General features: G+C 65.1%; 45 protein-coding genes (2 of these 45 running past the window's edge). 25 read left to right on the top strand and 20 right to left on the bottom strand.

Annotated elements, in window-relative coordinates; all coding sequences use genetic code 11:
• The 5 genes from OUZ49_RS16315 to OUZ49_RS16335 all read left to right on the top strand — a co-directional run.
• Positions 1 to 272, top strand: the 3' portion of a protein-coding gene (locus OUZ49_RS16315; RefSeq protein WP_266151626.1) for a sensor histidine kinase. 1,156 nt of this gene lie to the left of the window's left edge; 272 of the gene's 1,428 nt are visible here — the last part of the coding sequence; its start codon lies off the left edge, out of view; the stop codon is at positions 270 to 272.
• A gap of 99 nt (positions 273 to 371) precedes the next feature.
• The gene (locus OUZ49_RS16320; RefSeq protein WP_266151627.1) at positions 372 to 1,742 is read left to right on the top strand and encodes a TolC family protein; all 1,371 of its coding nucleotides are present in this window, start codon (positions 372 to 374) and stop codon (positions 1,740 to 1,742) included.
• Positions 1,739 to 2,785, top strand: a complete 1,047-nt coding sequence (locus OUZ49_RS16325) for an efflux RND transporter periplasmic adaptor subunit (protein WP_266151628.1) — start codon at positions 1,739 to 1,741, stop codon at positions 2,783 to 2,785. Before OUZ49_RS16320 ends, OUZ49_RS16325 begins: the two co-directional genes overlap by 4 nt.
• Positions 2,782 to 5,826 carry an efflux RND transporter permease subunit gene (locus OUZ49_RS16330; RefSeq protein ID WP_266151629.1) on the top strand — a complete coding sequence of 1,015 codons (3,045 nt, stop codon included), beginning with the start codon at positions 2,782 to 2,784 and terminating at the stop codon, positions 5,824 to 5,826. The genes OUZ49_RS16325 and OUZ49_RS16330 overlap by 4 nt, the downstream gene beginning before the upstream one ends.
• A gap of 106 nt (positions 5,827 to 5,932) precedes the next feature.
• A complete protein-coding gene (locus OUZ49_RS16335; protein ID WP_266151630.1) occupies positions 5,933 to 7,555 on the top strand; it encodes an ArnT family glycosyltransferase in 1,623 nt (540 codons plus the stop codon).
• Here OUZ49_RS16335 and OUZ49_RS16340 read toward each other — a convergent pair.
• The 6 genes from OUZ49_RS16340 to OUZ49_RS16365 form a co-directional block, all read right to left on the bottom strand.
• Positions 7,548 to 9,398, bottom strand: a complete 1,851-nt coding sequence (locus OUZ49_RS16340; protein ID WP_266151631.1) for a GGDEF domain-containing protein — start codon at positions 9,396 to 9,398, stop codon at positions 7,548 to 7,550. The genes OUZ49_RS16335 and OUZ49_RS16340 overlap by 8 nt on opposite strands.
• Positions 9,399 to 9,405: 7 nt before the next feature.
• Positions 9,406 to 9,720 carry a hypothetical protein gene (locus tag OUZ49_RS16345; protein WP_266151632.1) on the bottom strand — a complete coding sequence of 105 codons (315 nt, stop codon included), beginning with the start codon at positions 9,718 to 9,720 and terminating at the stop codon, positions 9,406 to 9,408.
• 466 nt (positions 9,721 to 10,186) lie between these two features.
• Positions 10,187 to 11,026: an SAM-dependent methyltransferase gene (locus tag OUZ49_RS16350; RefSeq protein ID WP_266151633.1), complete on the bottom strand. Its 840-nt coding sequence runs from the start codon at positions 11,024 to 11,026 to the stop codon at positions 10,187 to 10,189.
• Positions 11,027 to 11,176: 150 nt separating this feature from the next.
• Entirely contained in the window at positions 11,177 to 11,965 is a 789-nt protein-coding gene (locus tag OUZ49_RS16355) for an alpha/beta fold hydrolase (protein ID WP_266151634.1), read from the bottom strand.
• Positions 11,966 to 12,013: 48 nt separating this feature from the next.
• Positions 12,014 to 13,126, bottom strand: a complete 1,113-nt coding sequence (locus OUZ49_RS16360) for a serine hydrolase domain-containing protein (RefSeq protein ID WP_266151635.1) — start codon at positions 13,124 to 13,126, stop codon at positions 12,014 to 12,016.
• Positions 13,123 to 14,685 (bottom strand): serine hydrolase domain-containing protein, encoded by a 1,563-nt coding sequence (locus tag OUZ49_RS16365; protein ID WP_266151636.1) that lies wholly within the window; start codon positions 14,683 to 14,685, stop codon positions 13,123 to 13,125. The genes OUZ49_RS16360 and OUZ49_RS16365 overlap by 4 nt, the downstream gene beginning before the upstream one ends.
• Positions 14,686 to 14,911: 226 nt before the next feature.
• Between OUZ49_RS16365 and OUZ49_RS16370 the strand changes: the two genes are divergently transcribed.
• A complete protein-coding gene (locus OUZ49_RS16370; RefSeq protein ID WP_266151637.1) occupies positions 14,912 to 15,769 on the top strand; it encodes a fumarylacetoacetate hydrolase family protein in 858 nt (285 codons plus the stop codon).
• A gap of 72 nt (positions 15,770 to 15,841) precedes the next feature.
• Entirely contained in the window at positions 15,842 to 16,408 is a 567-nt protein-coding gene (locus OUZ49_RS16375) for a YbhB/YbcL family Raf kinase inhibitor-like protein (RefSeq protein WP_266151638.1), read from the top strand.
• 7 nt (positions 16,409 to 16,415) lie between these two features.
• Here OUZ49_RS16375 and OUZ49_RS16380 read toward each other — a convergent pair whose 3' ends face one another.
• Positions 16,416 to 17,960 (bottom strand): S53 family peptidase, encoded by a 1,545-nt coding sequence (locus tag OUZ49_RS16380; RefSeq protein ID WP_266151639.1) that lies wholly within the window; start codon positions 17,958 to 17,960, stop codon positions 16,416 to 16,418.
• 184 nt (positions 17,961 to 18,144) lie between these two features.
• Here OUZ49_RS16380 and hemB point away from each other — a divergent pair, with 184 nt between their 5' ends.
• On the top strand, positions 18,145 to 19,137 hold the full coding sequence (gene hemB, locus OUZ49_RS16385) for a porphobilinogen synthase (protein WP_266151640.1): 993 nt from the start codon (positions 18,145 to 18,147) through the stop codon (positions 19,135 to 19,137).
• A 490-nt stretch (positions 19,138 to 19,627) separates the two neighbouring features.
• On the opposite strand, the gene OUZ49_RS16390 is transcribed toward hemB, so the two are convergent.
• Positions 19,628 to 20,008, bottom strand: a complete 381-nt coding sequence (locus tag OUZ49_RS16390; RefSeq protein ID WP_266151641.1) for a tautomerase family protein — start codon at positions 20,006 to 20,008, stop codon at positions 19,628 to 19,630.
• Positions 20,009 to 20,020: 12 nt separating this feature from the next.
• The gene (locus tag OUZ49_RS16395) at positions 20,021 to 20,584 is read right to left on the bottom strand and encodes a DUF4865 family protein (RefSeq protein WP_266151642.1); all 564 of its coding nucleotides are present in this window, start codon (positions 20,582 to 20,584) and stop codon (positions 20,021 to 20,023) included.
• 394 nt (positions 20,585 to 20,978) lie between these two features.
• Here OUZ49_RS16395 and OUZ49_RS16400 point away from each other — a divergent pair, with 394 nt between their 5' ends.
• The 5 genes from OUZ49_RS16400 to OUZ49_RS16420 all read left to right on the top strand — a co-directional run bounded on the left by OUZ49_RS16400 (position 20,979) and on the right by OUZ49_RS16420 (position 26,593).
• The gene (locus tag OUZ49_RS16400; RefSeq protein WP_266151643.1) at positions 20,979 to 22,064 is read left to right on the top strand and encodes a hypothetical protein; all 1,086 of its coding nucleotides are present in this window, start codon (positions 20,979 to 20,981) and stop codon (positions 22,062 to 22,064) included.
• Positions 22,052 to 22,201, top strand: coding sequence for a hypothetical protein (locus tag OUZ49_RS16405; RefSeq protein WP_266151644.1), 150 nt, complete (start codon positions 22,052 to 22,054; stop codon positions 22,199 to 22,201). The genes OUZ49_RS16400 and OUZ49_RS16405 overlap by 13 nt, the downstream gene beginning before the upstream one ends.
• Positions 22,202 to 22,355: 154 nt before the next feature.
• Positions 22,356 to 23,246, top strand: a complete 891-nt coding sequence (locus tag OUZ49_RS16410; protein ID WP_266151645.1) for a LysR substrate-binding domain-containing protein — start codon at positions 22,356 to 22,358, stop codon at positions 23,244 to 23,246.
• 98 nt (positions 23,247 to 23,344) lie between these two features.
• Entirely contained in the window at positions 23,345 to 25,186 is a 1,842-nt protein-coding gene (locus tag OUZ49_RS16415; protein ID WP_266151646.1) for a monovalent cation:proton antiporter-2 (CPA2) family protein, read from the top strand.
• A 237-nt stretch (positions 25,187 to 25,423) separates the two neighbouring features.
• Positions 25,424 to 26,593 (top strand): glycosyltransferase family 9 protein, encoded by a 1,170-nt coding sequence (locus tag OUZ49_RS16420; protein WP_266151647.1) that lies wholly within the window; start codon positions 25,424 to 25,426, stop codon positions 26,591 to 26,593.
• Here OUZ49_RS16420 and OUZ49_RS16425 read toward each other — a convergent pair.
• Positions 26,512 to 29,979 (bottom strand): ankyrin repeat domain-containing protein, encoded by a 3,468-nt coding sequence (locus tag OUZ49_RS16425; protein WP_266151648.1) that lies wholly within the window; start codon positions 29,977 to 29,979, stop codon positions 26,512 to 26,514. The genes OUZ49_RS16420 and OUZ49_RS16425 overlap by 82 nt on opposite strands.
• 72 nt (positions 29,980 to 30,051) lie before the next feature.
• On the bottom strand, positions 30,052 to 30,360 hold the full coding sequence (locus OUZ49_RS16430; RefSeq protein WP_380005250.1) for a YcgL domain-containing protein: 309 nt from the start codon (positions 30,358 to 30,360) through the stop codon (positions 30,052 to 30,054).
• A 294-nt stretch (positions 30,361 to 30,654) separates the two neighbouring features.
• Between OUZ49_RS16430 and OUZ49_RS16435 the strand changes: the two genes are divergently transcribed.
• Positions 30,655 to 32,094, top strand: a complete 1,440-nt coding sequence (locus tag OUZ49_RS16435; protein WP_266151650.1) for an OmpP1/FadL family transporter — start codon at positions 30,655 to 30,657, stop codon at positions 32,092 to 32,094.
• Between the two features lie 200 nt (positions 32,095 to 32,294).
• Here the strand turns inward: OUZ49_RS16435 and OUZ49_RS16440 are convergent, their stop codons facing one another.
• From OUZ49_RS16440 to putA, 8 genes are all read right to left on the bottom strand, one after another.
• Positions 32,295 to 33,707 carry a coniferyl aldehyde dehydrogenase gene (locus OUZ49_RS16440; RefSeq protein ID WP_266151651.1) on the bottom strand — a complete coding sequence of 471 codons (1,413 nt, stop codon included), beginning with the start codon at positions 33,705 to 33,707 and terminating at the stop codon, positions 32,295 to 32,297.
• A 6-nt stretch (positions 33,708 to 33,713) separates the two neighbouring features.
• Positions 33,714 to 36,194, bottom strand: a complete 2,481-nt coding sequence (locus OUZ49_RS16445; RefSeq protein WP_266151652.1) for a TonB-dependent receptor — start codon at positions 36,192 to 36,194, stop codon at positions 33,714 to 33,716.
• 61 nt (positions 36,195 to 36,255) lie between these two features.
• Entirely contained in the window at positions 36,256 to 37,401 is a 1,146-nt protein-coding gene (locus tag OUZ49_RS16450) for an SO2930 family diheme c-type cytochrome (RefSeq protein WP_266151653.1), read from the bottom strand.
• A gap of 11 nt (positions 37,402 to 37,412) precedes the next feature.
• Positions 37,413 to 38,651: a parallel beta-helix domain-containing protein gene (locus OUZ49_RS16455; protein WP_266151654.1), complete on the bottom strand. Its 1,239-nt coding sequence runs from the start codon at positions 38,649 to 38,651 to the stop codon at positions 37,413 to 37,415.
• 174 nt (positions 38,652 to 38,825) lie between these two features.
• Positions 38,826 to 40,937 carry a TonB-dependent siderophore receptor gene (locus OUZ49_RS16460; RefSeq protein ID WP_266151655.1) on the bottom strand — a complete coding sequence of 704 codons (2,112 nt, stop codon included), beginning with the start codon at positions 40,935 to 40,937 and terminating at the stop codon, positions 38,826 to 38,828.
• A gap of 242 nt (positions 40,938 to 41,179) precedes the next feature.
• Positions 41,180 to 42,262: an AraC family transcriptional regulator gene (locus OUZ49_RS16465; protein WP_266151656.1), complete on the bottom strand. Its 1,083-nt coding sequence runs from the start codon at positions 42,260 to 42,262 to the stop codon at positions 41,180 to 41,182.
• Between the two features lie 203 nt (positions 42,263 to 42,465).
• The gene (locus tag OUZ49_RS16470; RefSeq protein ID WP_266151657.1) at positions 42,466 to 43,194 is read right to left on the bottom strand and encodes a TlpA family protein disulfide reductase; all 729 of its coding nucleotides are present in this window, start codon (positions 43,192 to 43,194) and stop codon (positions 42,466 to 42,468) included.
• Between the two features lie 65 nt (positions 43,195 to 43,259).
• Positions 43,260 to 46,415, bottom strand: coding sequence for a bifunctional proline dehydrogenase/L-glutamate gamma-semialdehyde dehydrogenase PutA (gene putA, locus OUZ49_RS16475; RefSeq protein ID WP_266151659.1), 3,156 nt, complete (start codon positions 46,413 to 46,415; stop codon positions 43,260 to 43,262).
• A gap of 417 nt (positions 46,416 to 46,832) precedes the next feature.
• Between putA and OUZ49_RS16480 the strand changes: the two genes are divergently transcribed.
• The 5 genes from OUZ49_RS16480 (at position 46,833) to OUZ49_RS16500 (ending at position 51,147) form a co-directional block, all read left to right on the top strand.
• Positions 46,833 to 47,318: a DUF2244 domain-containing protein gene (locus OUZ49_RS16480; RefSeq protein WP_323134941.1), complete on the top strand. Its 486-nt coding sequence runs from the start codon at positions 46,833 to 46,835 to the stop codon at positions 47,316 to 47,318.
• A 20-nt stretch (positions 47,319 to 47,338) separates the two neighbouring features.
• Positions 47,339 to 48,304 (top strand): cytochrome c oxidase subunit II, encoded by a 966-nt coding sequence (coxB, locus tag OUZ49_RS16485; RefSeq protein ID WP_266151660.1) that lies wholly within the window; start codon positions 47,339 to 47,341, stop codon positions 48,302 to 48,304.
• 49 nt (positions 48,305 to 48,353) lie between these two features.
• The gene (gene ctaD / locus OUZ49_RS16490) at positions 48,354 to 49,970 is read left to right on the top strand and encodes a cytochrome c oxidase subunit I (protein ID WP_380005241.1); all 1,617 of its coding nucleotides are present in this window, start codon (positions 48,354 to 48,356) and stop codon (positions 49,968 to 49,970) included.
• Between the two features lie 50 nt (positions 49,971 to 50,020).
• Positions 50,021 to 50,152, top strand: coding sequence for a hypothetical protein (locus OUZ49_RS16495; RefSeq protein WP_266151661.1), 132 nt, complete (start codon positions 50,021 to 50,023; stop codon positions 50,150 to 50,152).
• Between the two features lie 113 nt (positions 50,153 to 50,265).
• Entirely contained in the window at positions 50,266 to 51,147 is an 882-nt protein-coding gene (locus tag OUZ49_RS16500) for a cytochrome c oxidase subunit 3 (RefSeq protein ID WP_266151662.1), read from the top strand.
• Between the two features lie 314 nt (positions 51,148 to 51,461).
• Here the strand turns inward: OUZ49_RS16500 and OUZ49_RS16505 are convergent, their stop codons facing one another.
• Positions 51,462 to 51,677, bottom strand: a complete 216-nt coding sequence (locus OUZ49_RS16505) for a twin transmembrane helix small protein (protein WP_266151663.1) — start codon at positions 51,675 to 51,677, stop codon at positions 51,462 to 51,464.
• A 59-nt stretch (positions 51,678 to 51,736) separates the two neighbouring features.
• On the opposite strand from OUZ49_RS16505, the gene OUZ49_RS16510 reads away from it, so the two are divergent.
• From OUZ49_RS16510 to mgtA, 6 genes are all read left to right on the top strand, one after another.
• A complete protein-coding gene (locus tag OUZ49_RS16510; RefSeq protein ID WP_266151664.1) occupies positions 51,737 to 52,477 on the top strand; it encodes an SURF1 family protein in 741 nt (246 codons plus the stop codon).
• Complete coding sequence (locus OUZ49_RS16515; protein ID WP_266151665.1) at positions 52,474 to 53,040, top strand: hypothetical protein; 567 nt, start codon at positions 52,474 to 52,476, stop codon at positions 53,038 to 53,040. The genes OUZ49_RS16510 and OUZ49_RS16515 overlap by 4 nt, the downstream gene beginning before the upstream one ends.
• Positions 53,040 to 54,206, top strand: a complete 1,167-nt coding sequence (locus OUZ49_RS16520; protein ID WP_266151666.1) for a COX15/CtaA family protein — start codon at positions 53,040 to 53,042, stop codon at positions 54,204 to 54,206. The genes OUZ49_RS16515 and OUZ49_RS16520 overlap by 1 nt, the downstream gene beginning before the upstream one ends.
• 2 nt (positions 54,207 to 54,208) lie before the next feature.
• Entirely contained in the window at positions 54,209 to 55,114 is a 906-nt protein-coding gene (cyoE, locus tag OUZ49_RS16525) for a heme o synthase (protein ID WP_266151667.1), read from the top strand.
• Positions 55,115 to 55,926: 812 nt separating this feature from the next.
• Positions 55,927 to 56,172 (top strand): hypothetical protein, encoded by a 246-nt coding sequence (locus tag OUZ49_RS16530; protein WP_266151668.1) that lies wholly within the window; start codon positions 55,927 to 55,929, stop codon positions 56,170 to 56,172.
• Between the two features lie 169 nt (positions 56,173 to 56,341).
• Positions 56,342 to 57,671, top strand: partial view of a magnesium-translocating P-type ATPase gene (gene mgtA, locus OUZ49_RS16535; protein WP_266151670.1) — the 5' end (the start) only. Its footprint extends 1,337 nt past the window's final position; 1,330 of the gene's 2,667 nt are visible here — the first part of the coding sequence; it begins with the start codon at positions 56,342 to 56,344; its stop codon lies beyond the right edge, outside the window.

Below are 57,671 nucleotides of genomic sequence, written 5' to 3' on the forward strand. Positions count from 1 at the left end.
CACGCGAAGGGGATCAGGCCGTCATCGATGTCATCGACAATGGCGAAGGCATCCCCCGCGAGCGTCGCGACGCCGTCTTCGCACGCTTCCACCGCGAAGCCAGCAGTCGCGGCGAAGGCTACGGGCTGGGCCTGTCCATCGTGCAGCGTGCCGCCCAATTGCACGATGCCCCGATCGAACTGCTCGATTCGCCACTTGGCCAGGGTTTGCGCGTGCGCGTAAGCATTCCGCTGGCGCGGGAAGTTTCGATCACGCCGGCGCCGGCCGGATAAGCCCGGGCAACGGGTTTCGCGGGCGTTGGCCCGCAACAAAGTTAACCCTAAGCCAAGTCCGCTAGGGTGTGCACTCCCCAGGTATAGCCAGGCTTTTCGGTGCTGCTTCCCAGACTCCATTGCTGCTCGGGCGTAACCGCATATCGGCTGCGGGCCGCCGTCCTCATCGCCGCGCTGCTGGGCGCTGGCCTGGCCGGTTGTGCCAGCTACAAGCCCTTGCCGTTACCCACGCAGGCGGAGTCCGCCTCGTCGCTGTCCGAACTGCATGGCTATGCCGGTACCACGCTGCCACTGGATGCGACTGCGGTGGAGCGCCTGGTGCTGCTGAACAACCCCGACCTGCGGACCGCGCATGCGCGTCACCAGGCGGCCCAGGCGCAGCGCCGGCAGGACAGCGTGCTGCCGAACCCCGTGGTGGGCGGCAGCGTCGGTTACCTGCTCTCGGGCGTGGGCGATGCCACCGCCTGGACCGCGTCGATCAGCCAGGACATCGCCGCGCTGATCACGCTCAAGCCACGTCGCGAAGCCGCCAAGGCGGCGGCCGACGAAGTCGACGCCGGCCTGCTGTGGGAGCAATGGCAGACGCTTGGCAAGGCGCGGCTGCTGGTGATCGGACTGGTCGAAGGGGACCGCCAGATCCAGTTGCAGCAGCAGGCGCTGGATGTGCTGAAGCAGCGCGAAGCGCGGATTACCCAGCAAGTCGGCAAGGGCAATCTCGAGCGCCTGACGGTCGAGCCGGATCTGTCCGCCGCGGCCGATGCGCGCGCGGCGATGGATGACTTGCAGCGGCGTCGCCTCGACCAGCAGCAACAACTGACCGCCCTGCTGGGGCTGAAGCCCGACGTGGTCGTGCCGCTCGCGCCCTTGGCGCGTGCGGACCTGGACGCGGCATCGGTGCAAAGCGAGGCGGCCACCATCAGCCGGCGCCGACCCGACATGGTGGCCTTGCAGCTTGGCTACCAGGCGCAGGACGCCAGCTTGCGCGCTGCCGTGCTCGCGCAGTTTCCGCCGCTGTCGATTGGTTACGACGCGTCCCAGGACAATAGCCGCGTGCGCAACGGCGGTCCGGCGGTGTCGTTCGCCTTGCCGATCTTCGACCGCAACCAGGGCAATATCGGCGTCGCCCGCGCCACCCGCGAGCAACTGCATCAGGAATATGTCACGCGCCTGGCCACCTCACGCGATGAAGTGAATGGCTTGCTGGCGCAGTACGCGCAGCTGCATGAGCAGTGGCTTGCGCTTGCTCCCGTCACCAGCGATGCCGTCAATGCCGCGGCCCGGGCCAGAACGGCGTGGCAGGCGGGGCTGCTGGACCTTCGTAGCTATGTCGATCTCGACGTGGCTGCCATCAACCGCCAGATCGCGATGATCGCGCTGGAGCAGGCCATGCTGGAGCAGCAGGCCGCGCTGGAGCTGCTGGTGGGACGTGGCATGCCAAGTTCACTTGACCAGGATGTGATTGCCCCATGATTTCCCGACTGCCATGGTTTGTTCCGGCCATCGCCGCCTTGGCGCTGGCGGCCTGTTCCGGCGGCGAGACACCCGAAACATCCGCCGTGAGTGCGGCCGTCTCCACCACGCCGGTGCGCCAGGGCAGCCTGCCCGACCTGGTCGTGGCCTATGGCACGGCCGGTCCCGCGGCTGACGCCGCGCTGGTGATGAACGTGCAGGCGGCGGGTCGCGTCACGCAGTGGGCCGTGACACCCGGCACACCGGTGAAGCGCGGGCAGCGACTGCTGTCGTTCGAGCTGGCGCCTGCCGCGGTGGCGGCTTATCAACAGGCGCTCAGCGCGCGCAAGCTGGCTGAAACACAGCGCGCCCACACGTCCGAATTGCTGGCGCAGCAGCTGGCTACGCGCGATCAGCTGGAACAGGCGGACAAGGCCTTGAAGGATGCGCAGGCCAACCTTGATGCCCTGGTCCAGCAACAGGGCAGTGCCGCAAGGCTCGAGCTGACCGCGCCGTTCGACGGCACGGTGGTGACCGTGGATGCCGCGCAAGGCGATGCGCTGCAACCTGGGGCGCCGCTGCTGTCCGTGCATCGTGGCGACGGCCTGGTGATTACCGTGGGCATCGAGCGCGAGGCGATGGAGCGCGTGAAGACGGGGTCCAAGGTCGCGTTGACGCCGCTGGATGCCGCCGAGCCGATGCACGGCACCGTGCGCCGGGTTGCGCGCGCCTTGAACCCGCATACGCACCAGCTCGACGTCGAAGTGGTGCCGGATGGCACGCCGGTCGCTGGCGAGGGTTTCCGTGCGGACATCGTGGTCGGCCAGGCCCAGGGTTGGCTGCTGCCGCGTGACGCGGTGCTTGGCGACGAAGAAGACCGTTATGTGTTCCAGGTGGCCGACGGCAAGGCCGTGCGGGTGCCGGTGCAGGTGCTCGGCGAATCGGACAGCACCAGCGTGGCCAGCGGCAAGCTCGATGCAAAGCGCCCGCTGGTGACCGTCGGTGCCACCCAGCTCGATGACGGCATGGCCGTTCGCATCCAGGCGCCGGACGCGCATCCATGAATAGCTCCACGTTTCTCGCCCGGCATGCCCGGGCCATCGTGATCGTGGCGTTTGCGCTCGCCCTAGCTGGCCTCGCCAGCGCCTTCACCTTGCCGGTGGGCTTGTTTCCGCAGGTGTCGTTTCCGCGCGTGGTGGTGGATCTGGATGCTGGCGATCGTCCGGCCGACCAGACCTCGCTGCTGCTGACGCGCCCGGTCGAGGAGGCGATCCGCACCGTGCCCGGCGTGGCCGGCCTGCGTTCGGAAACCACGCGCGGTTCCGCGCAGATTTCCATCGACTTCGGCTGGGGCCGCGACATGGTGGCGTCGACCCTGCTGGTCGACTCGGCGATTGCACGCGTGCTGCCCAGCCTGCCGCCGGGCGCGACCTATAACGTGCGGCGCATGGACCCGACGGTCTTCCCGATCATCTCCTATGCGCTGCAGTCGGACAGCATGTCGCCGGTGGCGCTGCGTGATCTGGCCCAGTACCAGATCGTGCCCTTGCTCGCCTCGGTGGAAGGCCTGGCCCGCGTCGACGTGCAAGGTGGCGAGACCGCCGAGCTGCAGGTCGAAGCTGATCCGCGCAAGCTCGCGCAATACGGCCTGAGCCTTGACGATGTGTCCAATGCGCTCGCCGGCGCCAACCAGCTGCAGGCGGTGGGACGCCTGCAGGATCGCAACAAGCTCTATCTGGTCGTCGCCGATCACTCGCTGAAGCGGATCGAGGCGATCCGCCAGGTGATGCTGAAGAACGATGCGCATGGCTGGGTGCGTCTTGGCGACGTGGCCACCGTGCGCGATGGCTACGTTCCGCAGTGGATCAAGGTGAGCGAGGACGGTCGTCCGGCCGTGTTGTTCAACGTCTACGAACAACCGGACGGCAATGCCGTGCAGATTGCGCAGCAGGTGCGCGACAAGCTGGCGACGTTCCGCCTGCCCGCGGGCGTCAAGCTCAGGTCCTGGTACGACCAGAGCGAGCTGGTGGTGGAATCGGCCAACAGTGTGCGCGACGCCGTGTTGATCGGCCTGCTGCTCGCCGCCGCCGTGCTGCTGCTGTTCCTGCGCAACCTGCGCGTGACCTTGATCGCCATGCTGGTAGTGCCGGTGACGCTTGCGGTGACGGTCCTGCTGCTGCAGGTCATGGGCATGAGCTTCAACATCATGACGCTGGGCGGTATTGCCGCGGCCGTGGGCCTGGTGATCGACGACGTCATCGTGATGGTGGAGCACGTCGCGCGTCGCGCGGGTGCGGAGGTGGGCGGCGGGCCGGATGCCGTGCTGCCGGCGGCGCGCGAATTCCTGGCGCCACTCACCGGGTCCAGCCTGGCCACCCTGATCGTGTTCATTCCGCTCGGTCTGCTCAGCGGCGTGACGGGTGCCTTCTCCAAGGCCTTGTCGGTGACCATGGCAAGCGCACTTACCGTGTCGTGGCTGGTGGCGGCATGGGTGGTGCCGCCGCTGCTGCGCCGGCTGGTCGACTTCACGCAGTGGCGGGACCCGGGTTTCAGTCACGAGAAGTGGCTGGCGCGCACCCACGCCACCCTTTACGACGGTCTGGGGCGCCGCCCCGCGTGGCTGCTCGCCATCGTCATTCCGTTGCTGATCGTGGGTGGCGTGGCCTTCACCCGGGTGTCGACCGGCTTCATGCCGGCCGTCGATGAAAGTGGCTTCGTGATGGACTACTACACCAAGCCCGGCACCTCGCTGCCCGAAACGGCGCGCCAGATCGGCCAGGTGGAGGACATCCTGCATCGCATGCCCGAGGTGGATACGTTCTCGCGCCGTCTCGGCACGGGTCTGGGCGGTGATCTGGGGCAGTCCTATCACGGCGATTTCTTCGTGCGGCTCAAGCCCGGGCATGAGCGATCCACCGAGGACGTGATGAGCGATGTGCGCGCGCATGTCGAGCAGGAAGTTCCCGGCGTGGACATCGAGCTGGCGCAGCTGATGGAGGATCTGATCGGCGACCTCACCGCGGTGCCGCAGCCGATCGAGATCAAGCTGTATGCCGCCCATCCCGAGCAACTGGTGCCGCAGGCCGAAAAGGTCGCCAAGGCGCTGGCCGATATTCCCGGCGTGGTCGACATCAAGGACGGCGTGCAGCTGGCCGGCGATGCGTTGAACGTGGATGTCGATGCCGACAAGGCGACGCTGGAAGGCATGACCGTGCAGGCGGTCACCCAGGCGGTGAACAATGCGCTCACCGGTGTGGTGGCCACCGAGTTGCCATCGGCGACCAAGAGTGTCGGCGTGCTCGTGCGCATGCCCAATGCGACGCAGTGGCGCATTCCGCAGTTAATTGCACTGCCCATCAAGGCACCCGATGGACACGTGTTTCCGCTGGGACGCGTCGCCTCGGTGACGCCAGTCACCGGCCAGCCGCAGATATCCCGCGAGAACCTGCAACAGATGGTGGCCGTCACCGCACGCATCGAAGGCCGTGGCATCGGTGCGAGCGTCGCCGACGTGAAGAAGATGCTGGCTCAGCCCGGCATGCTGGACGCCGATATGCGCTATGAGCTCGGCGGCTTGTACGAGCAGCAACAGATCGCCTTCGTTGGCCTGAGCAAGGTGTTCCTGATGGCGCTGGTGGCGGAGTTCGTGCTGCTGCTGTTCCTGTATGGCCGCCCGGGGCTGGCTCTCATCGTGATCGGTTGTTCGCTGTTCTCGGCCACCGCGGTGTTCATCGCGCTGTGGCTGTGCGGCGTGGATCTGAACATCACGGCGATGATGGGCATGACCATGATCATCGGCATGGGCACCGAAATGGCGATCTTCTACGTGTCCGAGTACGTCAACCTGTCACGCGAGATGTCGCCGTTCGAGGCACTGCGCGCGGCCAGCCGTGACCGACTGCGGCCGATCACCATGACGACGCTGGCGGCGATCCTGACCTTGTTCCCGCTCGCGCTCGCCCTGGGGCAGGGCGCGGGCATCCAGCAGCCGCTGGCCATCGCCATCATCGCGGGCCTGACCTTGCAGTATCCGCTGGTGCTGTTGGTGATGCCGACGCTTATCGGCCTCACCTTGGGCCGTAAGCAGCGCACCGCCGGGCCATGAGCTTCATGGCCCGTCAGCAACGCGTAAGCATGGCCTGGGTTTGATCGACGCAAGCTCCCTGTGAAAGACTAATGGGTCTGTAAGCGAGGCAGTGCAAGATCCGCTCATGAATTCCAGGCTTGGTCGTCTCGGCACGCTGCGGGTCTCGCCCGCGCTGCTGATGTTGTTGCTGCTGCCGTTGTTGACGGTGTTGCCTGCCGTGCCGATCGACGAGACGCGCTATCTGAGCATCGCCTGGGAAATGCGCCAGGGCGGAAGCTGGATCACCCTGCATCTCAATGGCTTCCCGTACGTCGACAAGCCGCCACTGCTGTTCTGGATGATCAATGCCAGCTGGAGCGTGCTGGGCACTTCGCTGTGGTCGGCGCGCGCGATGGTGTTGCTGTTCGGCATGGGTTGCGTCGAGCTATGCCGGCGGCTGGAGCGCCGCCTCGCGCCGGATGCCACGGGGCAGGCGGCATGGCTGCTGATGGGTTTCATCTTCTTCGCGCTGTTCAGTGGCGTGGTGATGTTCGACGTCACCTTGTGCTTCTGCGTGCTGCTTGGCTTCCTGGCTATCGTCAGCTATGTGCAGACGGGCAGCCGCGGGGCGCTGCTCATGCTCTTCGTCGCCAGCGTCCTAGGCGTGCTGGCCAAGGGGCCGGTGGCCTTGCTGCACCTGGCGTTGCCGATACTGGCGGCGCGCTGGTGGTCGGCCGCCGAGCAGCCTGCGTCCTGGCGCAAGGTCATCGCGATGGTGCTGGTCGCCGTGCTGGGCGGCTTGCCTACCTTGCTGTGGGCCTGGGCCGCCGTGCATAACCTCAGTGCTACCGATGCGCATAACCTGTTGCTGCGGCAGACGGCGGGGCGCGTGGTAGAGAGTTTCGCGCACAAGCGGCCCTTCTGGTGGTATCTGCCGTGGGTGCCGGTGCTGTTGCTGCCGTGGCCCATCCTCGTGCGCTGGCGCCGCGTGGCGGCGGTGGTGCGTGAGCAGTCCGGCGCCGCCGCGGCGCGCTTCGGTCTGAGCGCTTCGGTTCCGGCCTTGATTGCCTTTTGCCTGGTCAGCGGCAAGCAGATGCACTACCTGTTGCCCTTGCTGCCCGGCGTCGCCCTTTTGCTCGGCACCTGGCTCCGCCGAGATCGCGAGCTGCTGTCCTCCCGGCGCATGTGGGCCATGGTGGTCGTGTTCGCCGCCCTATGGCTGTGGTCCAGGTTCGGCAGGCCGCCGATGCCTCTTGTGGACACCAATGGCGACACGGCCATCTGGCTGCATCTGTTGTCGGCTTCGCTGATCGCACTGGCGGCGCTGTATCTGCTGATAAGCCGCCGCGCGCGTCCAGAGCGGCGGTCCACCGTTGCCATGCTGTTGCTCACCATGGCGTTGTTGCCGATCGCACGCGTGCAAGTGCTCGGTGCGATGGACCTGACCGACATCGCGCAGCGCGTCGCCAGCTTGCGCGAGCGCGGTATTCCCATGGCACGCTCGGATGACGAGCCGGGACTGATCACCTTCCTGGCCCGACTCCCCGAGCCGCTGGCCGCGGCGCCTGATCCGCTGGCGTGGGCGAAGCAGTATCCCGACGGTTATTTCCTGTTCTACTCCGGTCGCGGCCGTGTGCCGCCCGGCGTAGAAGACTCGGCGAAGTTCGCCAACGGATGGGTGGGCCTGGTGTCGTCGCGGGCCGCCTTGGCCAATCCCAAACTATTGGAGCGCCCGCCCAAATCGGCGCCCCGCTTGGACGTCAACTGACGATGCCGGTGTGCGGTGGCATATTGCCGAGGTCGTTGTTCACCACATGCCGGCCGGTATCGGCCTTGGGCTCGGCCGAGACATCGCCAATCTCGCCATAGACCACGCGATTGCGACCATCGCGCTTGGCGCGGTAGAGCGCGTTGTCGGCATCGATCATGAGCTGGCGCAGCTCGTAACCGCTGCGGTCGGTCGAGGCCACGCCGAAGCTGGCTGAGATCGATACGTCGCGCGTTTCGCCATCCGCGGGCGTTGCGGCGATGGCCAGGCGAATGAGCTCGGCTTTTTCGCGTGCCAGCGCCGGTCCGCATTCGGGAAGCAGGATCGCAAACTCTTCGCCGCCCAGTCGCCCGAATAAATCGCGCGGAAGCAGATGGGCCTGGCATTCGGCCACGGTGCGCTTCAGCACGGCGTCGCCGATGCTGTGGCCGTAGGTGTCGTTGACCAGCTTGAAATGATCCAGGTCCATCAGGAGCAGGCAGGCGCTGCGGGTGGATTTCGCCGCCTGCCGTAGCGTCAGTTCCGCGGCGTCGACAAAGTGTTGACGACTATAGATGCCGGTCAGGCTGTCCTGTTGCGCCAGGCGCATGAAGCGCAGCTGCGAGCGCTTGAGTCGATAAAGCCAGAACGCAATGGAAGCAAGCACAGTCAAAAGCAGCGCGATATAGAGGCGGCCGGTTTCAACGGCTTTGTGATCGAGCGCCCGCTGCAGCTGCAAAATCTCGTTCTGCTTGTTGAGCGTGTCTACCTGTAATTTGTTGGCGAGCAGTTTCTGTTTGACCGTCTGGTAGGCCAGTGCCCGTGCGCTTACATCGTTCAAATAGCCTTTGTCCGAGGCCATGAATTTTTCATGGTAGGCGAGTGCTGCACGTGCGTTGCCCTGCTTTGTTTCAAGCTGATACAGGATGTCGTATGCCTGAATCAGTGGCTCGCTGAATTCGTTCTCGACGGCATTTGCGATCGTGGCAAGGGCAAATTGGCGCGCCCTGGTGAGGTCGCCCTGTTTCAAATAGCTCTTCGCCAGCAGGATGTTGAAGAACTCCATCAGCGCCGGGTAGTGGTACGCCTCGACCTCTGCATAGTGCGCCTGTAGCAGCTTGATGGCGTTTTCCGACTGGCCTAGCTCGATATCCAGGCCCGCCAAATCACTGCGCAGCGCGTTTGCGAACAGCGATTCGCCACTTTGCACGCATACATCGATGCCTTGCTGAAACTGCGGCTGCTCTACGCGATCGGTGCTGGCGTGAAAGAGCGCATGCAGCTTCATGTAGGTCGCCTTGCAGGCGCTCTTTCCTGGAGGGACGTTTTGGAACATTTGCTCCGCATATTCGCCGGCCAGGTCGTATTGGCCTGCGATGATCAGAAACTGGGCAGCCTCGCCCTGCGCATAGAAGCGCGCCTCTTTGTCGCTAACCTTGGTTAGCAGGTTGTCCAGCTGGTCTAATTGGGCGAATCCATCTTCGTAGCGATGTCCAAAGCCAAGGATGTTGATCAGCGTGGCGGTGGCGCGGAGTCTAAATGGGGCGTACGGCGACTGTTCGGCAATTGCTTTGAGCGCAACGCCGGCCTTGGTGTAATTCCCATCGAAGGCGATCTGCCAGGCATCGAGATAGCGCACGTGCCATTGCTGTTCTAAAGACAGGCTGGCGATCTGTTGATCAAGCCGATCGAGGATGCTCACGAACTCGGGATGATTGGACGTCCTGACGCTTTCGGCACGCGCCAACAGCTGCGCAGCGTCGTCCGGCACAGGCACGGCCAAAGCGGCCGTGCCTGTGCACATGCCAATAAGCAGGAAGGCTCCTGCCAAAGGCTTGCGGCAAATGTTGCCTTGCCAAGGCATAAGGAGCTTAGGTCACTGCAGTGGCAATGCGATCGGCGTGAAGAGGTTCCACTCGCACCTTGCTCTCTGGCGATGGCTTTCCTTCCCCGTCGTCGTCCTCTTCCTCATCCTCCTCTTCCTTGCCTGGATCCATCTGGACGTGGAACATCGGTCCCTGGTGCAAGAGCGCGTAAAGCTCGGAGGTGCTCTTGGCAATAATGGCTGCGCCCAACGAGGCTTCGATCTGCGCTTCCAACAAGGCTACTGCTAGGTCGTCTTCTGAGGCTTGACGCAGCTGCGCGTCTCGGCCCATTCGTTCAAGAAAGTCGATAACGCCCGACATAATGAAATGCCCCCTGATTGTCGTATGTGCGACGAAGAACTGCTGAAGCTCCCCCATTCCCCCTGGCGTAGCCTAGCGGGCCGATCATATCCCGCTTTGCAGCCAAGTATGTCTAAGGCACGGCTGTTGCCGCTCCTGACCAAAGGTTCAGGGCTTATCCGGCCCCTGTGAGGCCACAAGAGGGGCCAGTCGGTTCGGGCGCGGCCCTATCGACCGTGCCCACTGAGCAGATATAAGAAACGAATATCTCTTAAATATTTATTACACGCCAGCCTGATACGCGGTTCCGGCCCTGGATGGAGCGGGATTGGCATGTCGTCAGGCGGTAATGGCGTGGCTATGACAGGCCTCCTTTGCCTTGTCGCCCTTGCGATCCTCCTGCGGTTCTTCCTGGCCCTCAGCGCCGTGACGTTCCTGGCCAGAATTGTGCCACGCACAGGCGCTTCGACTGGCCTGGCACCCGGGCTCACGGCGCTGTTGTCACCTGTTCGCGCAATAACGGCTCGAATACGGAGATATCGTCCAGAGCCGTCAGTCGAGCCTGGATGTCCGGATCAGCCTGCATGGGCTGGGCGGGGGGGACGGCCAGAGTATCTGACATGGTAAGTTCAGCCCTGGGCAGTTCGCTCAGCTTCAGGCGTTCGATCCGGGGCGACTGGATGGGCAGGGTGGCCGCGCGGTAGACGATGACTTCATGGTCCAGCGGATAGTCGCGTGCCAACACGTCCACGAGCACCTGCCGATAGGCGGCTCCGGTGGCGAACCGCTTGCTGGTCTGGTCGCCTGCCAGTCCGACCTGCCATAGAATCAGCCAGGCGCTGGGGTCAAAGCGGCGCCGATAGAGCATGAACTGGCTGGTCTCGAAATGCTGGCAACCGTACGTTCCAGGGTCGATGCCAACGTCGGCATACAAGCAGTCTTCGGATGAAATGCCCGGTTCCATATGGGCACGATAGCCTTCCTGTCGGGCCACTTTGATGGCCCGGTGGGGTGCCCACGCGAACACGCCCGGGTGACCGTAGAACACACCGCATACGCGCTTGCCCGCGCGTACTTCGGTCATGATGGCCTCGACCATTTGCCGGTACGTCTCTTTGCGCGATTTGCCCTCGCCGTAGTAGGGCTGCAGGCTGCGTACGTCAGGATGCATTTGGGCCAGCCAGAGCTCGACGACGCCGTCGGAAACGGCGGCGAACACCACCTCGGAGCTCTCGATGTAGCTGCGAGCCAGCGGGCTGATATGCGAACCGAGGGTAATGCCGATGCCAACGCAGGCGAGGCTGCCAGTCGAAGTGGGCGTGCTCAATGCGCAATGCTCCTGAGTGTTTGACGGGCTGCGGGCCGTCGGTTCCCTTGTCGGCGGCACTCAGCATACGTGGAGCGTCATGGCGGTTGCCACCGTGGCGAGTACAGGACCCTCCTGACCGTTCCTGGCTGACGGGCACCGCCATGCCACTTAAAGCGACTGCTGCAAGGGAAAATGGCTGGTCAGGAACGGCACCACGACCTCCAGAAAAGCTTCCGTGTGCTCGGCGTGCAAGCGGTGGCCGCTGCCGAGGTAGTGGGCGCTGGCGTGCGGGAGTTGCTTGGTGAGCAAGCCCATGCGCCGGGTGACAGCGCCGTCATTGTGGCTGGCCAGCAACAAACAGGGTGCTTCAATCTTGCCGAGCCCTTGCCACCAGAGCGGCATCGGTGAGCGCAACGCCGGCAGCACCGTGCGCGCCGAGCGAAAGTCGAATTCCCTGAGCAGCCAGAGTCGGGCGATTCTTCCAGCGCCAAGCTTCTGAGCGGAGCTCCACCACCCGGGTTTCGTCTGCAGGGCATGGAGTTCTGCCGCCTCGGCGGCATCCCTCGGTGGCACGGGGGCGGCTTCGATGACGATTCGATCGATGCGCTCGGGCAGGCGCATGGCCAGTCGCAAGGCGAGATGTCCTCCCAGTGAGTGGCCGACCAGACTCAAGCGCCGCAACCTGAGTGCGTCGAGCAGGTCGATCAGATCCCGCTCGAAGTCCTCCAGCGCATAGGTATTGGCCCAGGCGCTGCGCCCATGGCCACGAAGGTCGGGCACGATGACGCGCAACCCCTGTCGCGCAAGCGCACCGGCCAACCCGGCCCAACTGGTCGACTGGCTGGCGAAGGCATGGATAAGCAGGACCGGCTCGCCGCCATCGTTGCCAGCGGTGCGGTAGGCAAGTTGCCGACCTTGTATGCCGATTGTCTGGTGAGGAGAAAGGCGTGCATCCATGGTCACTCGATGTCGGCTGCAGGGCAGGAAGTCCGGGTTTCCCACGGTTCAACAGGTTTCGTTGCGCAGGCAGGCGAGCAGGCTGGGGTCGCTGCCGATCAGGTCGAAAATGGGCAATACCAGCTTCTTGCCGTTGTCGCTGTTGGTGAGGAGCACGGTGCCATTGCGGTCCTTCAGGCTGAGGTAGACCAGGGTGGCGACGCCTTCGTCCGAGCCGTCGTGCATCAGATAGGTGTCATCGCCAAAGCGGATCACCTCCCAGCCCAGCCCCATGCCTTCATCATCGGGGCAGCCTGCCTTGATCGGCATGCACTTCGGGATCTTCTCCCTCACCTGGATGCGAATGCGCTCCTGGGCCACCGCGGGCGTGAGGCCGGTGTTGTCGAGCACGGCCTGCATGAACCTCGCGTAGTCGCGCGCGGTGGTGTAGAGCATGTCGGATGCAAACGCCTTGTCGGCGATCTCGGGTTCGAGCAGCTTGCCGTGCGCGTTGGTCGGCACGGCGATCCGTCCCTTGAACCAGGGGCGGCCGGTATAGGCCGTGTTGGTCATGCCCAGCGGTTGCAGTACCTGGGCTTCCGCCAGCGTTTCGAACGGTGTTTGCAGCTTGTTCTCGGTAAAGCGTTTGACGTACTCGTAGCCTTCGCCGGAGTAACCGAAAGCCTGGCCTGGCGGTCGCTTGAACGTCAGTACACCACCGGTCATCCGGCGCCAGTTGGGAAAGCCGGTCTGGTGGCTTAGCGAGTAGCGCGGGGTCAGCAGCTTCGCGCGTTCGTCCTTGGCGATATCCGGATCGAGCCAGTATCTGTACATAGGCTCATCCAGCGCCATCTTGCCTTCGGAGACCAGGCGCAACATGACTTGTGCGGTCACCGGCTTGGTCAGCGACGCCACGTTGTAGAGCGTGGCCTCCGTGGCCGGCACGCCGGGGCTCTGCGAGCCGTAGGCCGCCACGAACACCAGCTGGCCGTTCTCAATATGCGCGATGGAAACGCTCGGCACCCCATTATCGGCCAGCAGCTTCGGCACCTGGCTGTCGAGCAGCGCATGCAGTGCCCGGGCGCGTGCGCTGGCAGGCGGTTCCGTCTTTCCCGCGCCGGCGCAGGCGCTCAAGGCCAACGTGAGGCATAGGGCACCGCAGATCGTCCGTGCGCGTTTCATGGCCTGTCCTTGCTTGGGGTGGTCGTTGGTTGCTTGCTCAGCTCGGCCCATTGGGCCAGCACGAAGCCGCGGTTCTGGATGCGCTGCGGGCGCGGTTGGCCATCGACCGAGGGGAACAGGCCGTGCGTGGGCGATACTCCGTCATCATCGGCACGTGCCGTGATGGCGCCATCGAGCCGATGGCCGTCACGAAGCTTGAGGTTGAAGCCGAGGACATAAGGGCGTCGCGCGGCATCGTCGATATGCAGGCTGCCCGTGGTGACGCCGCGCAGGAAGCCGCTCTTGGTGATGTGGGCTTCGTTGAGCAACGAAGTCAGCTGATCCTCGAGCGTGACCTTGATATCGCCGGACGGCAGCACCTGCAGGGTGATCGGGATGGCGCCCTGATAGGTGTCGACCGTCCCCTTCCATACACCGATCCACTCGTCGGGTGGTTCGAACGTCGTTGTGGTCGAGGAGGGGGATTTTGGCGCAGGCGTCCATCCGGGCAACATCGCTTGCATGATCTGGTCGGCGACGACGGGAGCCAGCCGTTCCTCGGCATTGGTGAGCACGACCACGACCAGATTCCTGGCAGGAATCAGGCGTAGCTCGGTGCGCACGCCAGGCATGTCGCCGTCATGCGAAATTACTTCATAGCCGGATTGCTGGCTGATTTCCCAGCCGACGCCATAACTCTTGCCATTGCCTTCATCCATCGTCGGCTGATGCATGGCGTCGATCAGGGCATCGGGCAGGATGGCCGCCTGGTCGGTCAGGTGGCTTTTCAGCTGGAACATGCCGAAGCGCGCCATATCGTGGGCGCTCGCGTAGATCGCCGAGGCGCCGTCATGATCGGTCTGATAGGGCGGAATGGGCTGCCCGTCGTGGCCATAGCGAACGGCTTCGAGGGCGCCCAGCCTGGCGGTCGTATCGACCGCGCTGCGCTGCATGCCAAGCGGAGCAAACACCGCATCGTGCATGACCTCGGCAAAGGACTTGCCCGCGAGCCTGGCGATGACGTGGTCGAGGATGCCGTAGCCGAGATTGGAGTAGCGAAACGTCTCCCCCGGCGGGGTCATGAGCTGGCCATAGCGCTGGATGATGATGTCGGCCGTGGGCCGCCGCCATGGCTCGTTGGCATAGAAGAACTGGTAGTGCTCGGGCAAGCCGGAGGAGTGATTGGCCACGCGTCTTACCGTGGCGTTGCGCGCGTCGCCAATCCGCGCGACCAGGGGCGAGTTGCCCAGGTAGTCATTGATCGGATGGTCGAGATCGAGCTTGCCTGCACGCACCAGCGTCATCAGCGCGGTGGCGGTCAGCGGCTTGGAGATGGACGCAAGCGAATACATGGTCTGTGCGGTGGCGGGCCGTTGGTGTTCCTTGTCCGCGAGGCCGAAGCCCTGTTCCCAAACGATGCGGCCATCCTGCGCTACCGCGACGGCAAGCGAGGGCACGTGCTGCTGTTGCAACTGGGCGGGGATGGAGCGGCGAATGGCCTCGAAGGGATCGCTGGGCGCCAACGCATGGGCGGCACACATCATGCCGGCAGCGAGCAGCACGATGCGGGGTGTGCGCAAACGCCCAAGGGTTGGAAAGCAGCTGCGGAGTGGACGTCTGACGCGATGCACGAACATCGGTGATGCTCCCCATCCTGTAGGAATCGCCACGCGCCGCGATGGCCGCCCCGAACTGCGATGCGGCATGCTGCCCCAAAGGTTTAAGCTGGTGCAGTGCCGTTCGTCCTGGCGACCCAGGTCGCGCACGCATGCCAACCTGGTGGCAGATGCCTGAAGGAGAGCCGTGATGCGACTGCTGCGTTTCATTCAAGGCGACCGCGAAGGCGTGGCCATCGATAGCGATGGCGGCTATCGGGCGCGCTTCGCGGGCGAAGCCGGCTACCCCGGTCCCCTCTCGTCGCTGGTGGGCATGAGCGCGGGCGACCTGGCTCGCGCCGCGGACGATCTTCGCGCCGGTGAACGCATCGATCTCGCGGCCGTCACGTTTCTTCCACCGTGCGGCGAGAGCGGCAAGATCGTCTGCCTCGGCCTGAACTATCGCGACCATGCCCACGAATTCGACTTCGAGCCACCGGCCTATCCCACCTTGTTCGCGCGTTTTGCGTCCAGCCTGATCGGGCACGAGCAACACCTGATCCGTCCGCGTGTCTCGGACAAGTTCGATTACGAGGGCGAGCTGGCGGTGATCCTCGGTCGCGGTGGACGGCATATTGCGCAGGCGGCCGCGCTGGATCATGTCTTTGGCTACGCCGCTTTCAATGACGGCTCGATCCGTGACTACCAGCTGCTCACACCCCAGTGGACCGTGGGCAAGAACTTCGACGGCACTGGCGCTTTCGGGCCGTGGGTGGTGACGGCGGACGAATTGCCGCTGGGGGCGACGGGCCTGATGCTGGAGACACGTCTCAATGGCATGGTCATGCAGCGCGCATCGACCAGCGACATGATCTTTGGCGTGGCGCAGACCATCGCCTTGCTCAGCGAGGCAATGACCCTGGATGCGGGCGATGTGATCGTCATGGGTACGCCGTCGGGCGTGGGCTATGCGCGCAAGCCGCCTGTATACATGAAGGCCGGTGATGTCTGCGAAGTCGATATCGAGCGCATCGGCGTCCTGCGCAATGTGGTGGCTGACGAGGCCTGAGGCCGTGGCACTGGAGCAGGAGGGCCGTGCCGTGGTTCCCTGGGCGCCCTTTCCCGGCATGGCCTCGCTGCAGTGATTGCACGTCTACTCGGTACCTTGCTGCGCGGACGCCGTGCCGGCGATCGACACCTGCTTTGCCGCGACTTGCCGGTGGAAGCCGGTGAGACGGCCTTGCAACTCGCGAGCACCGCTTTCACCGCGGGAGGAATGATTCCCGTACGGTACGCGGGCGCAGGCGTGGGTGCCAACGTATTCCCCGCACTGGCCTGGTCGGCCACGCCGCCCGGTACGGTCGAGCTGGTATTGGTGATGGAGGACCCGGACGCGCCGTTGCGGCGCCCGTTTGTTCACCTGATCGCCGCAGGCATCGATCCTTCTTTCACGCTGGTGGATGACGGCGGCCTCGGTGCAGATGACGGCGTACCGTGCGTGTTCGGCCTTACCACCTTTCGCCACCTGGGCTATAGCGGGCCGCGTGCCTTGCCGGGGCATGGCACGCATCGCTACGTATTCCAGCTGTTCGCCTTGGGTCGGCCGTCCGGGCTCGCGCAGGGCGCGCGCCGCGCTGCGTTGGTCGATGCGCTCCAAGGGAAGCTGCTGGCGCGCGGAACGTTCGAAGGACTCTTCGAGCGTCGCTGATCCTCGGTCAGGCGGCTGCCGGCTTCATGGCCGCCAGCGCCGCGAGCAGGGCGGTGCCATTAGGGCTGCCCAGGCCGGTGCAGGCGTCCCAGCCCTTGGCCGCCTTGAAATGGCCGTTGTTGCCCGAGGTGATGTCGTGGAATGCGCTTTGACCGATGCTGTAGAACGCTTCGTGGGGATCGCCCAGGCTGCTTCCCAGCTGCTGGTTGAAACGCGCAATCAAGGCAGCCCATAGAGGGGCCACCGCACTGGTGCCGCCGATGACTTCGTTGTTGCCGTCCACGCGCACCTCGTAGCCGGTATTCGGATCGGCGTCACCGGCCACGTCCGGCACGCCGCGTCCCACGAAGTTGTTTGCGCCTGCCGGTACCTTCGAGGTGCTTTGCCAGGTGGGCAGGGCAAAGCTGGTGCTGACGCCGCCGCCGGTCGCGCCTTCGTTGCTGGCCAGTTCGTTCCACACAACCTCGCTCTGGATCGCGCTGGCCTGTGCAACGAGCTTGGTGCCGCCACAGGCAAGGGCGTAGGGACTGGACGCAGGAAAGTCGACGTGCGGCTGGCCATCGCTCTCGCCATCGGTGAAACCGCTGTCGCCGCAGGCGACGGTCACCGTGACACCCAGCGCCAGGGCGTCCTGAAGCGCGGATTCCATCGCCGCGAGCGAGCTCGCCGCCCAGCTGTCTTCGGGGCCGCCCCAGCTGATCGAGATCACCGAGGGGTGGTTGGTGGTGTCGTGTGCGGCTTGCGAGATGGCTTCGTAGAAGCCCTGATCGGTATTCGGTGCGAAATACAAGGCGATGGCGGCACCCGGCGAGAGCGCGCCGACCACTTCGACATCCAGCATCACTTCACCATCCGCGTCGCTGCCGGTCTGGCTGCTGCCCCCGGCCACCGATACCTGGGTCACCGTCGGCACCGGGTTGATGCCGAGGCCCTGGATGTACTGGGTGAAGTCAGCCTGGGTGAAGCCACCGCCCAGCTCGAGCACGGCGACGGTCTGGCCACTGCCATCGGCGTTGGAGGGGAAGCTGTAAAGCTGGCCCAGTTGCACCGGCGTGTAGGTCACTGCGGGTTGCGCCGCAGGACGGCGGAAGTGGGGGCGCGCCACGGGTCGCTTGTCCAGGCCCAGCACGGCGATCACCTTGGACGAGAGATCGGCCGGCAAGCTCGGCTGGCCGTGGCAGCCGAGCATCTCCGCTCCACCGTCATCGAACTGATAGCGCCCCAGCGTCACGCCGAAAGCCTGTTGCAGCGCCTGCGGCGTGCCACGCAGATGCAGGACCCGCCGATGCGGCTCGCACCCGGTCTCCTGCAGCCCATGCTGGCGCGCAAAGCCGCGCACGTGCTCCACATCGGCGGGATCCGCCCCCCATTGCGCACCGAAGTCCTCGCGCCGGGGCGCCAGCTTGTGCGGCCACGCGGCAGGCGCGGGACGGTCGCCACGCCGCCGCAGCACCACGGTGACGTCGATGGGCTCGGTGCCTTCGTGCGGGCCCACGTATCGGGCCTCGGCGGCCAGGGGCCAATGCTTGCGATGGGCGGCGGTCGTGCTCATGGATCGGACTCCTTGGTGGGCTGGGAGAGACTGCATCGGTGAACGTGTGAGCCGGGTGATGCCTGGTGATGCCGTTCATGGATCATGGGCAATGGCGGTCTCACCGCCCGCGTCAATGCGTCCGGAGCGGCAGGCGCGGCGCGAGGCGCTAAAATGCATCGATGTCTTACGCGAGAGTCCGCCCATGAGCTTCCCTGCCGTCCGCATGCGCCGCATGCGCCGCCACGCTTTCTCCCGCGCGCTCATGCGCGAGAACACCTTGTTGCCCAGCGACCTGATCATGGTGGCCTTCGTGATTGAAGGCGAGGGCCAGCGCGAGCCGGTGCCATCGATGCCCGGCGTCGAGCGCCTGTCCATCGATGCACTGTTGAAGCTGGCGGGCGAATGCGTGCGCCTGGGCATTCCGGCGCTCGCCCTGTTTCCCTCGCCCGGCAGCGCAGTGAAAACCGAGGATGCGCGCGAAGCCTGGAATCCGCAGGGCCTCATGCAGCGCGCCACGCGCGCCTTGAAGGCGAAGTATCCGGAGCTGGGACTGATCGGCGACGTTGCGCTCGACCCGTACACCACGCATGGACAGGACGGCTTGATCGACGACGACGGCTACGTGATGAACGAGCCGACCATCGAGGCGCTGATCAAGATGTCACTGGCGCAGGCCGAGGCAGGCATGGATTTCGTGGCGCCGTCGGACATGATGGATGGCCGCATCGGCGCGATTCGCGATGCGCTGGAAAATGCCGGCTACATCCATACGCGCATCCTGGCCTATTCGGCCAAGTACGCCTCGGCGTTCTACGGTCCGTTCCGCGACGCGGTGGGTTCGGCGGCGAACCTGGGCAAGGGCAACAAGCACACCTACCAGATGGATGTCGGCAACAGCGATGAAGCGCTGCGCGAAATCGAACTCGACATCAGCGAAGGCGCCGATGCCGTGATGGTGAAGCCCGGCATGCCGTACCTGGACGTGCTGCGTCGGGTGAAGGACGCCTTTGGCATGCCCACCTTCGTTTATCAGGTGAGCGGCGAGTACGCGATGTTGAAGGCCGCCGTACAGAACGGCTGGCTGGACGAGAAGGCCGTGGTGCTCGAATCGCTCACCGCCTTCAAGCGCGCGGGTGCCGATGCCATCCTTACCTATTTCGCTATCGATGCCGCGCGGTGGTTGCGCGGGGAATAGGGGTTGCTTGATTACCTCCCTCAAGGACGCGTTGATAGCCTAGTCGTGATGGACATGGCGCGCTCTGTGCTCCTTCTCCCCTCCGGGGAGAAGGCTGGGATGAGGGGCGGGTGCTCGCGGTAGCGCGACAACTGAGCGTGGCTGCGAGGGTGCCGCTTACGCAGCGGGCGTTTCGACTGCCTGCCGGCAGCCGAGTCACTTTTCTTTTGCTGGCCCAAAAGAAAAGTAACCCAAAGAAAATGGCCTGAAGAGCTCGTAGCATTACGTTGGATGCGAGCCTGACGGGCGTGGCCAGCCGGACGGGTGTCGGCCCATGGCCGACACACAGCAGCTACACCGCAACGCACCTAGGCGGAGAGGGCTTAAGGCGTGGGCTTGCCGTCATGCCGCGACTGGGCTGGCGATAGCGCTCGGTTGTAGGGCTACCGCGAGCACCCGCCCCTCACCCCAACCCTCTCCCCGGAGGGGAGAGGGAGTTGGAGCGCGCCGATCATGCGTACGACGCAATCCCATTGCCAAACGACCAGTTCTCCTTGGTCGTTTCCAGCAGGCTGATGAACACGTCCTGCGGGCGCAGGCCGGGTTCGGTGCTCAGCAGTTCGGCGACGCGTGCATAGAACACCTTCTTCTGCTCAACGGTGCGCGTGTTGTTGCAGGTGATCTGGATGATCACCAGGTCGTCGGTGCGTGGGATGTCCAGATAGTTCGCGTCGTAATCGAACTCATCGGCATCGTGCTGGTGCACGAGGATGAAGCGGTCGTTCTGCGGCACGTTGAACGCCTCGATCATGGCGCGATAAATGCTGTTGCGAATGGCGGCAATGTATTGCGGCGGCTTGCCACGGCGAAGGCTGATGCGGACGAGGGGCATGGGGGGGAGTTCCTAGTGGTGGGCTTGCGGTTGGGAGATGTGACCGACGTGATAAAGCTGGCGATGTTCCGCGGCGAGGGCCGGGTCTGGCTCGTCCCACAACCGAAAGCGCACGCGCGTCCAGGTGGTGGGCTCGAATGCGTTCGCAGCGCCCAGTGCGCCGTGATCGAGATCGTCCTGCAAGGTCCCGTGCTCGTGCTCACGCAGCACATCAAGAGCCGTGTAGGGCGCAATGCGGACCACATCCCGCGTAGCGAAGCGGGCGAGGCGTGCATCCGGCGTGAGATAGGCGTCCCATACCGGCCAGCACTGGATGCTTGGCCAGCCAAAAGCCTGGGCCAGGCCGGCAAACATGGCACTGCCGAGAAAGCGCTGCATGGCGGCGCTGTCTTCCCATAGATAGAACGGCGCGTAGAGATTGTCCCGCGATGTCGCGCCACGCTCGGCGTAGAGATACGCCTTCAGGTGCAGGCCTTCGAAATCGTCCAGCACGTGTCCTTTGTCGGCGATGCGCTGGCGCACGATCGCCATGTCATAGTCGGCGGGCAGCACGAAGCTGTATTGCATCGCGATCATGTCGAGGCGGCTCCATCGGGGCTACGTACCGGATGACCTGTGCTGACCGCACGCGTCCAGCCGGTATGGGCCGCGACGGGCGTGGTCAGCCCGGCCATTTTCTTCCGGCCGGAGTCACGATCCTGTGGGCACAGGTCACGGCGAGCGGCGTCGTTCATGTGGTGGTTGCCCTGTGAGTTCGCAGGATTCCACTCTAGACTGGTCTTTTCATTCAGAAAAGCGGGAAATTCTTGATTGTCATTGCTGATAATCGGGATGATTGCCCGAGATCCAGGCGTGCGCAGATGCTTCGTCCAGCGCAAAAATTGACGGCCGCGATCACCATCCCGCCAGATCCTCCAAGGCTGTGTCGACCGCTATGATGGGGGCGGGGATTCCACGAGGGTGTACCGCAATGATGTTCGAAGGGGAGGGCTCAAGGCGTCACGAGCGCCTCTATGCCTTATGGCTGTCCGTGGGGCTCTTCGCAGTCCATCAGCTGCTTGAGCTGCTGGTCGCGTTCGCTTACCACCGCCATGTGCTGGACGTCTGCTACTGGGACTGCAAGTGGTATGCGGGCATTTCCCTGCATGGCTATGCACAGACGGCGACCGCGGCGAATCACCAGGCCAATTGGGCGTTCTTCCCGCTGTTTCCCCTCCTGGTACTGCTGATCAACACGGCAACCTCGCTGTCGATTCCGTTGGCGTCGGTGTTGCTCGGGAAAGTACTGTTCCTTTTTTCGATCTACGCTTTCATCGAGTTCGCGACGAGATACAGCGAGAACGTACCGCCGCTTTGCGCGGGAATGATTGTCGCGCTGAGTCCCTACGCCCTTTATGGCAACACGGGATATACCGAGCCGCTATTCCTGCTGCTGACCTGCGCGTTCTTCGTGTTCCTGAAAGACCGTCGATACCTGGCTTGCGGCCTGCTCGGCGCCTTGCTGTCGGCCACCCGCGTGCCCGGGATCTTCGTGGCGCTGCCCTACGCCGTGGTAGTCGCCCAACACTTCCTGCCGGCAAGCCGTGAGCAGAAGCTGGAAATGGTGCTGGGCGGCTTGCTAATTCCGCTGGGCCTCGCGCTGTTCATGCTGCACCTGCATGCCGTCACCGGCGATGCGCTGGCATTCATCCACGTGCAGAAGGCCTGGGGACGCCCGCTCAGCAATCCGCTGGCGGTGATCGTCGGCGGCTTCGAGCGCGGCAACATCCACCTGATCTGGGCGTTGATGTCGGTGCTGGCCCTGGTCGCCTCACTGTTCCTGATCTTCACGCGGCGGCTGACGCTGGGGCTGTTCTCGCTGTTTTGCACGCTGGTTCCACTGTGGACGGGATTGCAGTCGATGCCGCGCTATATCTGGTGGCAGGCGCCGATCCTGCTGGTGTTGGCAAACGTGATCAGCCGGCGGGCGACCATGATCATCTTCATGCCCATCTTCGTGCTTGGGCTGGCCTATATGTACATAGCGTGGATGGCGGTGAAATCATGGGTCGTCTGAGCCGTTTCTACCCGCTGCTCATCGTTGCCTTGCTGGTGTTCTACTTCGTGCTGGCGTTCTGGGTGCTGCATCCGACGGCCAGCGTGGCGTATTCCCAGTACTACCTCTCAGGCAGCCAGGCCGTCACGCCGCCCTGACGCGTAGCTCACGCCCACTGCGCAGGGACAAGGGGCACGCGATCCATGTGCGTGCGGTGGTCGGTTTCGCTTGACGGCCACCGGCGCCGGGCAGCAATCTCTTGCTGAAAAGCGGGAGCGACTGCGCTCGGTTTCCCGCGCGATGGGATGATCTATGCGACGTGTCACGTTCGATCTGGATGTCTTGCGCAGCTTCGTCACCGGCGTTGAGCTGGGCAGCTTTGCGAAGGCGGCGGAGCGCCTCGGACGCTCCACTTCAGCGGTGAGTGCGCAGCTCAAGAAGCTGGAGGAACAGGCCGGCACGCCGGTATTGCGCAAGTCGGGGCGGGGCATGGTGTTGACCGAGACCGGCGAGACCATGCTGTCGTATGCGCGGCGCCTGCTGGAACTCAATGACGAAGCCGCCACGGCGCTCCAGGGCGTCGAGCTGGAAGGTTGGGTGCGGCTGGGCCTGCAAGAAGACTTTGGTGAAACCCTGTTGCCCGAAGTGCTGGGACGCTTCGCGCGGGCGCATCCCAAGGTGCGCATCGAAGCGCGTATCGCACGCAATGCGGAGTTGCTTGATCGGTTAGCGTCTGGGCGGCTCGATCTTGCGCTGGCCTGGGACGCGGGCGCGGTGTCCCCGCATGCCGAACGCTTGGGCGATGCGCCGCTGCTGTGGATCGGTGGACCGGATGCCGAGGGCTTAACCGTACGCGATGGTCGTGACCCACTTCCGCTGGTGATGCTGGAAGCACCCTGTCTCATGCGCACGGCGGCGATCGCCGCGCTCGATCACGCCGGCATGCCCTGGCGCATCGCATTCACCAGCGCCAGCCTGTCCGGTATCTGGGCGGCGGTAGCGGCCGGCCTGGGGGTGTCGGTGCGCACGCCATTCGGCTTGCCGTCGAGCGTCCGTGCGCTGGCACCGCATGAAACGAGCTTGCCGGCGCTCGGCACGCTGGGGCTCTGCCTGCATCGTGCCGATGCCGAGCCATCACCGGCAGTCGACCGACTGGCGAACATCATTGCGCAGCAGTGGCAGGGATTGCCGCGTGTCATGTGATGGGCCGCACCGTCAACCCGGGGTGCGCCATCGGTTGGATGTGGTTTATTGCATGCAAGGGCGAGGAATAATGGCCGTTGCCCGAATGGAGCGCGCGAATGGATAGCCACCATTTCCTGCAGACGGCCCTGGTCTTTCTGGTGGCGACGGTCATCGCCGTACCGTTGACCAAGCGTTTCAAATTGGGCTCAGTGCTGGGTTATCTGTTGGCCGGCATCGTGATCGGTCCGCAGGAACTGGGCCTGGTCAACGACACCGCCGGGGTCGCCACCATTTCCGAATTTGGCATCGTGCTGATGCTGTTCGTGATCGGCCTGGAGTTGTCGCCGCAACGTCTTTGGGTGATGCGTCGTTCCGTGTTCGGCACCGGCGTGTTGCAGGTGCTGGCGACGGGCATCGTGATGGGCGCTGCAGCCTACTATCTGTTCGGTCTTACGGTGAAGGCAGCGAGCATCGTGGGTGGTAGCCTGGCCCTGTCGTCCACGGCGTTCGGCTTGCAGATACTCGCCGAACGCAAGGAGGCCGGCTCGCCCTATGGCCGCCAGGCGTTCGCCATCCTGTTGTTCCAGGACCTTGCGGCGATCCCGTTGATTGCCGCCGTGCCTTTACTGGCCAGCGCCTCGACCAAGCACGGCTTCGATCTCACGGCGGTCACGCGCATGGTGGGCACCATCATCGCCGTGATGGTGGGTGGGCGGTATCTGTTGCGGCCCGTATTCCGTTTCGTTGCCAAGACCGATTCGCTGGAGGTATCCACGGCCACGGCCTTGCTGGTGGTGATGGGTACCGCCTGGCTGATGGAGCTGGTCGGCGTGTCGGCGACGCTTGGCGCGTTCCTGGCCGGTGTGCTGCTTGCCGACTCCGAGTACCGGCATGACCTGGAGTCTCATCTCGAGCCGTTCAAGGGACTATTGCTCGGCTTGTTTTTCATCAGCGTCGGCATGTCGATGGACGTCACCTTGCTGCTGCAGCAACCGTTGCGCGTGGCCACGCTGGTCGGCTACCTGATGTTGATGAAGGGCGTGTTGTTGTGGCCGCTGGGTCGCATCGTGGGCGCGCTCGATCGCCGCGATGCCTTGCGTCTGGCCGTGCTGCTGGCCTGTGGCGGCGAGTTCGCCTTCGTGGTGTTGAAGCTGGCGCGCGAGCAGAACCTGATTTCCATCGAACAGCAGAACCTGCAGGTCCTGGTCATCACGTTGTCGATGGCGCTGACCCCATTGCTGGTCGTGCTGTGCGCCCGGGCGTTCGGCACCAAGCCGAAGAAGACCCGGGAGTTCGACACCATCACGGCCGATTCGCCGCGGGTGATCATCGCCGGCTATGGCCGCATGGGCCAGATCGTGGCGCGCGTGTTGCGCGCGCAGGGCATCTCTTTTGTGGCGCTCGACCCCTCGGTCGAGCAGATCGAAATGGTGCAGCGCTTCGGTGGTGCCAGCAACATCTTCTACGGCGATCCGGCGCGGCCGGAAATGCTGCGCGCGGCGAAGATCGACCAGGCCGAGGTCTTCGTGCTGGCCACGGACGATCCCGAGGCGAGCCTGCGCACGGCGCGCGTGGTGCGCCGGCTGTATCCGAAGCTGAAGATCGTCGCCCGAGCACGCAATCGCCAGCATGTGTGGCGCCTGATGGATCTTGGCGTGGATGGCCCGATCCGTGAAACGCTGTATTCCAGCCTCAAGATGACGCGACAGACGCTGGAGGCGTTGGGCATGACGCCGGAACTGGCGGCGGACCGTGTGGAGCGCTTCCGTCGAAACGACGCCGAGCTGCTCGCGCGGCAGTACCTGGTCTACGACGACGACGCGCGCATCGTGCAGACCTCGCGCGAAGCGCTCAAGGATCTCGACCAGCTGTTCCAGGCCGATGCCGAGCCGGAGCCCGCGCGCGAGCGCAACCGGCCCACCGGCGTGACGCCGGATGACAAGGATGTGACGCGCTAGCGTTGCGTCGGCGCGGCAACGTCGATCGGTGCGATGCCTTCGATGCGCGCTCGCGAGTGCGCAAAGACCATGCGCTTCATGCTCGCGCCGGTACACGCAAGGCAGACGTGGCAACTTTCGCCGCGTTCGCAACTCATTTCGACGCGAATAAGGAAAGATGGCGCGGCCGGGAAGCCGTGCCGTCGAGGGGCGGATCGCTTCCGGGATCGGGCGTGGCCCGACGCCGGCTCTTCGTGCATGCATTCGCGCGTTCCAGCCCATCCTGTCGTCATCCGCTTCGGCCGTCTTGGCGACACCATCTTGCTGCAGCCCTTGCTGCACAAGCTGCGTTGCCGCTACGGCAGGAAGTGCATCCTGGTATCGCTGGGCGACTGCTCGCGTGTGCTGTACGAGGGCCATGAGGATGTTGCCGAAGTCAGGCACTTCGACCAGCAGCATGGTTCCCTGTGGCTCAATCCGCGGCGCTTGCGCACCGCCTTGTCGATGCGTGCCATGCGCGGGGCACCGTTCTATATCTGCGAGCCCGACGTACGCGCACGCACCAAGGTACGCCCCATGCTTGCGCTGGCCGGCATTGCGAGCGAGCACTGCGTCTTTATCGAGGACCACCCGTTGCGCCCGGATGAGCACTGGGTCGACTGGCTGATGCGCTTTGCCGATGAAACACCAGACGCGTTCGCCGGTGTGCCGGGCGCGGGGCCTGGCCTGGCGCATGCGCCCCGCCTGGCACCTACCCAGGCAGAGCGCAACGGCGCTCGGGTCTGGCTGGCAGAGCGCGGCCTGGAAGGCCGCCCCCTGTTGCTGTTGCAGCCTGCGAACAAGCGAACCATGCGCTGGAATGGCGTGCGCCAGGCCGACGATGACGAAAAGTCATGGCCGGTCGAACGCTGGGCTGGCCTGGCCCGCGCGATGCTGCAGGAGATGCCGCAGGCAAGCGTGCTGCTGTGCGGGTCGGCGGCCGAAGCCGGCTATCTGGCATCGATAGGTGGCGCGGCCAGGCATGCGCAGGTGATCGTGCCCAAGGAGGGCGTGCCGCTGGGCTATCTGCGTGCGCTGATGCATACCGCGCACAGCATGGTGTCGGTCGACACGGGGCCGGCCCACCTGGCCGCGGCGGTGGGGTGTCCGCTGGTGGTGCTGTTCGGTAATCGGTGGCCATCGCTGTGGACGCCGCGCAGCGGGGTGGGCAGCGCGGTCAGCGTACTCGGTGGCTTGCCGCAGGTTGAGCGCGTCGACCGGATCGGACTGGATCAGGTGGTACAGGCGTGGCGGCAATTGCCGCCACGGCCGGAGCCTCTGGCCAGGAAGCTGGCCGAGGATGCCCTTCAGTCAGATGGCTGGGCCGGCTGCCGCAGCATCTGCCGCACGCTCGGGATCGACGAGCCGGCGCGCGCGGCCAATTCGTGAGCGATATCGACGTAGCCGATGGCGCGGGCCACGTCAGCCGCGGTGCGGCCAAACGCATCGGCGGCTTGGCGGTCGGCGCCGCGCGCCAGCAGCACGCGCGCCGGTGCCAGCATGGCGTGCATGGCGCAGGCGTGCAGTGCGGTGACGCCACGCTGATCCGCGTGTTCCAGCACGGCGCCGGCATCCAGCAAGACCGGAACCAGCGCGCCGATGTGGGTCGCGTCGCAGTCGCTGCCCGGGCGCAGGTGCGCACCCAGCAGCAATAGCAGTGGCGTCTTGCCTTCCTTGTCGGCCAGGCTTACGTCGGCACTGCGCTTCAGCAGCGCGTCGAACAGGCGCCGGGCACGCAGGCTGTCGTTGTACTCAAAGCCGAACTGCGCCGCGGCGTGCAAGGCGCCATGGCCACGCGCATCCACCGCGTTCACCTCGGCGCCGGCATCCAGCAACTGTTCGGCAATCTCGGGATAGCCCAGCGCAGCGGCCATCATCAGTGCAGTGGCATCGCCGGGCAGGCGTTGGTCCACGCTGACGCCATGCTGCAGCAATAGCGCGATCAACGCCTCGCGGCGTGCGCCAACCGCGGCGGTCAGCGGCGTCATGCCGTTGTTGGCGGCAAGCGTGGCATCCGCACCGGCTTCCAGCAGCAGGGCAGCGACGTCGCGGTGACCGGCGCCGCAGGCGTGCAGCAGGGCCGTGGCGCCTTGCTGGTCGCGCGTGTCCACTGCGAAGCCGAGTTCCAGCAGGCGCTCGACGGCGGTCAGCGCGCCAGCGGCGGCGGCCTGCGGCAGATCATCGTCCCGCAGCGGCCGGCGTGGACGCGCCCAGTCGCCCCAGTTCAACCAGCGCTGCACCGCGGCGTGTTCCAGTGACAGGCCGAGCGGCGTCTCGCCATTGGCATCGATCGCCTCGGGATCGGCGCCGTGCGCCACCAGCGCACGCACCAGCGGCAGCGCGTTTTCGCCGTGCTCCAGCGCGGCGAACAGCGGCGTGCGGCCGTAATGGTCGCGGGTATTGGGATCGCAGCCGCGCGCCAATAGTGCCTGCAGCAGGGTGGGCTGCCCAAAGGTGGCAGCCAGGTGCACCGGAGTGCGTTCGCGCGCATCCGCGGTAAACGGATCGGCGCCGCGCTCGAGCATGGCCAAAGGCAAGGCGGCGCCCTGCACGCTGTCTTCCAGTCGCAGCAGGGCCTGGGTCATCAGGCCCGCGCCGGCCGGCGTCGCGCCGGCCTGCAGCAGATCCTCCACCGCCTCGGTGGCGGCAGGCAGCTGTTGCAGCAGCGCGTCGAACAGGCGGCGACCGAGCGGCGGCAGCTGTGGCTCGCGCTCTTCGATGGTGTCGGCATCGTCGACCAGCTGCGGTTGCAGGCGCGCCTCGGGATCGAGGGCGTGATCGAGCAACCAGCGCCGCGCCGCGCCCAGGCCCGCTGCGGAGAGATCCAGATAGAGCTGGGCCAGCTGCGCCTGCGGCCATTCGCGTACGCGTGCCGCAAAGGTCGACACGATGGCCCAGTGGCCGAAGCGCAGCGCATCGAGCAGGTGCGCCGGGGTATCGGCGCCTTCCGGCAGCGCGTCCATGCTGAGGCTGGCGGGCAGCGGGGTTTCCGGGTCAAGCAGGGCGACCAGGTCCCAGCGGCCGGCAGCCGCAGCATGGTCCAGCGCGCTGCGCCCGTCGCTGCCGACGGTCTTGGGCTCGGCGCCCAGTGCAAGCAGGGCACGCACCATGTCGGCATGCGCGTGTGGCGATTGGCAGGCCAGAGTCAGTGCATCGCGTCCGTGGCTGTCGCGCACGCGCGCATCGGGCTGCGCTTCGGCCAGCAGTTTCACGATGCCCACGGCGCCGGCGCGCGAGGCTTCCATCAGGGCGGTGCTGCCGTGGCGATCGGTGAGTCCCACATCGGCACCCGCGGTGCGCAATGCACGCGCAATCTGTTCGTGACCTTCCGCCGCGGCGGCCATCAAGGCGCTGCGATGGCGCGCACATACGGCATTGACGGAGGAGCGGTGCTTGAGCAGCAGCTTGACGCCTTCCACATCGTCGTCGGCCACGCCAGCCGCGGCGACGATCGCCGGCTCGCCATCGGGCGGATTCGGTTTGGCGCCACGTTCGAGCAGGAACTTCGCCACCGGCCAGTTGGCTGCGCGGCAGGCGACGGCGAGTGGACTGAGGCCGGCCTTGTTGAGCGCATTGATGGTGGCGCCAGCGTCGAGCAGCATGGCCGCCACGATCGGTTCGCCGCTCAGCACGGCGCCGTGCAGCGGGGTATTGCCCTCGGTGTCCGCCGCGAGCGGGCTGGCACCGTTGGACAGCAGGGTCATCACCGCGTCGGCGCGGCCGTGCCAGCTGTCGCGGGTCACCGCGAGCAGGGGCGTGAGGCCGCCATTGGCGCGGTTCACGTCGGCACCTTTGGCGATCAGCGCACGCAACAGCCGGGTGTCGGGCAGCAAGGCCGCCAGGGTCAGCACGGGGCGCTGATCGCGCTCGCCGCTGGCTGCGATGGTGTTCGGATCGGCGCCCGCCTCGACCAGGGCCAGGGCGCGCTCGATGTCGCTGTCTCGTACGGCAGCCAACAGGGCGCGTGCCTGTTCCGGCGTGCCGGCGGTGCGCTCTTCCTCGCTGAGTTGCGGCACGGGCTTCGGCGCCGGGGCCGATGGTCGCGGTTCGACCACGCCGGCAGACGGCTGCCGCAGCGGGCGTCGCGTTTCGCACAACAGGGCGCGCAGGGTGCGATTGGCAATCACCAGGCAGCCCAGTGGCATCAGCACCACGCCATAGATGGCCAGCGCCGCCGTGCGCAGTTCCGACGGCAGCACGCCGTAGAGCCCGGTCAGCGCGATGGCGACGAAGGCCAGCACCAGCAGCGCGAACGCCGCCGGCAGGAAGTGTGTGAAGAAACGCTCCTCGCGCGACAGGTGGCGGCCAAACGTCAGGCTGCGCGCCGTCGCCGTGAAGATCCACGAGCCGTCGCTTTGCGCCGGATAGGCGTCATCCCACACATACACCAGCCCGAAGGCGGGCCAGACGCGCCACAGCGCCGTCAGCGCCACCATCAGCGCGCCCGCGAGCAGCAGGGCCGCGCCAAGGCTCGGCGCCTGGTTCAAGCGGAGCATGGGCCAGGCGACCAGCAGAAACACCAGCACCACGTAGCCGGTGAACATCACCAGATAGGCTGCGCCCCGGCGCAGCACGGTGCGGCCAAAATGAGGCTCCGGATCGAAGCCGATGGCATGGCACACCGCCGCCATGGTCAAGGCGTTGGCGATCAGCAGCGGGATCAATGCAAGCGGGTGTGCGCCGAGCGCGGCAATCGCCGTGGCGATCAGCCCAGGCACGAACCAGGCGAGTGCTTGCAGCAGCGGGGGCGGGCGACGCGTTTTTGAGTAGGCCATGGGCGCGGAGTATAGGAATCGTGACGAGGGCAGACGGTAATCCCGTGTTAACAGCGTCGATCGAAGTGACGTTCAACGATCGCGGCTGCGATCCTGCGGTGCGCTCTTGTAGGCGAGATGATTGGCAGCGGCGAGCGTCTGCTGTGGTGGCAGCTGCAAGTGCCAGCCCTGCTCGCGCAAATGTGCCATCACCTGCTGGGCATCTTCCTGGGGAAGCTTGCGCTGGTCGTTGAGCTCGACCTCGAGCACCAGGCGCAACTCGCCGAGCATCTGGGTGAGCGAATCCGGCAGGGGGCTGAAGTCGTCGCGGCGGCCCAACCACAGGTAGGTATCGGGCTTGCGTTGGCTGGCATAGACAAAACAGTGCATAGGGGCACCCATCGGCGCGAATCGTTAAGGAGGGCGCACCGGCATCGGTACGGGCTGCAAGGGTAGCAGTCCGTGGCGTTGACGTCCCTGTCACGGCCTGAACGCCGCGATCTTCGGCCAACGCCCACGAACAGGCGGCATGGGTGGCCATCCCCCAAGAAAGATTGCTGCAACTGCACTTGCAAGCCCCGCGGCGAGCCGGCACAGTGCCGGCCGGGGGTGTTAAACGCGCGTATGAAATTAGCGAAATCGTCAATCCTCCCGCTACGACCCGAGCCAGATCAACAATAAGCAGGAGCAATGCTGATGCAGATGTCTTTCCGTCAATTTTCACGTGCGGGCCGTCCGCTCACGCTTGCTGCGCTGAGCCTGGCCATCCTGGGGACGCTCGCCGCGCCGCAGCGCGCCGAAGCCAGCGCTTTCCAGTTGCATGAAGACAGCGCCGCCGCCATGGGCCGCGCCTACGCCGGTTCCGCTACGGCGGGGGGTGACGTGTCGGTGGTGGCCAATAACCCGGCTGCGATGTCCGACCTGAAGGGTACGTATTTCCAGGCGGACATTACCGCCATCAATTTCGGCACCACCTTCAGCGGTTCTGCGCATGACGCGCTGGGTCGTCCGATCAGCGGCGGCAACGGCGGCGACGCCGGCACCACCATGCCGGTCCCGGCGATCTTCTTTGCCACCCAGATCGACGACAAGTGGCACGTCGGCGCCGGCTTCACCGTGCCGTTCGGCTTCCAGACCGAGTACGACCAGAACTGGATCGGCCGCTACAACGCCATCAAGTCGCAGTTCACCTCGCTGGATGCCACCTTGTCGGTGTCCTACGACGTGACCGACAACTTTGCGCTGGGCCTGAGCGGCATCGCGCAGCGGACCTCGGCCGAACTGACCAGCGCCATCAACTACAACGCGGTCGGTCTGGGCCTGGTCAACCAGGCGGCGCTGGCGGGTGCGCTGACCCCGGCTCAGGCGCAGGCACTGGGCCAGCAGGTCAACACCATCATTCCGCCGGGTTCGGACGGTATCGCCCGCATCAAGGGTGACGACTGGGCCTATGGCTACCAGATCGGCGCGTACTGGAAGGTCACCTCGAACGACAAGCTGGCCTTCGACTATCGCTCGAAGATCTCGCACACGCTCTCCGGCACGGCCAACTTCACCATGCCGCCGAACGTGCAGGCGCTGCTGTCCAGCCCGACCGTAGCTCCGCTGCTGGCCGGTGCCGGCGGCGTGCCGTTCACGCGCACCGAAGGCACCGCGCCGTTCACCACGCCGGCCACCGCCACCGCCAGTTACTGGCACCAGGAAGAGAAGTGGGGCATCGGTTCCGACGTGTCCTGGACCAAGTGGGACGTGTTCAAGAACCTGACCGTCAACTACGCCAACCCGGCACAGCCGGCCAGCGTGGAACAGTTCAACTGGAAGAACAGCTGGTACGTGGCGGTCGGTGGCGACTACTACCTCAACGAAAAGGTCACGCTGCGCGCAGGCTTCGCGGTCGACACCACGCCGACCACGAACAGCACCCGCGACCCGCGCGTGCCCGATGGCACCCGCCAGCTGCTGTCGTTCGGTATGGGCTACAAGGCCAGCGAGCATTTCGTGCTCAATGCCTCGTACGCGCACATCTTCGTCAACAAGGCGACCATCAACGCGACCAGCTCCACCGGCGACGTGCTGACCGGCAGCTCGGACGACTACGGCAACCTGCTGAGCTTCTCGGCCCAGTACAAGTTCTGATTCGCCGAACACCGCGAGTCACGAACGGTTCCACAAAAAAACCTCCCCGCCTTGGCGGGGAGGTTTTTTTATGGGGATCGTGCCAACCCGACGCGCCCTTTTTTGTAGGAGCGCACCCTGTGCGCGAACACCCTACGTAGCGGTGACGCCGTGGTCGCGCACAGGGTGCGCTCCTACATCGAAAAAACGCGGGCCGTCGGTCAGCCGTGGCGAAGCAGCAGCGCGAGCATGCGACGGAAGCGTGCGCCGTAAGGCGGACTGAGCATGCCGGTGCCATTGATGCGCGACTGGTGGAATACCGGCTTCATGTGCGAGAACGTGCGGAAACCGGCTTCGCCGTGATAACCGCCCATGCCGGAAGGGCCCACGCCACCAAACGGCATGCCATGCTGCGCAATGTGGTAGATCGTGTCGTTGACGGTGACGCCACCCGCATGGGTGCGTGACAGCACGCGGTCGATGCTGGCGCGGTCCTGTTCGAACAGATACAAGGCCAGCGGCTGCGGATGCGCAGCGACGTACGCAATCGCCTCGTCCAGCGTGTCATAGGGCAGCAGCGGCAGCAGCGGGCCGAAGATCTCGTCCTGCATCACGGCCATGCTGTCGTTCACGCCCGTCAGTATCACCGGCGGCATCAGCCGACGCGAAACGTCTTCCTGCGCCTCGCTGAGTGGCTCCAGGCGCGCGCCGGCGGCCACGGCATCGTCGCGCAGCTTGGCCAGGCGCGCGTACTGGCGGTCGGTGATCACGGTGGCGTATTGCCCCAGCGTGTCCAGCGAGGGATACAGCCGTGCCGCTGCCGCGCGGGCGGCGTCGACAAATTCGGCGACCCTTGCACGCGGAACCAGCAGATAGTCGGGCGCAATGCAGGTCTGCCCGGCATTCACCAGCTTGCCGGCCACGATGCGCTCGGCAGCGTGCGCCAGCCGCGCCGTCGGACCGACGATGGCTGGTGACTTGCCCCCCAGTTCCAGCGTCACCGGGGTGAGATTGGCGGCCGCGGCGCGCATCACGTGGTAACCGACCGCGGTCGAGCCGGTGAACAGCAGGTGGTCGAACGGCAAGGCCGTGAAGGCCTGGGCAACGTCCGCGTCGCCGGTGATCACCACCACGTCGTCGGGCGTGAAGTAGCGCGCCACCTGCTCGGCGAACAGCGCCGAGAAACGTGGCGTGTACTCGCTCATCTTCAGCATCACGCGGTTGCCCGCGGTGAGCGCGTCGATCAGCGGGCCGACGGCGAGGAAGATCGGGTAGTTCCACGGCACGATGATGCCGACCACGCCGCGTGGCTGTGGCAGCTGCGAAATGCTTGCAGGCAGGAACACCATGTTGGCGAGCCCGCGCCGCGGCCGCATCCAGCGGCGGCCCCGGCGCAGCGAGTGCCGCAGGTTGGACAGGCTCGGGTAGATCTCCAGCAGTTCGGTCTCCTCGACCGGGCGATGGCCGAAGTCAGCGCTGATGGCCTTGGCAAAGGCATCGCGCTGTTCGGTCAACATCTTCTCCAACGCCCGCAGGCGGGCGGCGCGCACCGGCCACGCAGGCATCGGGTCCTGCGCCTGCGCGTTGCGCAGGCGCAGGAAAGTGGCGTTGAGAGACTGGCTGGTTTCGGTCATGTCGGATCAGAACTTGGCATGCAATTCGACGCCGTACACGCGTGGCGGCGAAATGCTGGCGAACGGCGTGCCGAACACGCTGGTGCTGATGTTGTTCACGCCGGTCACGTACCGTTTGTTGAAGATATTGGTGCCATACAGTGCCACACCCCAGCGATCGCCGGCTGCGCTCCAGCCCAGGCGCGCGTCAGTGCGCTGCTGGCTGGTGCCGATCTGGAAGTTCGGGCTGATATTGCACGAGCCCTGCACCTGCGAATCGGAATTGCAGCGCGCCTTGCCACGATAGGCCTGCGACAGGTCGAACTCCACATCGCCGTTCGCTACATGATGCCATGTATAGGCCAGCGAGGCGGCGGCAGAGAACTTCGGCGTGCCGGTCGGCTGGCCGTCCAGGTTGGTGCCATCGGGCGCCGTCGCATTGCGATACGTGTCATCGATATAGGCGCCGTTGAAGCTGATGCGGAAGCTTTCGATCGGTCGCCACTGGGCTTCGAGCTCCAGGCCCTTCGCTTCCTGGTTGCTGCTGTTGACGATATAGACCGGCACGGCCGAACCGGCGCTGTTCGGGTCCAGCGCCAGCGACTGCAGGTTGTTGTAGCGGTAGTAGTACATCGAGGCATTCAGCAGCAGGTTCTGATCAGGGAACAGGCTCTTGATGCCGGCCTCGTAGTTCGTCACCGTTTCCGGTGCGAAGGTCGAGCCGACTTCCACGCTGTTGTAGCCGCCCGCCTTGTAGCCGCGCGTCACCGACACATAGCCCATGACATCGGGCGTGAACTTGTAGTCGGCCACCACGCGGGGGCTGAAATTGTTCCAGGTATTGTGGGCCGATACCGGCACGCCCACAAAGTTCGGGAAGATCACATTGCCGCCGAACGCGGCCAGCGCCATCTGCGCCTGCGGCGGCAGCAGCTGGGTGATGCCCAGCCCGTTGAGCCCGGCAATCACGCCGTCGAACGCGGGTGCGCTGCGCGGCATGTTGTACCAGCTGAAGTCCTTCTCATCACGCGTATAGCGCAGGCCGGTGGTGATGTTGAACTTGTCGTTGACATGCCAGATCACGTCGCCGAACGCCGCATACGCCTTGAAGTTGCCGTCGTTGCTGATGGCTTCGTGCCAGGGATAACCAAGCAGTGAGAACGGCAGGCCCATCGCGGCCAGCCCATTGGTGATGTCGGTCAGCGGCGTACCGACGCCAAGGACATTCTGCGCCAGCGTGTCGAGGCTGCTCGTATTGGTATTGGTCTGGCTCTGCTGGCGTGCCTGTTCCTGGTAGTAGCTGACGCCGCTCACCCAGTCCATCAGGTCGTTGTTGCCGGTGAGCTTGAACTCCTGATACCAGCTGTTGTTGTGTTCGACATTGGTCGTGTCGAGGTAGGTGACGACGTGGTTGGTGCCGTCGTAGTCGCCGCGATTGAAGGTGTCGAAGCCGCGCCAGGCCGTGGTCGAGACCAGGCTGCCCCAGCTGAAGGAATGATCGATCGACAGCGTGGCACCGTCGAATCGGCGCGTTTCCGCCGCGCCAATCGCGTCGTTGTAGAGCGGCGCGTGCAGCGGGTTGAGATAGGTGGTCGGATCGGCCGGGAACGGCGCGCGCTGGTTCGTGTCATTGGACAGCGGAATCAGGCCGATGGCGGGTTCCGGCGCCTGGTTCAGCTTTTCGTGATCCCACGACAGCAGCACACGGGTATCGTCGGTGATGTTCCAGCGATACACCGCGCGGGTGCCCCACTGGTTCGCACCGCCGTATTCCTTGCCGGTGGCGGCATCCTTGATCCAGCCGTCGCTCTGGTTGTCCAGCACGCTCAGGCGCAGCGCCATGTCCTTGTTGATCGGGATATTGAGCAAGGCGTCGGCATAGCGCTGGCCCTCGTTGCCGATGCGCACGCGCGCGTCACCCTCGAACTTGTCGGTGGGCTCGTTGGTGACGATGGAGATCGCGCCGCCGGCGGCATTGCGGCCAAACAGCGTGCCCTGCGGACCCTTCAGCACTTCGATGCGCGCGATGTCGTTGAACGCCAGCAAGGCGCCACCCGAACGCGCCGCATAGACGCCGTCGACGTAGACGCCGACGGCGGATTCGGTGCCGACACCAAAGTTGGAGGTGCTGATACCGCGCAATTCATACGTGGGCTGGGTTGGCTGGCTGGCGTCGACGACCAGGCCCGGCACGAAGATATCCATCTTGCTGAGGTCGGTCGCCGCCAGCGTATCGATCTGCTTGGCGGTGACGATCTGCAGCGCAATCGGCACCGACTGCACTTCCTGGGTGCGGCTCTGCGCCGTCACGGTGACGTTGCCGAGCAGCTTCGCCCTGTCCGGGTTCGCGGCGGTGCTGCTCGCACCTGCGCTTGATGTGTCCGGTGGTGTCTGCTGCGTCTGATCGTCAGCGAACGCGACGGCGGCATGGCTGCCGAGCAGACATACCGTGCCACCGAACAGCAGGCGGCGCAGGCAAACGGACAGCGGACGTGGACGCATGGTCATCACCGGTTTCTCCCCTTTGTATATGTAGAGCCGCGGTTTCAGCCCGCGGCTTGCAGAGCATTCAATGAATCGCGACGCAGCCCCCCGACTGCGCCGCGATCCATGCCTTGATCAGTGCAACGCCCTCACGGTGCACTGTGCTTCTCCCCAACTCGGGCATCATCACGCCAGGATCGGCCGAGTCCATGCGATACGGCAGGATGGAGTCGTTCGGAACGCCTGGCACGATGTCGAACATATGATCACCCGTGCCGCGACCGGCCGCGACGGGCGGCTTGCAGATGCCCAGGTGACGGTCTTCGGGTGCGCTCACGTCCAGCGTCAGCGCAGTCGTATTGGCCGCGCCCTTCGGATTGTGGCAGTGCCCGCAGTTGATATCGAGATAGGCACGCGCACGCGCGTCGAGCGACGCATGCGTGTCCATCCAGTTCGCGTTGCGCGGCGCTTCCGCCGGTGCTGGCGCGCCGGTGAGATAGCCCACCTTCATGAGATGGGCGAGCTGGTTTTCCTCACCGCCCGCGTAGTGATAGTCGCGGTTGAGATGGCGCGCCTTGGGTCCGATCGGATGGATCTTGCGCGTGACCCAGTCCTGCGCGTGGCAGCTGGAGCACTGGCTCTCGTCGGGCACCACATAGTTGAAGTCTTCGCGCTCGCCGGCATCGGCGACCAGGGTCAACGGAATCACCGCGCCGGTACGCGCCAGTTCGGCGTCGCTCTGGTCATCCTTCCACACATACGGGATGGCCGCCCAGCCCGCTTCGCGATGCACCAGGACGCGCGTCTCGACCAGGTGCACGTTGGCCAGGTCGAGGCCTTGTCCGGCGAAATCGCGCGAGCTGTCGTAGGTGCGCGCGACGTCGCTGAACTTCCCGTCCGCCGTCTTCGGGTAATAGAAGGTCTTGCTGATGATGGTACCGACCGGGAAGTCGAACGTATCGGTGGCGTCGTACTTGGCGGCGACGCCCTTGGGCATCCAGATCGTGCGCAGCTTGTGCGCGTAGTCGGTGAACAGCGGCGTGTTGAGGTCGTACGGCACCACGCCTTCGTTGAGCACGAGCTTGCCGCCGCGCACTTCCACGACATGCCAGTCGCTCAGCTTCGGTGGACGGCCCTCCGCCTGGAAGGCCACCGGATCCAGGCCACGGTGGCAAGCACTCACCAGCAGCAACGCCAGCAACAGGCCGGCACGCAAACAATACTTCATCATCGACGACTGCCTCAGGCTTTCGGTTCCGGATCGAGCACAACCGGCGGCAGCTTGGGCAGCGTGCACTGGTACGGCTTGGTGTCGGTGCTGGGATTCTTGAAGTCGTGCGGGCCGTCGGCGTTGATTACGCCCACGTCGCCGTTCTGGATGCAGAAGCGGTCGCCCTCGGGCGGCAGGCCGTTCACCTGCGTCTTCTCGTCCACATAGCCATCCCACAGGATGTCCGGGAACTTGCCGTTGATGCCGTAGACGGCGGTCTTCAATGCCTTGAACTTCAGGCCGTCGGGCGAATCGCCGCCACCCTTGAAGCGGTTGTCGTAGATGAAGATGCCCTTCGGGTAGGGGTTGTAGTCGGCCGCCACGCCCCGGGTGTTGTAGTAGTTGGTGGAGAAGTAGCTGGAAATGATGATATTGGCGGTCTGGCTGTTGGAGATGTCGTTGTCGAAGATCTCCACCTTGTCGTTGGAGTTCACCACCACGCCGGCGCCGCGCGGCACGCTGGCTACCGCAGCACCCTTGGCGGCGAAGTTGTCGGTGTTGTTGTCCACCACCTGGTTCTTGAAGATGCGCGTGCTGTGGCCGGCCTGCGACAGGTTCGGCATGTTGAACACCAGGATGCCGCCAGTGTTGTGCGTGGCCATGTTGTCGTAGACGTCGGCATTCACCGAATTCTCGATCTCGATGCCGGCCACGTTGTATTCGGCATGGTTGCGGCGTACCACGATGTTGTTGGACTGGCCGACGTAGATGCCCGCGTCGGAGGCGCCAATGACGACCGAGTCTTCAATGAGGACGTTCTGCGTCTTCACGGGGTACAGGCCGTAGGCACCGTTGGTGGTCTTGGGACCACCGGTCCATTCCACGCGCACGCCACGGATGGTGATGTTCCTGCCCTGGTTGATCTTCAGGGCATCGCCCTTGGTGTCTTCCAGGGCCAGGTTCTCGATGGTGAAGTCGTTGGCATTGACCAGCAGGCCTTCGGGGCCGACCAGTTGGCCCTTGAACGACAGTACGGTCTGGTCCTTGCCGGCGCCCTTGATGGTCACGCCGTCCGTGCGCAGGCTCAGGCCGCGCTGGAGATGGTAGTGACCCGCGGGAATCTCGATCACGCTGCCCGGCTTGGCGTCGAGCAACTGTTGCTGGAGCTTGGCCTCGAAGGAGGCGTCGGTGCTGCTCTGCGTGGGGGCCTGTTGACTGCTGCAGGCGGCCAGCAGGAACGGAATGATCACGGCCAGATGAGTTTTGCGCATGGTTGCCTTGCTTCCCCGGGTGCGACAGTGTGCTTGACGAGCCACTGTCTCGGAATCCGCTGGCGGCGGGGAGGGGCGTAGCAGCGGTGAAGGGGGGCAATTCGGCCAGCGTCGCTCCCCCGGATGACCGCGACGGTCAGTCCGGAGGAGTCGGGTCGCGCCTGGGCAAGCGGTTTACCAGCGGTAACGCGCCGATACGGTGATTTCGCGCGGATAGCCGTAATAGCACCAGATCGCGCTGTTGCAGGCGCTGACGTAGGTCCGGTCGAACAGGTTGGCGGCGGTGACCTGGAAGCGCCAGTTCCGCAGGTCGTAGTGGGCATTGGCGTCGTACAGCACATAGCCGCCGGTGCGGAACTGGTTGTTCGCGTCGCCGTAGTGCGCGCCGATGTAGCGCACGCCGCCGCCGAAGCCGAGGCCGGCCAACACGCCGGTATGCACGTTGTAATCGGCCGAGACCGAGGCCTGCTGCTTGGGCACCAGGGCGACCTGCTTGCCCAGGGTGGCATCGTTGGCGCGCGTGACCTTGGCATCGGTATAGGCGTAGGCGGCCGTCATGCTCAAGTAGTCGGTCAGCGCGACATTTGCTTCCAGTTCGGCGCCACGGGTGCGGGTCTGGCCCTGCTGCAGCGAGAAGAACAGGTGCTCGGGATCGACGGTGAGCGAATTCTTCAGCGTCAGCTGGTACACCGCAGCCGTGATCAGCGTGCGCCCCGAGGGCGTCTGGTATTTCACGCCGCCTTCGTACTGGTCGCCGGTGGTCGGCTTGAACGCGTTGCCTTCGAAGGTCTGGCCCACCGTGGTCATGAACGAATGCGAATAGGCGATATACGGCACCAGGCCGATGTCGGTGGTGTAGTTGAGGCCGAGGCGACCGGAGAAGGCGCTGTCGTTCTGCTTGTCCTGGGTGTTGGCGATCTGGTCGTCGACCTTGTTGGTCACCCAGTCGTTGCGTCCGCTGGCGACGAGGCCCCAGCGGCCCCAGTTGATCTGGTCCTGTACGTAGGCGCCGAGTTGTTCGAGCACGCTATGCGTGTGGAAGGTGTACGGCGTCGGGGTAATCGGCGCGCCGTAGACCGGATCGAAGATATCGATGGGCGGCGCGGCGCCGAAGCCGGACTTGTAGTCGTTCGTGCTGTGCAGGTAGTCCACGCCCATCAGCACCGTGTGCTGCACGTCGCCCTGGGCGAATTTCGCCTCGGCCTGGTTGTCCACGGCAACCACATGCGCCTCGTCCACCAGCGGATAGTTGTAGCGGTTGAGCGTGCGCAAGTCGTCCTGCAGACCCAGGCTGCCGATCGAACGGTGATCCACCGTTTCGTTCTGCACGCGCAGGTCCTGGCGCACCGACCACACCTCGTTGAAGCGGTGGGTGAATTCGTAGCCGAGCGACGCGTCGGTCTTGTGGTAGTAGTCGTAGTCGGGCTCGCCGGTATTGACGTCGCGCGGGATCTGGCCGTTTGGATTGGGGTAAAGCGTGCCCTGCGAGGGCAGGAAGCCGCCCACGCCGCTGGACAGGCTGCGCTGGTAGCGCGCCAGCAAGGTCAGCGAGGTGTCGTCGTCCGGCTTCCAGGTGAGGCTGGGGGCGAAGTAGTAGCGATCGTCCTGCGAGTGCTCGATGTTGGAGTCGCCCTTGCGGGCGAGCGCCACCACGCGCCACAGCCAGTGGCCGTCGCTGTCGAGCTGGCCGCCGGTATCGCCGGCCAGCTGGCGCTGGCGAAAGCTGCCCACGGTCGCCTCGATCTCCTGCGGCGCCTCCAGGCTGGGGCGCTTGCTGGTCATGTCGATCATGCCGCCCGGCGGCATCTGGCCGTACATCACCGAGGTCGGGCCCTTGTTCACTTCGACGCGCTCCAGGCCGTACGGCTCGATGCGCGAGTCGGCGGTCCACACGCCATTGGGCAGTGCCAGACCGTCCAGGAACTTGGCCGGGTCGTAGCCGCGGATGAGGATCCAGTCACTGCGCGGATCGGCGCCATAGCTGCCGCCCACCGCGCCGGCCAGGTAGCGCACGGCCTCGTCCAGGCCCTGCACGCCGTACAACTGCATGCGCTCGGGGGTGATGATGCTGACCGACTGGGGAATGTCGACGGTCGGCGTTTCGGTCTTGGTGGTCGAGTAGACGACATTGACAGCCTCGAGGGCGACGCTGTCTTTGCCGTCTTGGCTGGTGGTGGTCGTTTGCTGGGCGTTGGTGCTGTCGGTTTGCTCGGCTGCGAAGGCCGGGCCGGCGAGGGCAAGCGACATCGCGACCAGAAGCGCACTTCTGGGATAGGTGGCAGACATACGGGGCAACCTGGGCAGAAAGGAAGGGGTTGTGGCCCGTACCAGCGCCACCCGCTCTGACGGCGGATGGTTAAATGATAGTGATTCGCATTATTAGTTCAAGTTTTTTGATCAAGGCATGGGCCGGCTGGCCGTGTTAGGGCAAGCCCTGGCGCCCGATGCCGAGCGCCCGGATGAGCTGGGTGCGGTTGGGAGCCGGCGCCTGAAGGCATGTCTCCGGCACGGACAGTCCTGCCTGGCGCTCAGGCCGCCTGCTGGCGGGCGCTGCGCGGCGGCATGCCGGTCCAGCGCTTGAACGCACGGCGGAATTCGCGTGGATCGCTGAAACCGATCTCGAGGCCGATTTCCGCCACGCTCAGCGCACCGCCATGCAACAGTTCCAGTGCCCGCTCGGCGCGGACACGATCATGGATCTCGCGGAAAATGCGGCCGCCTTCGGCCAGCCGGCGGCGCAGCGAGCGCTCGCTCATATTGAGCATGCGGGCCACATCCGGCAGCCGCGGCTGCTGGCGCAGGTGGCTACGCAGCAGGCGCTCGACTGAGACGACGACCTCCTGTTGCATGCCACCGACACCGTGCTGTTGCGTGCACAGCGCGAGGGCCTGCTGCGCCGTCAACGGGTTGTGCGAGGGCAGTGGATGCCCCAGCCATTGCGCGTCGAGCACGACGCGGTTGAGGCGCGCGCCGAACACCAGTTCGCACTGGAAGTAATCAGCATAGGCCTGGACATGCGCGGGCCTGGCGTAGGTCACCTCGAGCCGGGATGGCCGGAAGTCGCTGCCCACCAGCTGGCGCGCGATGGCCAGAGCGCTGGAGAACAACTCCTCGCACAGGAACGGCAGCAAGGGCGGATCGTTGAAGCGTGGCCAGGCGGCCAGGGCCACCTCGCGCGGGCCGGCGACTTCGAAGCTGACATCGAGCAGGCTGCCGCTGACCCGATGGTGCGTGATGCCCGCGGTCATGGCATCGCCAAACGTGGGCGACGTCATCATGGCCAGACCGAGCAAGCCGAAGCTGCCCAGCGTCTCGCCCTGGCCGACCTCGAGCCCCAGTCCCGGCTCGCCCGTTGCCTGCAAGGCGCGACGTATCACCATCTGGGCCTGTCGATAGGACACGCGCAGGGTGGGGTCGTTCAGCTGGTCGCGGCGCAGCCCGGAACCGGTGAACCAGGCATCGCAGGAAAGGCCGCGCGAAAGCGCCAGCTGGGTGAGATGGACGAGGATGTTCGGTGGGGTTTCGGCCGCGGTATAGCGCGGGTCGGCGCCCGCTGGCGTACCCGTGGAGTCCTCGGTTGCTTGACCGGCCATGGCCGCAACGGACGTCATCTGCTTACTCCAGCCCCTGACGCCGGATAAGCCCGACGCCGACTTGATCTATATCATGCGGAGCGACCCTACCGCTTTACGCAATGCACCAACGGCCGCATCCTGGCGGGAGAACCCCCGGTGCAACGGCCGGGCCGCCGTGCGCTGCCGGGCAAGCGCTGATCGAGCCGACGCCCTATGGAATACCACCCACACCGCCGCGCCTAGCGGGGTACGGGTGTCGCGGTCTGCCATCGTTCGATCCACCGGTTCAGATCCGCCAGCCGCTTCGCCTCGTCATCGCGCAGGCTCATGCCGATGGCGACGCCGGCGACGTGGCCGCTGGGGTCCAGCAACATCAAGGTGGGGTAGGTGCTGACGCCGAGCGTGTCGATCAATGCCTGGCCGCCGTGGAGGATGGGCCAGGCGAAGCCGCGGCTGCCGGCGAACCGACGCGCCGTGTCCGCGTCCTCATAAGTGATGGCGACAAAGTTCATGTCGCCGTGCTGGCGCGCAAAGGCACTGAGCGTCGGCACTTCGGCGATGCATGGTGCGCAGTCGGCGAAGAAGAAACTGATCAGCGTATAGCGGCCCTGGTAGGAGCCTAGTCGTTGCGTGCCACCTTGCAGCGCCGGCAGCTCGAACGGCGGAAACGCATCGCCGCGCTTGAACGCGAATCGAGCGGGCTGCCCGGGTGTCTGGATGCGCAGCATGGCGGCGCCAGCCTGGCTGTCCTTGGTGCTGCTGAAGGTCTTGCCGTCGCCAAGCAGGCGGGTGAACGCGGCGTAGTTGATGGATACGCCAGCTTGATCGAGATAGCGCACGGTGGGTGATGCACCCAATTGCAGCGATGCGATCAGGCTTTGCTCGTCGCGCGTCTGCGCGGCATGCAGCGAGGTGTTGCACAACGCCGCCAGTAACATCCATCCGAGCAGTGGCGATGCACGTCGCAAGGGACTCTCCAGCGCTCCGTCGTCGATGACGGGCCGGCGCCTGTGCACCGGCCCGTGGTCGTGGCTTACTCGCCGATGGTCAGCAGCGATGCATTGCCGCCGGCTGCGGTGGTGTTGATGGTGAGCGTGCGCTCGCCGGCGAAACGCAGCAGGTAGTGCGGACCGCCGGCCTTGGGGCCGGTGCCGGACAGGCCTTCGCCACCGAATGGCTGCACGCCGACCACCGCACCGATCTGGTTGCGGTTGACGTAGCAGTTGCCCACGCGGGCGCGGCTCTGGATGTACTCGACGGTGTCGTCGATGCGGCTGTGGATGCCGAGCGTGAGGCCATAGCCGGTGGCGTTGATCTCGTCGACCACCTTGGCCAGCTCGTCGCCCTTCCAGCGGATCACATGCAGCACCGGGCCGAAGATTTCGCGGGTCAGCGTGGCCAGCGAGGGGATTTCGTAGGCGCGCGGGGCGAAGAAGGTGCCGTTGCTGGTGGTGGCCGGGTCGAGCTTCACTTCGCCGATCTTTTTCGCTTCCTTGTCCATGCGCGCGGCATGGTCGACCAGGATCTTCTTGGCGTCCTCGTCGATCACCGGACCCACGTCGGTGGACAGCTGGCCCGGGTCGCCGACCTTCAGCTCACCCATGGCGCCGGCCAGCATCGCGCAGACCTTGTCGGCGATGTCTTCCTGAACGTACAGCACGCGCGCGGCCGAGCAACGCTGTCCGGCGGACTGGAACGCAGAGGCGACCACGTCCTTGACGATCTGCTCGGGCAGGGCCGAGGAGTCGGCGATCATCGCGTTCTGGCCACCGGTTTCGGCGACCAGGGCGGCGATCGGCGCATTGCGGGCGGCGAGCGCGCGGTTGATCGCCCAGGCGGTTTCGGTGGAGCCGGTAAAGGCCACGCCAGATACGCGCGGATCGCGGGTGAGCGCGGCACCGACGGTGGCGCCATCGCCCGGCAGGAACTGCAGCACCTCGGCCGGCACGCCGGCTTCCTGCAACAGCTTCACGGCGACGTAGCCGATCAAGCTGGTCTGTTCGGCTGGCTTGGCAATGACGGCATTGCCGGCAGCCAGCGCGGCGCTGACCTGGCCCAGGAAGATCGCCAGCGGGAAGTTCCAGGGGCTGATGCAGACGAACACGCCGCGGCCGTTCAAGAACAGCTGGTTGCTCTCGCCGGTGGGGCCAGGCAGCTGTTCCGGATGACCGAACAGGCGGCGCGCCATGGTCGCGTAGTAACGCAGGAAGTCAGCCGCCTCGCGGATTTCGGCGATGGCGTCGGGCAGGCTCTTGCCCGCTTCGCGCACGCACAGCGCGATGAACTCGCCGCGACGCGCTTCGAGCTGCTCGGCCGCGTGCTCGAGGATGGCCGCACGGCTGGCGGCGGGCAGGCGATCCCAGTTGTGCTGGGCGGCGACGGCATTGGCCAGCGCCTTTTCGACCGTGGCGCTGTCGGCGCTGACATAGCTGCCGACGACCTGGCGACGATCGGCGGGATTGGTCACCTGCACGGTGGCGCCGTTGCTCTTGGCGCCCGGCACCAGCGGCTCGGCGGTCCACGGACCGGTCTTGCTCTGGATCGCCTCGGCGAGGGCCTTCAGTTCGTTGTCGTTGGAGAAGTTGACGCCCATGGAATTCTTCCGAAGTTCACCGTAGAGATTCACCGGCAGCGGAATGCGCGGGTGGGGGATGGAGGCGAAGCCGCGCACGGTCTCGCAGGGATCGGCGACCAGTTCGCGCACCGGCAGGCTTTCGTCGACCACGCGGTTGACGAAGCTGGTGTTGGCGCCGTTCTCGAGCAGGCGGCGCACGAGGTAGGGCAGCAGGTCCTCATGCGTGCCGACCGGCGCGTACACGCGGCAGGGCACGTTGAGGTTCTGCTTGCCGATCACCTCGGCGTAGAGATCAGTGCCCATGCCGTGCAGGCGCTGGTATTCGTACGGACGACCCTGCGCCACATGATGCACGGCGGCGATGGTGTGCGCGTTGTGCGTGGCGAACTGCGGGTAGATCAGTTCCACGCCCGCATCGAACAGCTTGCGTGCGCAGGCCAGGTAGGAGACGTCGGTGTTCGGCTTGCGCGTATACACCGGATAACCGGCCAGGCCGTTTTCCTGCGCACGCTTGACCTCGGCATCCCAGTACGCGCCCTTGACCAGGCGCACGTACCAGCGGCGGCCGCTGGCGCGCGCGGTTTCGATCAGCCAGTCGATCACGAACGGGGTGCGCTTCGCATACGCCTGCACCACGATACCCAGGCCATTCCAGCCCTGCAGCGAGGGATGCGCGAACACGTCGCCGATGATGTCCAGCGACAGCTCCAGGCGCTCGGCTTCCTCGGCGTCGACCGACAGCGCGATGCCGTGCTTCATCGCCAGCTGCGACAGCTCCAGCAGCTTGGCGCTGAGGTCGCGGCGGGCGATTTCGCGCTTGGCCACTTCGTAGCGCGGATGCAGGGCCGACAGCTTCACCGAGATCGACGGTGCGTCGGTGTGGTTGGCGAACGGACCGCGCGCGCCGATGGCGGCGATGGCGTTGCGGTAATCCTGCTGATAGCGCTCGGCGGTTTCGCTGGTGAGCGCCGACTCGCCGAGCATGTCGTAGGAATAGCGATACACCGCATATTCCTTCTGCGCGCAACGATCCAGCGCCTCGCCGATGGTGCGACCCATCACGAACTGGTGGCCCATGATGCGCATGGCCTGGCGCACGGCGAGACGAATCGCCGGCTCGCCCGCGCGGCCGACCAGGCGACGCAGCGCGCCGGTGAAGTCGTGGCGGGTTTCCTCCGACAGCGTCACCAGCTTGCCGGTGAGCATCAGGCCCCAGGTCGACACGTTGACGAACAGCGACTCGCTCTGGCCGAGGTGCTTCTTCCAGTTCGCATCGCCCAGCTTGTCGCGGATCAGCTTGTCCGCGGTGGCCTTGTCGGGGATGCGCAGCAGGGCTTCGGCCACGCACATCAGCAGCACGCCTTCTTCCGACGACAGGTCGTACTGGCGCATGAAGGATTCGACGGCGCTCTGGTCCTTGGCGCGCAATCGCACGCGGGACACCAGGTCGGCGGCCAGGTCGATCACCTTTTCGCGTTCCACCGGCGGCAAGGTGGCCTGCGCCAGCAGGTCATTGACCGCTTCGGTCTCGTCACGCAGCCAGGCCGCGGTGATGCGGGCGCGGGCCGGCTCGACGCCAGTCGGAAGTTCGGGGCTGAGTATGGGCTGGGTCACAGAGGCGTAGCCAAGGAATGCGGGGTGGGGAATCGCGGGATTGTACGCGGGGGTGGCGGCGCACGCATCCGTACGGCGTGTTGCAGCGCACGACACCTTTTAATAGGCATGCACAGGCGCCGCAGTTCACATGGGGGCGAGCAGGCTGCGACAAAAGCGCGCAGGCAGATGATTTGGCGTGGACTTGGATGCGGGTTGCGGCGTAGGGACGTGCGCCGGGTCACCGCTTGCGCGTGTTCCGTGTGAGCGTCGCACCCCCGCTGCTCCATGCTCAGCCTCGATCACGCAACAGGAAAGCGAGACTCAACAACCCACTAGCGCTATTCATGCCTGCTTCAAATCAAGTGGGTGCGGCATTCTTGCCCATCGAGGCCATCGCGGCCTATCATTCCTGCGTTCCAGGCACGCCGGATCCCCATGATCGTGCTTCGACCAGCAGCGGCCGGCTTGCCGTGCGCGACGATGTGGCTTAAGCCCAATCGCGCCCTGAGTCGCCGTGACTTGCGTCGTGTGATCGGGGTATTGGTGGCGCTGGCGTTGACGACGGCCGGGTTGGGCGCGTGGCAGGGGAATGTGTTCGCTCCGCTGTTTGCCCTGGTCGAGTCCTTTGCTGTGGCTTTCGCCTTGGGCGTGGCCTGGCGAGCCGGCGACCGCAGCGAGCGCATCACCCTCGACGAATCGTCGCTGGAGGTGCAATCCCTGCCAGGTCGGCGCAGTGCGCGTTTCCAGACTTACTGGGTACGCGTGCAGTTGCGCACCGGCAAGGGGAGAGCTCGTCTGCTGCTGACGTCGCATGGGCAGGAACTGGAGATCGGGGCCTTCCTCGCCGATGAGGAGCGCGCCGAACTGTCAAGGAAACTCAAGGTGTTGCTGGCCGCTATCAACGATCCGCAGCGCAGGTAGGTTCAACAAAGGTGCAAGACATGACATCTGGCGGCATCAGGCCTGGCAGTACCAAGCGAGTAGTCGCGGCATGCGCACTCATCGCCCTTGCAATGTTCGGTGGTGTGGCGATGGCCAATCCGCAGCCGGGCCAGTTGAACATGACGCGTGGCGCGTCCACGTGGTCTCCCGTTCCGTACTTCCTCAATAACGTCGCGCTCGGTGTTTGCGTCGTCATCGGCATCCTGGTGTTCGGCGCGATGTTCATCGCCATGTTCCGCTTCCGCAAATCGCGCGGCGCGGTGGCCGAGAAGTGGTCGCACAACACCACGCTCGAGATCATCTGGACCACCATCCCGGTGGTCATCCTGATCGTGCTGGCCTACCTGGCCACCGGCGGCCTGCGCACGTTCTCCGACACCACCGGCTCGCAGATGACCGTGAAGGTCACCGGCTACCAGTGGAAGTGGCGCTACGACTACGTCGACTACCAGGGCAAGGCGATCGACAAGGTCGGCTTCATGTCCAAGCTGGATCGCGAGAGCGACGAGACCCGCCAGCTGAATTCGGGCCTCGATCCGAACGCGGTGAAGGTGGACGGATACAACACCTACCTCATCAATGTGGATGAGCCGCTGGTGGTGCCGGTCGGCGTCAAGATCCGCTTCGTGATCACCGCCGGTGACGTGATCCACTCGTGGTGGGTGCCGGCGCTGGGCTGGAAGATGGACGCCATCCCGGGCATCGTCAATGCGGCCTGGACCAATATCACCGAGCCGGGCGTCTACCGTGGCCAGTGCGCCGAGCTGTGCGGCCAGGACCACGGCTTCATGCCGATCGTGGTGAAGGCCCTGCCGAAGGAAGAGTTCGAGAAGTGGCTGGCCGACAAGGAGGCGCAGGCCAAGCAGCCGGCGCCGGCGGCTCCGGCCGCCGCCTCGACCGCGGCCGCGCCGAGCACGGCGCAGATTGCACCCGACGCACCTGTTGCCCAGGGCCACCAGGGCTGATTCGTCAGCCCGCTTAACCGTTTCCGCATTTAGGTAGAGGTGCAAGGCCATGGCTCACGCAGCCACTCACGACCACCACGACGATCATCACGGCGCCCCGAAGAACTTCTTCGTGCGCTGGTGCATGTCCACGAACCACAAGGACATCGGCACCCTGTACCTGGTTTTCTCGCTGCTGATGTTCTTCATCGGCGGCAGCTTCGCCATGGTGATCCGCGCCGAACTGTTCAAGCCCGGCCTGCAGCTGGTGCAGCCGTACTTCTTCAATGAAATGACCACGATGCATGCGCTGGTCATGATCTTCGGCGCGGTCATGCCGGCCTTCGTGGGCCTCGGCAACTGGATGATCCCGCTGATGGTCGGTGCGCCGGACATGGCGTTGCCGCGCATGAACAACCTGTCGTTCTGGATTCTGCCGTTCGCGTTCGCGCTGCTGCTGTCCACCCTGTTCCTGCCGGGCGGTGGCCCCGCCGGTGGCTGGACCATGTACCCGCCGCTGTCGCTGCAGGGCAGCTCGACCGCCTACGTGGTGTTCGCGGTGCACTTGATGGGCATCAGCTCGATCATGGGCGCGATCAACATCATCGCGACCATTCTGAACATGCGCGCGCCGGGCATGGACCTGCTGAAGATGCCGGTGTTCGTGTGGAGCTGGCTGATCACGGCGTTCCTGCTGATCGCGGTGATGCCGGTGCTGGCCGGTGCGGTGACCATGCTGCTCACCGACAAGTACTTCGGCACCAACTTCTTCAATGCCGCCGGCGGCGGTGACCCGGTGCTGTTCCAGCACATCTTCTGGTTCTTCGGTCACCCCGAGGTCTACATCATGATCCTGCCGGCCTTTGGCCTGGTCTCGGAGATCATCCCGACCTTCGCGCGCAAGCCGATCTTCGGCTACAAGGCGATGGTGTTCGCGATTGCCTCGATCGCCTTCCTGTCGTTCATCGTGTGGGCGCACCACATGTTCGCCGTGGGTCTGCCGCTGGGCGGCGAGATCTTCTTCATGTACGCGACGATGCTGATCGCGGTGCCGACGGGCGTGAAGGTGTTCAACTGGGTCAGCACCATGTGGGGCGGCTCGATGACCTTCGAGACCCCGATGCTGTTCGCGATCGCCTTCGTGATCCTGTTCACCATCGGCGGCTTCTCCGGCCTGATGCTGGCGCTGGCTCCGGCCGACTTCCAGTACCACGACACCTACTTCGTGGTGGCGCACTTCCACTACGTGCTGGTGACCGGTGCGATCTTCGCCATCATCGCCGCGACGTACTACTGGCTGCCGAAGTGGACCGGCCACATGTACTCGGAGACGTGGGGCAAGATCCATTTCTGGAACAGCGTGATCTGGGTGAACGTGTTGTTCTTCCCGCAGCACTTCCTGGGCCTGGCCGGCATGCCGCGCCGCATTCCGGATTACAACGTCGCGTTCGCCAACTTCAACATGATCAGCTCCATCGGCGGCTTCCTGTTCGGCGCCTCGCAGCTGATCTTCCTCGGCGTGCTCGTCCACGCGGTGTGGTTCTCCAAGAAGAAGGCCGCCGACCGTGTATGGGAAGGCGCCAAGGGCCTGGAGTGGACCGTGCCGTCGCCGGCGCCGTACCACACCTTCGATGTGCCGCCGGTGATCCACGATCACGAGCTGGCTCACGGTCACGTCGAAGATTGATCCATGACTACCGCTCCGGCCTTGGCCGGGGCGGGCGGAAAACGCATTAGATGAATCAGCTGTCGAACGATCTGATCAAGGAAGCGCGCCAGAAGGGCGTGCGGCGCACGGCCCTGGTGGTGGGTGCGATCGCCGTGGCGCTGTTCCTGCTCTCGATCCTGCAAGGGCTGCATTACTCGTAAGCGTTACCGCAATCGTTATTCCTCCGTGGCGCCGGTGAGGCGTTCCGGGTTGAAGTTCCCCGCGCACTTCGGCGGGGGCGGAAGTAAACAAGAGAAATCCACGGGGTCTCACCATGGGTCATCAGCAAGACGCTTATTTCGTACCGGCCAAGAGTTATTGGCCGATCGTGGCCGCGGTCGTCATGTTCGTCACCGTGTTCGGTGCCGCGCACTGGCTGAACGCACCTCCGGGTGAGGCCGGCTTCGGCAAGACCATGCTGACGATCGGCTTCGTCGGCATCCTGCTGATGTTCTTCGGCTGGTTCCGCTCGGTGATCCGCGAATCCCTGGCCGGCAACTACAACAGCCAGGTGGACCGCTCGTTCCGCATGGGCATGATGTGGTTCATCTTCTCCGAAGTAATGTTCTTCGGCGCCTTCTTCGGTGCGCTGTTCTATGCCCGCATGTTCGCGGTGCCGTGGCTGGGCGGTGAAGGCCACGGCGTGCTGACCCACCAGTTCCTGTGGAACGACTACACCGCGGCCTGGGGCACCAACACCGGCCCGGGCCATGTCGGCGGTGACTTCCAGACGGTGGCTCCGTGGGGCCTGCCGCTGCTCAACACGCTGATCCTGCTCAGCTCCAGCGTCACGGTGACGATTGCGCACCACGCGCTGAAGGTCGGCCATCGCGGCAAGATCCTGCTGTTCCTCGGCCTTACCGTGCTGCTGGGCGCCACCTTCCTGTACTTCCAGGCGCACGAGTACATGGAGGCCTACCGCGAGCTCAACCTGACCCTGCACAGCGGCGTCTACGGCTCGACCTTCTTCATGCTCACCGGCTTCCACGGCATGCACGTGACGCTGGGTACGATCATGCTGGCGATCATCTGGCTGCGCGTGGCCCGAGGCCATTTCAGCAAGGATCACCACTTCGGCTTCGAGGCGGTGGCCTGGTACTGGCACTTCGTCGACGTGGTGTGGCTGGGCCTGTTCATGTTCGTCTACATCCTCTGAGGCGCCTCGGCGTCACAGCAAAAAGCCCGCCGGAAGGCGGGCTTTTTTGTGGGAAACCATGGCCCACGGGGCCCCTTCTGTAGGAGCACACCCTGTGCGCGACAAAGCGGCAGGACTGCCGCTTTGCACAGCGCAAGCTGCCCGAAGGGCGAGGGCCAAGGATGGCCCGAGTGAAAAGCCAACGGAGCGGTGACGCCGCGATCGCGCACAGGGTGCGCTCCTACAAAAAAGAGAAAAGCAAAGGCCCGCCAGGGCGGGCCTTTCTTCCAACAGGGTGTCGCACGCGAAGCGCTGGCGGCAGCGGGGCGCTACAATTACTGACCCACGCCGTGCGGGTGTATCCAGCCCATCCAGATGCCGAACACGACCATCAGGATGAGCAGCACCGACAAGCCGATGCGGCGGGTCAACGCCCACACCGTGCGCTTGCTGCCGTCCTTGTCGGTCATCATGAAGAACAGGGCCTGACCGAGATTGAACAGCACCACCAACAGCAGGATCACCAGCGCATATTTGTAGATGGTTTCCACGTGATAGGTCCGAACGCCTTAGACATCCGCAGTATAGCGGCCGCATGCGGTGCCTCCGCGTGAAGTGGTTGCGCCGCCCATCCTGGTTCGCGCTGCTGCTCACGGCGGCCGGCGCCTTGTTGTTCATACGCTTAGGCGTGTGGCAGCTGCATCGTGCGGACGAAAAGGACGAGCTTCTGCGACGGTATGCCGCGGCGGATGCGGCGCCGCTGCGCGACTTTGCCGCCGTGGCCCTGACGCCGCCGGCGAACGCCTTTGCGCGAGTCCATGTGCAGGGCGAGTACCTCGCCGATCGCGCCTACCTGCTCGACAACCCGAAGCACGACCAGCGCGGGGGGGTGGAAGTCTATGCGCCTTTCCGTCCGCGTGATGGCGAACGCGTGCTGCTGGTCGACCTGGGCTTCCTCCCTGGCAACGGTACCGACCAGGCGCCGCAGTTGCCGGCGCTGCCGGTGGGCGAGCAAACCCTGCAGGGCCTGTACCTGCCGCCGCCGGGCGTCGGCTTCGAGATGGGCGGTGATGCGCTGGCGCGCCAGGCGCACTGGCCCAAGACCACGATCTACCTCAACCTGTCCCAGGTCGCGACCGATTTGGGCGCCCAGCTATACCCGCAGGTGCTGGCGCTGGATGCGGATCCGGCCGCGATCTTTGTGCGCGAGCACCTGCTCGATTTCTCCTCGATGCCGCCAGCCCGGCATCGTGCCTATGCCTTCCAATGGTTCACCTTTGCCGTGGCGGCGGTGGTGATCCTGCTGGTGCTGCACCGCCGCCGCCCCACGAAACCGTCGGACAAGTCATGAACAAGCCTGATCCCGCCCTGCGCGCGAGTCGACTGAAACTGCTGTTGATCATGCTGGTGTTCGCCGCGCCCATGGTGGCGGCCGGCGTGCTCACCGTGATCGGCTGGCAGCCCAACGGCAAGGCCAATGGCCTGCCGATCGAACCGCAGCGCAACTTCGCCAGCGAGCAGTTGCAGGTGACCATGGCCAATGGCCAGCCCTGGGCATGGCGCGCGGACGAACCGCAGCTGACCCTGGTTGCCCTGGCCGGACCCGACTGCGCCGCCCAGTGTCTGGACGTGCTGACCAAGATGGCTGCCGCGCGCATCACGCTCAACCAGAACGCGCCGCGCCTGCGCCTGCTCTACGTGGGCAAACCCCCGGCCGATGCGGCCAGTAACGGCATGAGCAGCTACTGGCAGCTGGGCCAGGACAGCAAGGACCAGTTGGCACCGTTCCGTCCCAGCACGCCCGACAGCGTGGCGGCGTTGCTGGTGGAGTCCGACGGCACCGCCTTGTCGCTCTATCCCGCCGGCTTCGATCCCACCGGCTTGCGCAAGGACCTGCAGAAGGTTATCCGCTGATGGCTTCCCGTTCCTTGAGAATCCTGCGCGGCCTGGCCCTGCTCGCTGCCGTGTTCGCGTTTGGCGTGGTGATGTTTGGTGCGTTCGTGCGCTTGTCCAATGCCGGTCTGTCGTGTCCGGACTGGCCGACCTGCTATGGCAAGGCGAGCTGGCCGGAACACGCGCATGAGATCGTGCAGGCCAATGCGGCGTTCCCGGATCGCCCGTTCGAAACGAACAAGGCCTGGCGCGAGCAGGTGCATCGCTTCCTCGCCGGCACGCTGGGAACCCTGGTATTCGCCCTGGCCCTGATCGCCAGCTGGCGCCGCGCGTGGACGCGCTATGCGGTGATCGTGGGCGCCATCTTCGCTGCGGCCGGCGTGACGCTGTACATGCGAAACGAACACCACTGGTCCTTGGTGTTGTCGTGTTTCGCCATCGGCTTGCCGCTGCTCGCAGCGATCGGGCTGAAGCGGCCCGGGGCCTGGCGCATCAGCGTGCTGGCGCTCGCCGTGGTCATCTTCCAGGCCATGCTCGGGATGTGGACGGTGACCTTGCTGCTCAAGCCGATCGTGGTGATGGGTCACCTGATGGGCGGCATTACCACCTTCGCGCTGCTCGCTTATGCGGCGCTTCGTTTCGGCGGTGTAGGCGTCAACGACGAGCGCTATACGGGCGTGCGCAAGGCGGTCGTGCTGGGCATCGTGCTGCTGTTGGCGCAGATCGCCTTGGGTGGCTGGACCTCCTCGAACTACGCGGCGCTGGCCTGCGGCACCGATTTCCCCAAGTGTCTCGGCCAGTGGGCACCGCCCACCGATTTCCGCGAAGGCTTCGTGTTGTGGCGCGGCATCGGCGTGAACTACGAAGGCGGCGTGCTCGACATGGCGGCGCGCAGCGCGATCCAGATCGCGCATCGCATCGGCGCCCTGGTGGTGTTCTGCTATCTCGCGTGGCTGTCGCATCGCGTGTCGCGCCGCGGTCTGCGCGGGCAGGGCCTGGCGATTGCCGTGGTCCTGGTCACCCAGGTCCTGCTCGGCATCAGCAACGTGCATTTTGGCCTGCCGCTGCCGGTGGCCACGTTGCACAATGGCGTCGCGGCGCTGTTGCTGTTCACCTTGCTGGCCACGCTGGCGCGCACGCAGCGTCGGCATGACGACACTTTGCATTTTTCCTTTGGACACCACTGACGATGAGCAGCCGTTTCCACGAGTATCTGGAACTCACCAAGCCGCGCGTCGTCGCACTGCTGGTGTTCTGCGCTGTCATCGGCATGTTCCTGGCCGTGCCCGGCATTCCGCCGTGGCGCGCCCTGGTGTTCGGCACCCTGGGTATCTGGATGGCGTCCGGCTCGGCCGCCGCGTTCAATCACCTGATTGATCAGCGCATCGACAAGCTGATGGCGCGCACGGCGCATCGTCCTTTGGCCACCGGCCATCTCACGCCGCGCCAGGTGCTGGCCTTTGCGCTGACGCTCGGCGTGGTGTCCATGTTGATCCTGGTGTTCCTGGTCAATCCGCTTACCGCGCTGCTGACGTTCGGTGGTTTGATCGGCTACGCCGTCATCTACACCGCGTATCTCAAGCGCGCCACGCCGCAGAACATCGTGATCGGTGGCCTCGCCGGCGCGATTCCGCCGGTGCTTGGCTGGACCGCGGTGACCGGAGCGCTGCATCCGTTCGCCTTGCAGCTGTGCCTGATCATCTTCGTGTGGACGCCGCCGCATTTCTGGGCGCTGGCGATCTTCCGTCGCGACGATTACTCGCGCGCCCAGGTGCCGATGCTGCCGGTCACGCATGGCGTGGTGTTCACCCGCTGGCACGTGCTGTTCTACACGATCCTGCTGGTGCTGGTGACCTTGCTGCCGGCGCTGACGGGTTACAGCGGCATGGTCTATCTGGGCGGCGCGGTGGTGCTCGGCGCAGGCTTTCTGTATTACGCCGTGCGCCTGTTGAATCCGCCGGACGAGTTTTTCGCGATGAAGGTGTTCAACTATTCCATCGTGTACCTGATGGCGCTGTTTGCTTTCCTGCTGGTGGACCATTGGGTGATGGAGCCCTTGCTGCAGCAGGGGATGGTGTTGCAGAAGGCGGCTTAGCCCACTGGCGGTCGCTGACTGCCGGCGCGCTGTGGCTCCTTCTCCCCCTTGGGGAGAACGCTGGGATGAGGGGCGGGTGCTTGCGATAGCGCTAAAACCAAGCGATATCGCCAGCTTGCCGCTTACGCAGCGGGCGTTCCGAACCGCTGCCGCGGTCCGGGTCACTTTTCTTTTGCTGGCCCAAAAGAAAAGTAACCCAAAGAAAATGGCCTGAAGAGCTCATAGCATTACGCTGGATGCGAGCCTGACGGGTGTGGCCAGCCGGAAAGGTGGCGGCCCACGGCCGCCACACAGCGGCTACACCGCAACGCGCCGAGGCGGAGAGGGCTTAAAGCGTTGGTTTGCTGTCTTGTCGCATCTGAGCTCGCGACATGGCTCGGTTGTAGCGCTGCCGCGAGCACCCACCCATCATCCCAGCCTTCTCCCCGGAGGGGAGAAGGAGTAGAGGCGCCAAACCGGCGAAATCTCCCATCAACGCAGCCCCACCGTGTGCACCATGCACACCCGCTTCACGCGCAGCAACTTTCGTTCCCAAACGCGCTGTCATCGGGTTGACACTTGCGCACCGCAGCAAGACAATACGCGAGCCCCCCGGCGCCATGGCGCCCTGTGGGCCTCTGTCCTACCAAACAAAGGCATATGGACGTTTACCCTAGTCGCAACGTCGACATCCGCGAGCATCGGGTGCCGGCATTGCAAAACAAGTTGATTGCCTGCGGCGACCGCCTGCGGTCGGCTGGCGCTTTCCTAGACTAGGGAAGTCCGGCCCACCTCTGATGGCGCCGTCGGCGCCGTTACGAGGAGATGGGCCCATGAAGCTCCTTCGCGATTTCTTTCGTCTGCGCACCGCGGGACGCCAGTTGCTGGCCGGCCGTGGGGCAGAATCCCGCCGTTCCTGGACGATCACCGTCCCTGCGCCGCTGCATGAGGCAGCGGCTCCGGTCGTCATCGACATGCGTTGGAAAGCCGACGCTTCCCGCGGTCGCCCCGTCGCCCGTTGGCAAGAACATGTGCCGCCGCAAGCGCACCGTCATCTACAGCTGGTATCCAGTCACTGATGAAGCCGTCGTCGGCTCGCATCGATGTCCTGCGCAAGGGCTGGCCTCCGCCAGTCCCGTGGTCTCGATGGCGACGAAGGTCGTAGCGCAGGCATTGGCGTCACGCGCGGGGTAACCCCGCCGGCTCGCTGGTCCGCATCACATGTCACCGATTTCACGGAAGCGAGTCATGTTCAAGCACTCCACCCAGACCGTCACCGGCAAGCCGGCGGGCAAGAGCGCCGCCGCGCCGGTGCGCGTGGCCGTCGCGCAGGAAGCGTTCCGCCATAACGAGGCCCTGTACGCAGCGCTGGATACCAGCGCTGCCGGTCTCAACGAGGAACAGATCGGCGAGCGCCTGGATCGGGACGGCCTCAACGAGGTTTCGCACGAGAAGCCCCCGCATTGGTCGGTGCAGCTGCTGCGTGCGTTCAAGAACCCGTTCATCATCGTGCTGCTGGTGCTGGCGGCGGTTCAGCTGTTTACCGATGCCAGCGACCTGACCGGGCCGATCATCATCGCCGTGATGGTGGGCATCAGCGTGCTGCTGAGCTTCACCCAGGAATACCGATCGTCCAGGGCCGCCGAGAACCTCAAGGCGATGGTGCGCAACACCGCCACGGTGACGCGCCGCGCCTCGGACGGGCATAGCGAGCGCATCGAAGTGCCGGTGGGCGAGCTGGTCGCGGGCGATATCGTGCATCTGGCGGCAGGCGACATGGTGCCTGCCGACCTGCGCCTGGTTTCGGCCAAGGATCTGTTTATCAGCCAGGCCATCCTGACCGGCGAATCCCTGCCGGTGGAAAAGTCGGCGCCGGCGCATGCGCAGGCGTCCGACGAACTGCATGCCGGCGCGGCCGACAATCCGCTGGATCTGCCAACCGTGTGCTACATGGGCACCAACGTGGTCAGCGGTACCGCCACGGCGGTGGTGGTGGCGACCGGTTCGCGCACCTACCTGGGCTCGATCGCGCGCACCATCGTCGGCCAGCGCGTGCAGACCAGTTTCGATCGCGGCGTGAACAGCGTCAGCTGGCTGCTGATCCGCTTCATGGCGGTGATGGTGCCGATCGTTTTCCTGATCAACGGTCTGGACAAGCACGACTGGCTGCAGGCGTTTACGTTTGCGCTGTCGGTGGCGGTGGGCCTGACCCCGGAAATGCTGCCGCTGATCGTCACCGCGAACCTGGCCAAGGGCGCGCTGGCGATGTCCAAGCGCAAGGTGGTGGTGAAGCGCCTCAACGCGATCCAGAACTTCGGCGCCATGGACGTGCTGTGCACGGACAAGACCGGCACGCTGACGCTGGACAAGATCGTGCTGGAGCGCCACCTGGACCTGTACGGCGAGGAGTCCGACGAGGCGCTGGAATACGGCTATCTCAACAGCCGTTTCCAGACCGGCCTGAAGAACCTGATGGACAAGGCGGTGCTGTCCCATCGGGATCTTGAAGAAACCGCCACGCATTACCGCATCGTCGACGAGATCCCGTTCGACTTCCAGCGTCGCCGCATGTCGGTGG

Origin of the sequence: Dyella halodurans (assembly GCF_026283925.1) — a bacterium.
Taxonomy (GTDB): domain Bacteria; phylum Pseudomonadota; class Gammaproteobacteria; order Xanthomonadales; family Rhodanobacteraceae; genus Dyella; species Dyella halodurans.

What these genes read in the sequence shown, in the direction of transcription:
- OUZ49_RS16330 (WP_266151629.1), top strand. Translation starts at nt 2,782, where the DNA reads ATGAATAGCTCCACGTTTCTCGCCCGGCATGCCCGGGCCATCGTGATC.
- OUZ49_RS16435 (WP_266151650.1), top strand. Translation starts at nt 30,655, where the DNA reads ATGCAGATGTCTTTCCGTCAATTTTCACGTGCGGGCCGTCCGCTCACG.
- OUZ49_RS16380 (WP_266151639.1), bottom strand. Translation starts at nt 17,960, where the DNA reads ATGAGCACGACCGCCGCCCATCGCAAGCATTGGCCCCTGGCCGCCGAG.
- OUZ49_RS16520 (WP_266151666.1), top strand. Translation starts at nt 53,040, where the DNA reads ATGGCTTCCCGTTCCTTGAGAATCCTGCGCGGCCTGGCCCTGCTCGCT.
- OUZ49_RS16500 (WP_266151662.1), top strand. Translation starts at nt 50,266, where the DNA reads ATGGGTCATCAGCAAGACGCTTATTTCGTACCGGCCAAGAGTTATTGG.
- ctaD (WP_380005241.1), top strand. Translation starts at nt 48,354, where the DNA reads ATGGCTCACGCAGCCACTCACGACCACCACGACGATCATCACGGCGCC.
- OUZ49_RS16390 (WP_266151641.1), bottom strand. Translation starts at nt 20,008, where the DNA reads ATGCCCCTCGTCCGCATCAGCCTTCGCCGTGGCAAGCCGCCGCAATAC.
- OUZ49_RS16410 (WP_266151645.1), top strand. Translation starts at nt 22,356, where the DNA reads ATGCGACGTGTCACGTTCGATCTGGATGTCTTGCGCAGCTTCGTCACC.
- OUZ49_RS16530 (WP_266151668.1), top strand. Translation starts at nt 55,927, where the DNA reads ATGAAGCTCCTTCGCGATTTCTTTCGTCTGCGCACCGCGGGACGCCAG.
- cyoE (WP_266151667.1), top strand. Translation starts at nt 54,209, where the DNA reads ATGAGCAGCCGTTTCCACGAGTATCTGGAACTCACCAAGCCGCGCGTC.
- OUZ49_RS16440 (WP_266151651.1), bottom strand. Translation starts at nt 33,707, where the DNA reads ATGACCGAAACCAGCCAGTCTCTCAACGCCACTTTCCTGCGCCTGCGC.
- OUZ49_RS16465 (WP_266151656.1), bottom strand. Translation starts at nt 42,262, where the DNA reads ATGACGTCCGTTGCGGCCATGGCCGGTCAAGCAACCGAGGACTCCACG.
- OUZ49_RS16405 (WP_266151644.1), top strand. Translation starts at nt 22,052, where the DNA reads ATGGGTCGTCTGAGCCGTTTCTACCCGCTGCTCATCGTTGCCTTGCTG.
- OUZ49_RS16340 (WP_266151631.1), bottom strand. Translation starts at nt 9,398, where the DNA reads ATGCCTTGGCAAGGCAACATTTGCCGCAAGCCTTTGGCAGGAGCCTTC.
- OUZ49_RS16360 (WP_266151635.1), bottom strand. Translation starts at nt 13,126, where the DNA reads ATGAAACGCGCACGGACGATCTGCGGTGCCCTATGCCTCACGTTGGCC.
- OUZ49_RS16415 (WP_266151646.1), top strand. Translation starts at nt 23,345, where the DNA reads ATGGATAGCCACCATTTCCTGCAGACGGCCCTGGTCTTTCTGGTGGCG.
- OUZ49_RS16480 (WP_323134941.1), top strand. Translation starts at nt 46,833, where the DNA reads ATGATCGTGCTTCGACCAGCAGCGGCCGGCTTGCCGTGCGCGACGATG.
- OUZ49_RS16345 (WP_266151632.1), bottom strand. Translation starts at nt 9,720, where the DNA reads ATGTCGGGCGTTATCGACTTTCTTGAACGAATGGGCCGAGACGCGCAG.
- OUZ49_RS16400 (WP_266151643.1), top strand. Translation starts at nt 20,979, where the DNA reads ATGATGTTCGAAGGGGAGGGCTCAAGGCGTCACGAGCGCCTCTATGCC.
- OUZ49_RS16370 (WP_266151637.1), top strand. Translation starts at nt 14,912, where the DNA reads ATGCGACTGCTGCGTTTCATTCAAGGCGACCGCGAAGGCGTGGCCATC.
- OUZ49_RS16430 (WP_380005250.1), bottom strand. Translation starts at nt 30,360, where the DNA reads ATGGGTGCCCCTATGCACTGTTTTGTCTATGCCAGCCAACGCAAGCCC.
- OUZ49_RS16455 (WP_266151654.1), bottom strand. Translation starts at nt 38,651, where the DNA reads ATGCGCAAAACTCATCTGGCCGTGATCATTCCGTTCCTGCTGGCCGCC.
- OUZ49_RS16325 (WP_266151628.1), top strand. Translation starts at nt 1,739, where the DNA reads ATGATTTCCCGACTGCCATGGTTTGTTCCGGCCATCGCCGCCTTGGCG.
- OUZ49_RS16335 (WP_266151630.1), top strand. Translation starts at nt 5,933, where the DNA reads ATGAATTCCAGGCTTGGTCGTCTCGGCACGCTGCGGGTCTCGCCCGCG.
- OUZ49_RS16445 (WP_266151652.1), bottom strand. Translation starts at nt 36,194, where the DNA reads ATGACCATGCGTCCACGTCCGCTGTCCGTTTGCCTGCGCCGCCTGCTG.
- OUZ49_RS16460 (WP_266151655.1), bottom strand. Translation starts at nt 40,937, where the DNA reads ATGTCTGCCACCTATCCCAGAAGTGCGCTTCTGGTCGCGATGTCGCTT.
- OUZ49_RS16515 (WP_266151665.1), top strand. Translation starts at nt 52,474, where the DNA reads ATGAACAAGCCTGATCCCGCCCTGCGCGCGAGTCGACTGAAACTGCTG.
- OUZ49_RS16355 (WP_266151634.1), bottom strand. Translation starts at nt 11,965, where the DNA reads ATGGATGCACGCCTTTCTCCTCACCAGACAATCGGCATACAAGGTCGG.
- OUZ49_RS16395 (WP_266151642.1), bottom strand. Translation starts at nt 20,584, where the DNA reads ATGATCGCGATGCAATACAGCTTCGTGCTGCCCGCCGACTATGACATG.
- OUZ49_RS16425 (WP_266151648.1), bottom strand. Translation starts at nt 29,979, where the DNA reads ATGGCCTACTCAAAAACGCGTCGCCCGCCCCCGCTGCTGCAAGCACTC.
- OUZ49_RS16420 (WP_266151647.1), top strand. Translation starts at nt 25,424, where the DNA reads ATGCATTCGCGCGTTCCAGCCCATCCTGTCGTCATCCGCTTCGGCCGT.
- coxB (WP_266151660.1), top strand. Translation starts at nt 47,339, where the DNA reads ATGACATCTGGCGGCATCAGGCCTGGCAGTACCAAGCGAGTAGTCGCG.
- hemB (WP_266151640.1), top strand. Translation starts at nt 18,145, where the DNA reads ATGAGCTTCCCTGCCGTCCGCATGCGCCGCATGCGCCGCCACGCTTTC.
- OUZ49_RS16495 (WP_266151661.1), top strand. Translation starts at nt 50,021, where the DNA reads ATGAATCAGCTGTCGAACGATCTGATCAAGGAAGCGCGCCAGAAGGGC.
- OUZ49_RS16450 (WP_266151653.1), bottom strand. Translation starts at nt 37,401, where the DNA reads ATGATGAAGTATTGTTTGCGTGCCGGCCTGTTGCTGGCGTTGCTGCTG.